Source organism: Kosakonia sp. S57 (assembly GCF_016516575.1).
Classification (GTDB): domain Bacteria; phylum Pseudomonadota; class Gammaproteobacteria; order Enterobacterales; family Enterobacteriaceae; genus Kosakonia; species Kosakonia cowanii.
The window spans coordinates 1-55670 of record NZ_JACVUL010000001.1 but is presented as its reverse complement, the minus strand read 5'-3'; the positions used below and the strand labels follow the sequence as shown (position 1 = coordinate 55670).

The window sequence follows — 55670 nt, the reverse complement described above, 5'->3', positions numbered from 1 at the left end:
CACCCGCGAGATGGTTGACGCCATGCAGCCGGGCAGCGTGATTGTCGATCTGGCAGCGCAAAACGGCGGTAACTGTGAATATACCGTGCCGAACCAGGTCACCACCACTGCCAACGGCGTCAAAGTGATTGGCTACACCGATCTCCCGGGCCGCCTGCCGACCCAGTCGTCACAACTCTATGGCACCAACCTGGTTAACCTGCTGAAACTGCTCTGCGTTGAGAAAGATGGCAACGTGGTGGTTAATTTTGACGATGTGGTGGTGCGCGGCGTAACGGTGGTGCGTGAAGGCGAAGTGACCTGGCCGGCACCGCCGATTCAGGTCTCTGCCCAACCGCAGGCCGCACCAAAAGCTGCCCCCGCTGCGCCGAAAGAGGAGCCGGCACCGGCATCACCGTGGCGTAAATATGCGCTGATGGCGCTGGCGATTGTGCTGTTTGGCTGGCTTGCTGATGTCGCACCGAAAGATTTCCTTGGTCACTTCACCGTGTTTGCGCTCTCCTGCGTCGTCGGTTTCTACGTCGTGTGGAACGTCTCCCATGCGCTGCATACGCCGCTGATGTCGGTCACCAATGCCATCTCCGGCATTATTGTCGTCGGTGCGCTGCTACAGATGGGGCACGGCGGCTGGGTCAGCTTCTTCAGCTTTATCGCGGTGCTGATTGCCAGTATCAATATTTTTGGTGGTTTCACCGTCACTCAGCGCATGCTGAAAATGTTCCGGAAGAACTAAGGGGTAACAAATGTCTGGTGGATTAGTTACAGCTGCATACATTGTTGCCGCGATCCTGTTTATTTTCAGCCTGGCGGGGCTTTCAAAGCACGAAACCTCCCAGCAGGGTAACAACTTCGGTATCGCCGGGATGGCGATCGCGCTGGTGGCGACAATCTTTGGTCCGGATGCTGGCAACGTCGCGTGGATCCTGCTGGCGATGATCATCGGTGGCGCAATCGGTATGCGTCTGGCGAAGCGCGTCGAAATGACCGAAATGCCGGAGCTCGTCGCAGTGCTGCATAGCTTTGTTGGCCTGGCGGCGGTGCTGGTGGGCTTCAACAGCTATCTCGACCACAACCCGGGTATGGATCCGGTGCTGGTCAATATTCATCTCACCGAAGTGTTTATCGGTATCTTTATCGGTGCCGTCACCTTTACCGGGTCGATTGTCGCGTTTGGTAAGCTGCGTGGGAAAATCTCCTCGAAGCCGCTGATGCTGCCGAATCGTCACAAGATGAACCTCGCCGCGCTGGTGGTCTCTTTTGTGCTGCTGCTGGTGTTTGTACGCACCGAAAGCGTTGGCCTGCAGGTGCTGGCGCTGCTGCTGATGACCATCATTGCGCTGGTGTTCGGCTGGCATCTGGTGGCGTCGATTGGCGGCGCGGATATGCCGGTGGTGGTCTCGATGCTTAACTCCTACTCCGGTTGGGCGGCGGCAGCGGCGGGCTTTATGCTCAGCAACGACCTGCTGATCGTCACCGGCGCGCTGGTTGGTTCGTCCGGGGCAATCCTCTCCTACATTATGTGTAAGGCGATGAACCGCTCCTTTATCAGCGTGATTGCCGGTGGGTTTGGCACCGACGGCGCCTCCAGCGGTAGCGAAGAGGAGGCGGGCGAGCACCGCGAAATCAACGCTGAAGAGACGGCGGAGCTGCTGAAAAACTCCCACTCGGTGATCATCACCCCGGGCTACGGGATGGCGGTGGCGCAGGCGCAGTACCCGGTAGCGGAAATTACCGAAAGACTGCGCGCCCGCGGCGTGAAAGTGCGTTTCGGTATTCACCCGGTTGCCGGGCGTTTGCCGGGCCATATGAACGTGCTGCTGGCGGAAGCGAAAGTGCCGTATGACATCGTGCTGGAGATGGATGAGATCAACGATGATTTCGCCGATACCGACACGGTGCTGGTGATTGGCGCGAACGACACCGTTAACCCGGCGGCGCAGGACGATCCGCGCAGCCCCATCGCCGGTATGCCGGTGCTGGAAGTGTGGAAGGCGCAGAATGTGATTGTCTTTAAACGTTCAATGAACACCGGTTACGCCGGCGTGCAGAACCCGCTCTTCTTTAAAGAGAATACGCAGATGCTGTTTGGCGATGCCAAAGCCAGCGTCGATGCCATTCTCAAAGCGCTGTAAGGTTTACTGCTTAACGATACCGCTCTTCGGAGCGGTATTTTTTTGCCCGCAGTAAGGCTTGTCAGAGCGTCTATACTTCTTGCTTGATCTTTTTATAAGGAGGAAGGATGACGTTTTTGTCACGTTTTGACTTTATATCCATCTTGATGATGCCCTCATTCTGGATTGGTCTTGGTACGGTGGTGATTGTGACGCTGGTAGTCTACTGGCTCTTCACCCACTTACTGAAAATGGTGCTGAAAGGCGCGCGTAGCTGGAGTGAAAAGCAGGGCGGCGTCGGCACATTGCAGCATGTGGTGGTGGATATGCTCAGCCGCACCAGCAGATTCCTGCTCTTTGTCGCGGCGTTACTCTTCAGCCTGCGCTTCGTCGACCTTCCCGATCACCTCTTTAACACCCTCGGGCATGCCTGGTTTTTAGTGCTGGCGATCCAGATCGCGCTCTGGCTTGATCAGGGCGTAGTATCGTGGATGCGCCACCTGATGTACTCACCTAATACCAGCAAAAACCCGGTCACTATGGTGATTGCCGGTCTGCTGCTGCGCATGATGCTCTGGACGATGATGCTGCTGTCGATCCTGGCAAACGTCGGCGTCAATATTACCGCGCTGGTGGCAAGCCTCGGGGTAGGCGGTATCGCCATTGCGCTGGCGGTGCAAACCATTCTGAGCGACGTTTTTGCCTCGCTCTCCATCGGCTTCGATAAGCCCTTTGAGATCGGCGACTTTGTGGTGTTCGGCGACGTTGCCGGTACCATTGAGCATATTGGTCTTAAAACCACCCGTATTCGCAGCCTGAGCGGGGAGCAGATTGTCTGCGGCAACGCCATCCTGTTGCAGCAAACGCTGCATAACTACAAGCGTATGCAGACGCGCCGTATCGTCTTCACTTTTGGCCTGGCGCTCACCACGCCGCCGGATAAGCTGCGCAAAGTGGGCGAGATGGTAAAAACCATCATCACCGACGTGGGCAATACGCGTTTCGATCGCGCTCACTTCCTCGGCTTTGGTACCGATCGGCTGAACTTTGAAGTGGTGCACATTGTTAACTCGGCGGATTACAACACCTACATGGATATTCAGCAGGAGATCAATATCCGCATCATGGAGCAGCTGGCGGCAGAAGGGATTGAGCTGGCGATACCGTGCGTGGTGGTGAAAGGAGGGCTGGCGGTAGAAACGCCGTCGGCAGAGCCGCAGAGTGAACAACCGGCAGTATAAAAAAACCCGCCTCGCGGCGGGTTGTTTGCTTAGTCGTCTTCGTCGTCATCCAGCTCAACGGGCGACTGGTAATCATCCGGTTTGATAACCAGCAAATCGCAGCGCAGGTGATCGATCACCTGCTCTGCGGTGTTGCCGAGAAATGCGGCGGAGATACCGGTGCGGCCAATGGTGCCAAGCACCACAATGCCAGCCTGCAGATGTTCCGCCAGGTCCGGGATCACCTCTTCCGGCAACCCTTTCTCGACATGGGTCATTTTCTCATCGATACCAAACTTTTGCCGCAGCGCTTTCATCGCCAGCAGGTGCTGGCCGCGAATGGCGTCGTTATAGACGCTCGGATCAAACTCCGGCAGCTCAATCGCAATATTGATGGGGGTGACAGGATAGGCACCGACGAGGTGCACTTCAGTATGGTTGACCTGCTCAGCCAGATGCTGGGTCTCTTTCACCAGCTTCTCATTCAGCGCGTTGTGATAGATCTCTTCGCTGGCAAGGTTAACAGCAACGACAGCGCGACCGCCTTCCGGCCACGGCTGATCTTTTACCATCCACACCGGGCAGGGGCATTTACGCAGCAGATGCCAGTCGGTCGGGGTAAAAATTACTGATTCCAGTTTGTCGTGCTGGTGGGTCATCTTCAGCAGCAGATCGTGGCCGCCGGAGAGCACTTCCTGAATAATCGCTTCGAAGGGACGGTTATGCCACACCACTTTGATGTCGATTGGCACACCCGCGTCGATATAGTATTTCGCCTGTTCGCGGATCCATGCGGTGCGCTGGCTGATAACGCCCTGGCGCATCGCCGTTCGCTCATCGGGGGACAGAAGGGTGGTCATCTCGTATGAGAAGTCATAAATCGGCAAAAATGCTTTGATCCGACCGCCAATCCGTTGATGCAAATACACGGCACGTCGTAATGCGGGTTGATCGTCCTGATTAGGATCGATGGCGACCAACATATTCTGATACTTAGCCATACAGGGTCTCCTTACATCTGTCACCACTCTCTGACAGTAAAAGATAACCCATATAAGCTGAATGAAACAGCGGAAACCTTTTGCCGGATCAATAAATCAGAAAAATGTAATGACCCGGCAAAAAGGCAAAAGGTGGGGGTAAAACTCAGGCAACGTTACGGGCGTGGCCCGCCAGCTCAGAGAGCAGATCGCCATTTTCGATGGTGATATATTTCCCTTTTACCGCCAGCATACCGCTCTTCTGGAAACGACCCAGCAGACGGCTGATGGTCTCAACGGTCAGGCCCAGATAGTTGCCAATGTCGCCACGGGTCATGGTCAGACGGAATTCACGCGGCGAGAAACCACGCTGCGCAAAACGACGGGAGAGGTTATAGATAAACGCCGCCAGGCGCTCTTCCGCGTTTTTCTTCGACAGCAGCAGGATCATATCCTGATCGCCTTTGATCTCACCGCTCATCAGACGCATCATCTGCTGGCGCAGGCTCGGCATTTTACCGGAGAGATCGTCCAGCGTTTCGAACGGGATCTCACACACCATTGAGGTTTCCAGCGCCTGAGCAAAGCTCGGGTGATGACCGGTACCGATGGCATCAAAGCCCACCAGATCGCCCGCCAGATGGAACCCGGTGATCTGCTCATCACCCTGTTCGGTGATGGTATAGCTTTTAATGGTGCCAGAACGGATAGCGTAGAGCGATTTCAGCTCATCGCCTGCTTTAAACAGGGTCTGACCTTTCTGGATGGGCTTTTTACGCTCAATGATATTGTCGAGCTGATCCAGCTCATGCTCATTAAGAGTAAAGGGGATGCAAAGCTGGCTGATACTGCAATCCTGACAATGGATAGCACAACCGCCAGACTGAATGCGTCGAATAATTCGCTTTTCCGGGATCATAGGTCTGCTCTACGCCGTAATTGATATTGGTCAATTTTAACATCTTTTTATGGCGCACGTAAGCCTGGCAAAACGTCAATTCACCATAAATGAAACAGTGGAGCGAAACGGTAAAGACTTACTTTGTCTCATGTTATTGAATTTCCACCAATTCACTAAGGCTTTAGCGAGCGAAGTACATGAAATGCATACTAAACAGACCTGTTTTCTCACAATAGTAAGTAACGTTCATGGCGCAGCAGCCACTCTTTACGGGCCACGCCGCCCGCATAGCCGGTGAGCATGCCATTACTGCCGATCACGCGGTGGCAGGGGACGACAATGCTGATCGGATTGGCACCGTTCGCTGCACCCACGGCACGCGCCGCGCCCGCACGCCCAAGAATTGTCGCCAGTTGACCATAATGCATCACCTGACCACAGGGAATGGTGCGCAGCATCTGCCACACTTCACGTTGAAAAGGGGTACCGCCCGTCGCGGTCGGCAGGGTATCAATCACCGCCAGATCGCCGTCGAAATAGTCCTGCAGTTTTTGGCTCAACCCGCCAGGATTCTGCGAAGCCACGCGCTGATACCCTTCACGACGATAGTGAATATTAAGCAGTTCAACCATCCGGGCATCATGTTCTTCCCACTCGACGGCGCGCAGCTGAAACTGCTCATCGCAGAGGATCCACAGCGGGCCAAGCGGGGTGGAGATTTTATCTTCAAGCAGGGTGAGCATCGGGCGTCCTTATCACTAAATAGCGGCGATAATTTAGCAAACAAAAAAGCGCCTCACCATACCCTGAAAGGGTGGTAGCTTGAGTCTTCAATAAGGGAATAACACGTAAGAGTTAAATGGCGGAGAAAATATAAGGTTACTAACGTTTATTAATTAAAAAAAATAGAGCCTGCCGACATCCGTCAGGCTCCAGAGTACACACAAACTTAGCATCCGATCTTTATTTTTTGCACGCGATCCTTGCGCCTTCTTTATATTTATAGCGGCCTTAATAATTATTGCCAGTTTTAATTGGTGATTAATTTCACGATTATTTAACAGAGGTGCAGGGTATAAAGAAACGCCTCGTTATACCGTTTTTATAACACCTTGAGCCTACGCATAATTTGCCCGCAGCATTGAGAAGCGCTCCTGCGCCAGCTATAGTACTTCAGCAGATGTTGCTGGAGGACTGCCCCATGAACCCGGATGAAAAATCGCTGTTTCTTGACGCCATGGAGGATGTCCAACCCCTGAAACGCAGTGCCGACGTGCACTGGCACCCGAGCCATAAATCCCGACCCTTGCAGCGCATTGACACCCTGCAACTCGATAATTTTTTGACCACCGGCTTTCTTGACCCGGTAGCGCTTGATACGCCGCTGGAGTTTCGCCGCGAAGGGCTGCAAATCGGCGTGCTCGATAAGCTGCGGCTGGGCAAATATACCCAGCAGGCGAGCCTGAACCTGCTGCGCCAGCCCGTCGAGCAGTGCCGGCAGATGCTGTTTAGCTTTATGCATCAGAGCCGTAAAGATGGGCTACGCAATGTGCTGATCATTCACGGAAAAGGGCGCGATGAGACCTCGCACGCCAATATCATCCGCAGCTACCTGGCGCGCTGGCTGCCGGAGTTTGAGGATGTTCAGGCGTTCTGCCCGGCGTTACCGCACCACGGCGGCAGCGGCGCATGCTATGTCGCCCTGCGCAAATCCGAGCAGGCAAAGCAGGAGAACTGGGAGCGGCACGCCAAGCGCAGCCGCTAGCCGACAAGCGGAACATCCGCTAAGCGTGTGGTCCAGGCGGGGGAGAGCAGGGAGCGCTTCATCTTCCAGCCTGGCGCAACGCCCTGGCCGGCAAACCATAATTTATTTCCCTTCTTATTAAGCGTGTCTAAAACATTCATTAGCGATTCGCTATTTTCGCGCGGAGTAAATTCATCGAATAAATTAAGTTGCGCGACGCCTTTACTAAAAAAATCCCCCAGCATAACGCCCGCTTTTTGATATCTCGGCCCTTGCTTCCAGATAATATCCAGGCTACGCGTTGCCGCTGCAATAATATCGCGGGTGTCATGGGTTGGCGTCAGTAAACGAATGCCTGCGCTGTTGCTGTAATAAGGTTCATCATCATCGTGCGGGCTACTCTTAATAAAAGCCCCGACATAGCGGCAATATTGACGATCCGCGCGTAGCTTTTCAGCGGCCCGCGCCGCCCAGGTGCAGATGCCTTCGCGCACCGATGCGTAGTCGCTGACGCGCTCGCCAAAGGAGCGCGAACTGATGATTTCATGCTTCGCCGGTGCGAATTCGGCAAATCCAAGACAGGGCTCGCCGCGCAGTTCACGTACCGTTCGCTCCAGCACCACGCTGAAGTTTTTACGGATAAGCCATAAATCGCTTTGCGCCAGCTTGAGCACGGTATCAATACCCATCGCCTCCAGCCGCTTGCTCAGACGGCGACCAATCCCCCACACTTCGCCTACCGGCAGGGCAGCCATCAGCTTTAGCTGCTGCGCCTGGCGCGACAGATCGACCACGCCGCCCGATGCCTCCGGCCACTTTTTCGCGGCGTTATTCGCCAGCTTGGCCAGCGTTTTCGTCGGCGCAATGCCGACGCCGACGGTGAGCATGGTGCGCTGATAAATGGCGTTACGCAGGGTGCGCCCAAACTCGCGCAGCTGTGGAATGCCGGTTAAATCTACAAACGCTTCATCGATACTGTAGATATCTACCGCCGGACAAAGCTCCTCCAGCAGCGTCATCACCCGATGGCTCATATCGCCATACAGTGCGTAGTTACTGCTGAATACCGCCACATTGTGACGCTCCATTAGCGCCTTCTGCTTGAAGTAGGGGTCAGCCATCGTAATGCCGAGCGCTTTGGCTTCAGCCGAGCGGGAGATGACGCAGCCATCGTTATTGGATAAGACTACTACCGGCTTACCGGTTAAATCGGGCCGGAAGACGGTCTCGCAACTGGTGTAGAACGAATTAACATCAACGAGCGCGTACATGATGGCGGGGCGGCAAAGTGATCACGGTCGTCACGACGCCAACAATATGCGCGCCTTCCTCTTCTTCGATCCTGATCGCAGGATAAGCGGGGTTATCCGCCACCAGCTGCGGATAAGGCCGCAGCCTCAGCCGCTTTACCATAAAACCGCTTAACAGGCGGGCGACAACAATATCCCCATCGCCCGGTTGCAGGCTGGTATCGACCAGTAACAGCGAACCCGGCAGGATCGCCGCCCCGCACATGGCGTCACTGGACGCCCGCATTACATAGGTGGCCGACGGGTGGGCGATCAGGCTGCTCACCAGGTCGATCGCATCTTCAATGTAGTCCGCAGCCGGACTCGGAAAAGCGCTGGTAGTCATAATGGGTGTCGATCTTTTATTATTACTGTATATAAATACAGTATCGTTGTTCGCACGAAAGGATCAACCCCCTGGAGGCAGGATCGTTGAAAGATCCTGATGATATTGGCAATTTTTTGCACAATCATTTTCAGCGTTTGCGCGGCGAGCTGCGTGTTTTGACGGTTAATGCTTTTGCAATCAAAGGGTAAGACACTACACTTAGTGAGAATCTTTCCATTGGACGGTCCGCATGACAACGCTCAAGAGCAACAACTTCTTTTTTACCATTTTGTTATTACTGGTCAGCGTGGCGTTTTTCACCCTGATCCAGCCTTACTACTCCGCCATTATCTGGGCGGTGATCCTGGCATTGATCTTCTATCCGCTGCGCACAAAGCTCACTATGCTCCTGCGCGGGCGGAACGGTATCGCCTCGCTGATTACCGTGCTGCTGATCTGCATCCTCGTCTTTATCCCGATGATGATCGTGCTCTCGTCGCTGGCGGTAGAGATCAACGCGCTCTACCAGCGTCTGCAAACTAACGCGACGGATCTGCCGCAGCTGTTAAGTAACGGCATTGCGCACCTGCCGGAGTGGGCAAAACATGCGCTGCGCGAAAACAATTTCGATTCGGTGGACGCCATCCGCGAAAAACTCTCGGGTGTTGCGCTCAGCGTCGGGCGTTATCTGGCGGGTAGCGCGGTGATTATCGGTAAGGGGACACTGGGATTAACCATCAGCTTCTCGCTGATGGTCTATCTGCTCTTTTTCCTGCTGAAAGATGGCGCCGCGCTGGTGAAAAAAATCTACGAGGTGATGCCGCTGTCGGCCAAAATCAAACGCCGTCTGTTCCTGAAATTTGCCGGTGTGGCGCGCGCGACGGTAAAAGGGACGCTGGTGGTAGCGATTGCGCAGGGCGCGCTGGGCGGGATTGGCTTCTGGTTCGCTGGTCTGAGCGGCAGCCTGCTGTGGGGTGCGCTGATGGCGTTCCTGTCGCTGATCCCAGCGGTCGGTACCGCACTTATCTGGATCCCGGCAGTGATCTTCCTCTACTCCACGGGCGAGCTGCTCACCGCCACGCTGCTGACCCTCTACTTTGTGATTGTGGTCGGGCTGGCAGACAACCTGCTGCGTCCGCTGCTGGTAGGGAAAGATACCCGCATGCCGGACTACCTGATCCTGCTGACCACCCTTGGCGGTCTGCAATTCTTTGGCATCAATGGCTTTGTGCTCGGGCCACTCATTGCAGGGTTGTTTATCTCCTCCTGGAACTTGCTGGCAGAAGCGCGTGCCAATGCGCTTAATACGCAGCAGGAATAAAACGTAACAGGCTGCCGGAAATAAACCGGCAGCCGTTCGTTTAGCCTGCGTTTAATTAATTCGACGAGCGGTAAAGAATTGCAAATACTTTGAGTAAAATCTTAGCTTGTGCTAAATATAAGGCATGTACAACAACTGAGGACAATTTTTAACCGCCACGAAGAGAAGCAACGCGCGGTAAATTGTAAAAATATGGACATTCGGTTCAGTAGTCTTATCCCCTGTTTTTCACTTCCTGCCTCCTTCTGCTGCCCGCCTGCGGGCGAACAATACTGGCGCACTGCGCTGTAGTCCTCTCCTGCCCGATCCGGCGCCCTGTGCGCAACTGTTAATTTTTTTACGGTTTTCCGCTATGCGGTAAATCGCAAGGATCTCTATTCTCAAGCAGGAGAAAAAATATGATTTACTGGATTTTATTAGCGTTGGCGATTGCCTCGGAAATAACCGGCACGCTATCTATGAAATGGGCAAGTATTAACGACAGCCACAGCGGTTTTATTTTAATGCTGGTGATGATCGCCTGTTCCTATATTTTCCTGGCGTTTGCGGTGAAAAAAATCGCCCTCGGCGTGGCCTACGCATTATGGGAAGGTATTGGTATTGCCATTATTACGCTGTTTAGCGTGCTGCTGTTTGATGAACCCCTCTCACCGTTGAAAGCGGCGGGTCTGGTGACGCTGGCGCTCGGTATTGTGCTGATCAAGTCCGGCACGCGTAAAGCCCCACGTCAGGAGCAGGGTCATGTTACTGCTTGAGTGGGTGCACGCGTTATGGCTGGCGATGGCCATTATTCTGGAAATTATCGCCAATATCTTTTTAAAACTTTCTGACGGCTTTCGTCGCAAACTCTATGGCTGCGGATCGTTAGTGGCAGTGCTGGCGGCGTTCAGCGCGCTGTCGCAGGCGGTAAAGGGGATCGATCTCTCCGTCGCCTACGCCCTGTGGGGCGGGTTTGGTATCGTGGCGACGCTCGCCGCCGGCTGGATCCTCTTCGGCCAGCGCCTCAATGGCAAAGGCTGGATCGGCCTGGCGCTGCTGCTTATCGGGATGATGCTGATAAAACTTGCCTGATGTGATATTGCCCGCGTTTGCGGGCAACGAAATTTGTGGGCTGTATTACGCTTAGAGGACAATAACAAACGTTACGGGACACCAGTAAGGGTCGTCGATGCTCAATCCGCTAAGCTGGCGCAATATCCCCACAGCAAGAACGCTCTTTGTGATGATTTTTCTGGCGGGAGCTGGGCTCATCATCTCCGTCGTTGCGCTCCTCTATCTCTCACTGCACCTGATTAGCAGTAAAGCGAATGAAATCGATGAGCACCGCGCGGCACTCGCCGTGCAGGGGGCGATTCAGACTTCGGTCAACAGGATGCGATCTCTCGGCCTCGATAATGCGGTGTGGGATGAGGCGGTGCGCGTCGTCTACCGCACCCCGATGGACACCGGCTGGCTCTACAACACCTGGGGCGCGGGCTTTAAAGTCGACAATCTCTATGACGGCACCTTTGTGCTGGATGAGCACTTTGCAGTGGTCTGGGGCGCGTTTCGCAGTCAGCCTTTTACCGAGCGCAATCTCGCCTTTTTTGGCGACGGGCTGGCGGCGCTTATTCGCAACCATGCCGCGGCCCTACAGCAGGGCAAGGACATTTTCGCCGGTATCACCCGCACGCACCGGGGAGTAGCGTTTGTCAGCATTGGCCTGATCCGCCCGGTGTCGGGGCGGCTTGATAAGCAGGGCAGCGCGCGGCGTTACTTAGTGATGACCCGTCATCTTGATGATGAACTGCTCAGCGAACTGGGCAGCACCTTTCAGATCCAGAACCTGCGCCTGTCGCCGCAAAACGCGCAGGGCAGCAGCATGCCGTTGCACGGCTCCGCCGATGAATTCCTTGGTTATATGAGCTGGAAGCCGCACTTTCCGGGTGCGGAAGCGGCAGACGCGGCGGCAGCCGATATCCGCCAGATCGCGATGCTCGCCTCGGGTCTTATCCTGCTGTTTATCGTGCTCAGCAGCGCCGGGCTTTATAAGCTGGCAAAAGGGGAGAAGCTGGCGCGCAGCATTGCGCTAACCGACTGGCTCAGCCGTCTGCCTAACCGACGCGCGCTGATTGAGCAGTTAGATCAGTGGAGCGAGTGGGGCAACAGCGATCTGATAAGCGTGGTGTTTATCGATCTTGATGGCTTTAAAGATGTGAACGATATCTACGGTCATGACGTGGGTGACCGGCTGATCGTCACCATTGCGCAGACGTTGCAGGAAAAAGTGCCGACCGACGGCATGCTGGCGCGCATGGGCGGGGATGAGTTCGCCATGACCCTGAGCGGGCCGTGGTCGGTTGAAAAAGCCACCGACTTTGCGCAAACGGTGCTCGACTACTTCTGCGCGCCGGTGCGCATTGGCAAACGTTCGCTGCATATCAGCGCCAGCATCGGCATCGCCAGCGGAACGCTGGTGGAGTGCTCAAGCTCCGAGCTGTTCCGCCGGGCTGATATCGCCATGTACCATTCGAAAATGTGCGGCAAAGCGCGGATGACGCACTATGACGCCGCGCTAAACAGCGCCCGCGAGCGGCAGTTGATGATTGAAAACGATATTCGCGACGGGCTGGAGCGGGAGGAGTTTGACGTCTGGTATCAGCCGATTATCGATGCCCGCAGCGGCAAGATGAGCGGCGTTGAAGCGCTGGCGCGCTGGCCGCGGCGTCCGGATGGCGAGCTGAAACCGGACGAGTTTATCCCGATTGCTGAAACCAGTGGCCTGATTTACGCGCTGGGGCAGTTTGTCCTGCGTCGCGCCTGCCGCGATCTCTATCCGCACGCGGGGCTCAAACTGTCGGTCAATATCTCTCCCGCGCAGTTTCGCGACCCGGAGTTTGAAGACAAAGTCGCTCAGGTGCTGGAGACCTGCCGCTTTCCGGCGCAGCGCCTGCAACTGGAGGTGACGGAAACGTACGTGCTGGAGAACCCGGAGCGCGCGCAGGCGGCGATTGCCAACTTAAAAGCGCTGGGCACGGCGGTCGCGCTCGATGATTTCGGCACCGGTTACTCCAGCATCGGCTACCTGCGGCGCTTTAATTTCGACACCATCAAAATTGATAAATCCCTCGCCGGATTAGTGGATAACGATGAGCAGGCGTCAGCATTAGTAAGCGGCACCATCCGCATTGCCAGCGCGCTGGGGATGCAGGTCGTAGCGGAAGGGGTGGAAAACGAAACGCAAATGGCGCTGCTGCGTGATGCAGGCTGCGATCAGTTGCAGGGCTTCTACTTTAGCGCGCCGATGCCGCTGGAGAAGCTGTTACAACAGCCTCTCCAGCGGCAGGAGTGAGTTACTGCACCGTATCGCTGGCCAGTGCGTCCAGCTTGTCACGAAAACCGGTCACCGCAATCGCGCGGTTATCGGCGCGCCAGCGATCTTTTGCCGCCGGGGCGGAGCTTTGCACGGCGATCAGCTGCCAGCCCTCATCGGTTTTTAACATCAGCGGTGAACCGCTATCGCCCGGTAGCGTATCGCACTGATGCGACAGCACGCTGCTCTGCGCCCAGCCCGTCACAATACAATCCTGGTGGCTGAAGAGATTATCCAGATGATCTTGCGGATAACCTGCCTGCGTCACTTTGCGGTTGACGGCTTTCAGCGCGGCAGTAAGCGCATCTTTATCGCCGCTAAACAGCGGCAGCGGCGTAATGCCGGAGGGGGGATAGCGCAAAACGATCAGCCCAAAATCCCATGAGGCGGCCGAGGAGGGGACAATCCACCCTTCGCCGTCGGCCTTCAGGCGTCGACCTAATGAGGCATCAACCCGCCCTTCAATACCGTGGATCTCATAGCGCCAGATCCCTTTTTGCGACACAAAGCGCAGCGCTATCGTTTTATCAATTTTGCCGCGCGGCGGCGTCAGCAGACAGTGCCCGGCGGTTAAGGCGAGATGCGGGGAGATAAGTGTGGCGGTGCAGAGATTGCCGCTGGCGGTCTCGAGCTGGCCTATCGCATCCCACGGTGCGGTGGTCGGCGACGCGACGCGGACACGATCGTCATGCCCAAAAAAGAGGGTTTTTATATCCCTGGCGCTAACCGCGTCCTCATCGCCATCATCAGCATGTCCAACAGCGGAAAACAAAAGCAGCGGTCCCAGCAACAGCACAACGGTTCTTCGCATAGTACTCTCAGGTGGGGAAATTATGATTATTAAGGTCGAGCCATGAGTAATAAATATAGACGGGACGCATAGAAAGCGGGAGTAAAATCAGCGTGCTACATCAATAAAGATAGAAACGGAGGGCGATAAGCGCGCAGAGAATTAACATCATCAGGATAACTTCAAAACGATAACGTCGCAGCATGCTCAGGCCTCCAGAGAAAAACGGCGCTTCACCCGAAGGGCTCAGCGCCGCGTTTTAGCACGGCGCTCATGGGGAGCGCCGGTTACAGACACGTGGCTTATGCAGCCGGCTGTGCAGCCGGTTTAGCAGCAGTGTGTTTTACGTGTTTGTGGTGTTTTTTAGCAGCCTGGGCTTTCTGCTCTACAGCCGGTTTAGCAGCTGCTTTTTTGTGGTGCTTTTTAGCAGCCTGGGCTTTCTGCTCAGCAGCCGGTTTAGCGGCGGCTTTCTTGTGCTGTTTTTTAGCAGCCTGAGCTTTCTGCTCAGCGGCTTTTTTGTGTTTCTTGTGGTGAACTTTCTTCGCCGGAGCTGCTTTGGTGTCAGCAGCAGCCGGAGCTGCGGTGGTAGTGGTCGGCGCAGCAGCCGGAGCCTGAGAGGTGGCAGCGGTGTCAGCAGCGAAAGCAGCAGAAGACAGACCCATTGCAGCGGCAACAACCAGAGCTAATACTTTTTTCATTTTGATATCCTCGAATTGGTTTCTTCATTCAACCCCACTGCGGGGCCGTTGAAAGAACTATATCCCTGTTATCGAAGCGTTTCCGTGAGTGATTGGTATCGGCGTGTAACGGAATGTACAGCGGGGGAAAACGCGCCGGAAAGCGGATCCGGCGCGGGGTGATCAGAGGTAACGGCGGGTAAGGTGCTGGCGGAAATAGTCCGCATTCAGCGGCTCGCCGGTGGCGTTGGCAATCAGCTGGGCAGTGCTAAAGCGGCTGCCGTGCTGCCAGATGTTCTGGCGCAGCCACTCAAACAGCGCGCTGAAATCACCGGCGGCGATAGCGTCATCCAGACCCGGCAGCGCACGGCGCGCGGCGTGGAACAGCTGTGCGGCGTACATTGCGCCCAGGGTGTAAGAGGGGAAGTAACCAAAGCCACCGTCGGTCCAGTGGATATCCTGCATACAGCCGTTGCGGTAGTTGCCTTCAGTCGAAAGTCCAAGCCAGGCCTGCATCTTTTCATTCCACAGTGCCGGAATATCGTCGACCTCAATCTCACCGTCGATCAGCGCCCGCTCGATCTCATAGCGCAGAATAACGTGTGCCGGATAACTCACCTCGTCGGCGTCAACGCGAATATAGCCCGGCTTCACGCGCTGGTTCCAGGCGATAAAATTGTGCTCTTCAAAGGCAGGCTGCATACCGAACCGCTCAATAATCGCCGGCTGCAGACGGCGCAGGAAGGCTTCGCTGCGGCCAAGCTGCATCTCAAAGAAGAGGCTCTGTGACTCGTGGATCGCCGTCGAGCGCGCCAGCGCAATCGGCTGACCCGGCCAGCTACGCGGCAGGTTCTGCTCATAGCGGGCATGACCGGTTTCATGCACCACGCCGAACAGAGCACTCAGCAACTCATTTTCGTCGTAACGGGTGGTGATGCGCACATCTTCCGGCACGCCGCCGCAGAAGGGGTGGGCGCTGACATCAAGGCGTCCGCCGTTAAAATCGAAACCGAGCGTCTTCATCGCCTGCAAACCCAACTCGCGCTGATCGGCAATCGGGAACGGCCCTTGCGGGGCGATAAGCGTCTGCTGCGCCTGTTTCTCTACCGCCTGTTTCAGCAGATCCGGCAGCCAGCTTTTGACCTCGCCAAACAGCTCATCAAGGCGGGCGCTGGTCATATCCGGCTCGAACTTATCCAGCAGGGCATCATAGGGCGAGCAGCCTTTCGCCGCCGCGCGCAGCTTCGCCTCTTCGCGGGTGAGTTTCACCACCTCTTTCAGATTGGCGGAGAAGCCCGCCCAGTCATTGGCCGGGCGCTGGGTACGCCAGGCGTGTTCACATTTACTGCCCGCCAGCGAAAGGGCTTCCACCAGCGCTTCCGGCAGCAGGGCTGCTTCATCGTAGTGGCGCTGCATTTCACGCAGGTTAGCCTGTTCAACGTCGTTGAGATCTTCCTGACCGGCGCTGGAGAGCCACTGGCCGACCTGCGGATTGGTTAAAATCTGGTGGCGTAGCACGCTCAGCTCGGCCAGCGCTTCACCGCGCGCGGCGCTGCCGCCCGGCGGCATCATGGCGAACATATCCCAGCCGGCAACGGCGGCAAGATGTGAGAAACGTGACAGGCGAAGGAAGGTACGGGTGAGTTGTTGATAGTTCTGCTTATCCATAATGCCTCTGATTTTTTTGCATTTTATTAACCCGAACGCCCAAAAATAGTAGTTCTGCGGCTAATGTTAAAATCTGTACCATAATAGAGAACACATTCATTTAACCAATAAACGCATAACACAGCAAAAAACCATGAATCCTTTCATTTGGGTGATCTGCAGTTTAATGGCGCTTGACGCTGTGCGGGAGTTGATGGGCGCAAGCTCCGTCTTTGCGCTTTTCTAGCCCTTTTCCGCACTACATTGCAATAAAAAAGCCCCGCTTGCGCAGGGCCTGTCTTCCTTATACGCGCTAGTGCAGACGCGCGTGCAGCCTTGTGCCGACCAGCAGGGCGAGCACCAGCATCGCCGCGATAAACCCGCCGACGCCGTTCCAGCCATAGCTGTGCCAGAAGACGCCGCCTAAGGTTCCTGCCACGCTCGATCCAAGATAGTAGCTGAAGAGATAGAGCGACGAGGCCTGGCCTCTGGCGCGCTTAGCGCGTGGGCCAATCCAGCTGCTGGCAACGGAGTGTGCGGCAAAAAAACCGCTGGTAAAGAGCAGCATGCCGATAAAGATCGCCCACAGCGACGAGAAGAGCGTCAGCAGTAAACCGAGCAGCATGATTGAGGTAAAGGCGATCATCACCGGGCCGCGGCCATATTTGCTGGTCATCGCGCCCGCTTTTGGCGAACTCCAGGTGCCGGTCAGATAGGCCACCGAAAGCAGGCCAACCACCGCCTGGCTCAGCATCCACGGGGATTGCATCAGGCGATAACCAATATAGTTAAACAGCGTGACAAACGACCCCATCAGCAAAAAGCCTTCGAGAAAGAGCAGCGGCAGGCCGCGATCGCGCCAGTGCAGACGGAAGTTAATCAGCAGCGTTTTTGGCCGCAGCGAAGAGGGGCGAAAGTGGCGCGAGGGGGGCAAAATCTTCCAGAACATCAGCGCCGAAGCCAGCGCAAAGCAGCCAATCACCGCTACTGCCACCCGCCAGTTAAAGAAGTCGGTAAAAACACCGCTCAGCAGGCGGCCGCTCATGCCGCCGATGGAGTTCCCGCTGATATAGAGCCCCATCGAGAAGGCGACAAAACTGGGGTGGATCTCTTCACTCAGGTAGGTCATACCGACCGCCGCCACGCCGCTGAGGGAGAGCCCCACCAGCGCGCGCATCACCAGAATGCCGTGCCAGCTGGTCATCATCGTTGAAAGCAGCGTGCAGCACGACGCCAGAAGCAGCGCGGTAACCATCACATTTTTGCGCCCGATTGCATCTGATAACGGCCCGGTAAAGAGCAGGCCAATCGCCAGCATGGCGGTAGAAATAGAGAGGGAGATACTGCTGCTGGCGGGCGAAACACCGAACTCATGGGAGAGCACCGGCAAAATGGGCTGAACGCAGTAGAGCAGGGCGAAGGTCGCAAGCCCGGCGGAGAAGAGCGCCAGCGTGACGCGCATAAATTGGGGAGTACCACGTTTAATAAACTGCCCGGACTGAGCGACGGGTTTTTCGTTAACGATGTGTGTCGGTTCGCTATCAACCGTTGTTGTACGACTCACTTGGGATCCTTACCTTTTTGGCCCGTCATTACGGGGACAGGCTTACCACGGCGTAAGGGTATGAAAGCGGCAATATTCTGTCTAATATATTAATAATCTCAAATAATACTTTAAAAATATGAATATCGAACTGCGCCACCTGCGTTACTTTATCGCCGTGGCGGAAGAGCTCCATTTTGGTCATGCCGCCGCGCGGCTGAACATCTCGCAGCCGCCCCTGAGCCAGCAAATTCAGATCCTCGAACAGCAGGTCGGCGCGCGGTTGCTGGCCCGCACAAATCGTAGCGTCTCATTGACCCCGGCCGGCCGCCAGTTTCTGGCCGACAGCCGGCAGATCTTAAACCAGGTGGATGAAGCCGCCGCCCGTGCGCTACGTTTGCACCAGGGCGAAACAGGCGAGTTACGCATTGGCTTTACCTCCTCCGCACCCTTTATTAAAGCGGTCTCAGATACCCTCTCTTCCTTTCGCCAGCGCTACCCGGATGTGCATATCCAGACGCGAGAGATCAATACCCGCGAACAGATAGCGCCACTTAATGAGGGAACGCTGGATCTCGGTTTGATGCGCAACACCCCGCTGCCGGAGACGCTGGCGTGGGAGGTGATCCTGCGCGAGCCGCTGCTGGCGATGGTTCCGCGTAACCACCCGCTGGCAACACGCACGGCCGTCTCGCTGCACGAGCTGGCGCAGGAGCCATTTGTCTTTTTCGATCCCCATGTCGGTACCGGCCTGTATGACGATATCCTCAGCCTGATGCGGCGCTACCAGCTGACGCCTCGCATCGCGCAGGAGGTGGGCGAGGCGATGACCATTATCGGCCTGGTGGCCGCAGGGCTTGGCGTGTCGATTTTGCCCGCCTCGTTTCACCGCGTTCAGCTCAGCGAGATGTGCTGGATACCGATTGTGGAAGAGGATGCCGTCTCGGAGATGTGGCTGGTGTGGTCAAAACACCAGGAGCAGGGGGCAGGGGCGGCGCGTTTCAAACAGCAGCTCCTTGACGCGGCAAACGGCTGAATTTCGCCCATAACGGCGGGCAAAATGTGCGTTAAATCACAAGCATGGGTAAATATTTGACGACAGCCGTTAAGTGTTTCACCATAGCCGAATGTTTATTTCGAAGCGCGAAAATAAGGGAGTATGAGGTGGTCGCTGATAGCCAGCCGGGGCATATTGATCAAATAAAGCAGACCAATGCGGGCGCAGTCTATCGCCTCATCGACCAGCTTGGCCCGGTCTCGCGTATCGACCTCTCCCGGTTAGCGCAGCTGGCCCCGGCAAGCATCACCAAAATTGTGCGCGAAATGCTGGAAGCCCATCTGGTGCAGGAGACGGAGATCCAGGAGCCGGGCAGCCGCGGGCGTCCGGCGGTCGGGCTGGTGGTCGAAACCGAAGCCTGGCACTACCTCTCGCTGCGTATTAGTCGTGGCGAAATTTTTCTCTCCCTGCGCGATTTAAGCAGCAAGCTGGTGGTCGAGGATCGTCTCGATCTTCCTTTAACCGCCGCCGAACCCTTGCTCATCCGCATCATTACCCATATCGATCAATTTTTTACCCGCCATCAGCACAAGCTTGAGCGGCTGACGGCAATCGCTATCACGCTGCCGGGCATTATTGATACGGAAAATGGCATTATCCACCGCATGCCTTTCTATGAGGACGTGAAGGAGATGCCGCTCGGCGAAGCGCTGGAGGCCCATACCGGCGTGCCGGTCTATGTGCAGCATGACATCAGTGCCTGGACGATGGCGGAAGCGCTGTTTGGCGCCTCTCGCGGCGCGCGGGATGTGATTCAGGTGGTGATCGATCATAACGTCGGTGCCGGGGTGATCACCGATGGACGCCTGCTCCATGCGGGCAGCAGCAGCCTGGTGGAGATTGGCCATACGCAGGTCGATCCCTACGGCAAGCGCTGCTACTGCGGCAACCACGGCTGCCTGGAGACCATCGCCAGCGTGGAGAGTGTGCTGGAGCTGGCGCAGCTGCGCATGAGCCAGTCGATGAGTTCGATGCTGCACCAGCAGCCCTTAACAGTGGAGTGGCTCTGCCAGGCGGCACAGCAGGGCGATCTGCTGGCAAAAGATATCATCAGCGGCGTCGGAGCGAATATCGGGCGCATTCTGGCCATCATGGTCAATTTGTTCAATCCGCAAAAAATATTGATTGGCTCGCCGCTAAGCCTTGCGGCAGAAGTGCTGTTTCCTACCATTACCGACTGCATTCGCCAGCAGGCGCTACCCGCGTACAGCCAACATATCTCCGTTGAGAGTACGCAGTTCACCAATCAGGGCACCATGGCGGGTGCCGCGCTGGTAAAAGACGCGATGTATAACGGATCGCTGCTGATTCGTTTGTTACAGGGGTAACATTTTTACCCAGTCGCGATAAAAATTGCGCTATCTCAAATTGAGCCTCCACCACTTCCCGTAGACTTTCTGCTCTGAATTATATTTCCGGTTTATATTTTCGTTGCTTAACGGTGGAGTTACTTATGCTTAAGCGTTTCTTTGTTACGGGTACAGACACTTCTGTCGGGAAGACAGTGGCGTCCCGCGCGCTGCTCCAGGCGCTGGCTGCCAGCGGCAAAACGGTGGCAGGTTATAAGCCTGTTGCAAAAGGAAGTCAGGCAACGCCGGAAGGGCTGCGTAATAAAGACGCGCTGGTGCTGCAAAGTGTCTCCTCCCTCGAACTGCCTTACAGCGCCATCAATCCGATTGCGCTGAGCGAAGAGGAGAGCAGCGTGGCGCACAGCTGCCCCATCAACTACACCCTGCTGTCGAACGGGCTGGCCGATTTGTGTAAGCAGGTCGATCACGTCGTTGTCGAAGGCACCGGCGGCTGGCGCAGCCTGATGAACGATCTGCGCCCGCTCTCCGAGTGGGTGGTGCAGGAACAGATGGCGGTGGTGATGGTGGTAGGGATTCAGGAAGGGTGCCTCAACCATGCACTGCTTACCGCGCAGGCGATCGCCAGCGATGGCCTGCCGCTGATTGGCTGGGTAGCAAACCGCATCAACCCGGGCCTTGCGCACTATGCCGAGATCATCAACGTGCTGAGCAAAAAACTGCCCGCGCCGCTGGTGGGCGAGCTGCCTTACCTGCCGCGCCCGGAACAGCGCGACCTCGCCCACTATATCAACCTGCAGATGGCCACCGGCATGCTGATCGCCGATCGCGTGCTGGCCTGAGCCCATTTTTGATCGTTCGCCGGACAGGGCTAATGCCTGTCCGGTCTATGTGACCCCCTGTGCTCATTTACCCATGAAACTTCTGAAAGCGCGCTTCACACACTCAGGCCATAGCTACGCTTAACGGAAAATCACTTCCGGAGATGAAGCTTATGTATGCTTATGCAAAAGAGAAAACCAAGCCTCAATATCCTGCACAAACTGCCGCGCCTTCAGAAGAGGAAATCCTCGAACAACTCCGGTTTAATAATTTCCCTAAGGATGATCTCAAAACCATCCTCGATAAAATAAAGCAGCTTAATCCCAAATTAAAACAGCCCCACCTGCTGGTTGCGAAATATCGCTCAGGTGCCGCTGCAAACAGCCAGGGTAGCGCAAATGCTGCCTCATCCAAAAGTGCGTCATCAGCAACGACTGGGGGATACAAATTTTCCAGCGATATTGTGGATGGCGCGCTCTACTTATATGCCATTAACAAAGGTGCTCTGTTTATAAACTCGCTTATCAGAAAGGCAAAAGGACAGGATATTGATATTCCTGACTCGACAAAACTGGCGCGAGAAGCCAAAAGAGAGTTTGAAGTCGGCACAAATCCTGCGGCTTTTGCGCCCGGGATAGATATAAAGCGCGTCATCAAAACGTTAAGTGAAAAAAGCAATGCCGTAGCCATCATGAACCAGGCCGCAGAGGAGGCGAAATCCAGCGGTATGAATACCTATTACAGAGGGACAAAACACCGCCCCGTTCTCAACGCCATCGGGCCTGGTGTGTTAGTCAGCGCCAATTTTCTTATGTCGGTCACTCAGGATAAGAAAACGGCAGAAAAATTCTCCTCGGGTAAATATAACTCACTTGCAGATTTGGATGAGTTTGGTGTGATATACGACATCACGGGCAATCCAAAAGATTTTAAATATGGCGATGCCATTGAAAAAGAGAGTATTTTCCCCGTTGGCACGAAGTTTAAATATATTGGTCGTACCGGCGCCACTTATCGCTTTGTTGAGCAGTCGGCGGCGGAGGTGAAAAAATATAAGGGTGATATTTACAGGCTGTACAGATAACAATCCTGGCGGTTGTTCAGCGGGGCGAACGGGTAAATTAAAGCGCCGGGAGAGAAACTGATGTATGCCTATGCAAAAGAGAAAGCCAGGCCGCAAAATCAAGGCAGCGCCGGGTCATCTTCTGAAGACGAAGCGGAAGATACCGCGCGCAACCTTATTGCAAAACAGGCGCGGCGCGCTGGCCTCGCAAAATCTCTCCAGACCTACCAGCAAGTATTTCAGGCGATCTACAACGTTCATGGCGGCACGGTATACAAAGAGATCTGGTACGCGCTTGGCGACACCGTCCCCTTAAACAGTACGGCGATGATAACCGCTGAACATATGGCGGCGATTGCGGATTTTATTGTCGCCCGGGAAAAGATTGTGCACTCCATCTATACCAGCACGACGCCGGACAATATTCCGATGGATGTGACGAAGGTGAAAGATGCGCTGCAAAAAATCCCCTTTCCGGTGCTTAATAAGGCCATCTCTCTGGGGCAGTTTATAACCGCGACAAACGACAATATTACCAACCATGCTGGCCGTCGCAGTTTGAAAAACGTTACGCCAAGAGGCTGGGCGCAGGGGCAGACGTGGTCGTCCGTGCCGGGTATCGGCGCTATCGGGAAAATGGCGGCGCAGGGTATTCATCCTGACGAAACCATTGTGTCATTGAGTAAAGACAAATACGGTGAGTGGGTGCCAGCAACGAACCACAGCTCGACTAACTTAGTGCTGCATGAATATGCCCACGCGATTGATCGTAGCTTTGGCGAAAAAGCGTTAATGGGGCCAAAGGGCACGGGCGAAGCGGGCGATTATTTAAGTAAACGAGCCAGTTTTATTGCTGCCTGGGAAAAAGATCTGGGCAACACAACGCCGGAGTCATTCGAGAACTACTACTGGCAGGGCGGCACCAGCGGCGGGGCGGAAGAGGCGTTTGCCGAAGGCTTCAGCGATTTGTACGGTAAGACGGAGTACCGGAAGTGGCCGAATATCAAAGCTTATCTTGCACGCAAAATGAAATCGGTGACCTGAAGGCGCTAACCGGGGCTTATCCGGCCTGCGGTTAACGCCATTTGGCAAATTTGCTTAACTCTCGCTATGGATCGCCAGCGCCCGGCGCGTTTTCCCGGAGCTTAAATACTCGGCGATGTAATCCTGCGAAATCTCGCCGTTATAGCGACCCTCTTCATCCACGATGGGCATCCAGCTGGTGTTACTCTCATAGAGCCGAGAAAGCACCACGCGCAGGTTATCCTCCGCTTTACCGGTGATACGGAACGGGTGCAGCAGCGCAGCGCAGTCGCGGGCATCATGTCGCGCTTCGCGGCGTTTGACGAAGCCGAGCGGTTTACCCGCGCCGTCGACCACCGTTACGGCACGCATATCGTTATCATCCATAATGGCGAACGCCTCAGCGGCCGGGGTCGATTCCCGCACGGTGATGGTCGGTTGCTGATCGGTCACGTCCCCGGCTGATACCAGCAGCAGGCGCTTGAGCGTCCGGTCCTGGCCAACAAACGAGCCGACAAACTCATTCGCCGGCTTTGCCAGCAGCTCATCAGGGCTGGCGCACTGCACAATGCGTCCCTGGCGGAACACCGCAATGCGGTCGCCGAGCTTTAACGCTTCGTCGATATCGTGGCTCACCAGCAGCACCGTCTTTTTCAGCGCGCGCTGCATTTCAAGAAACTGGTTCTGGATCACTTCGCGGTTGATCGGGTCGACCGCGCCGAAGGGTTCATCCATCAGCAATACCGGCGGATCGGCCGCCAGCGCGCGGATCACGCCAATACGCTGCTGCTGGCCGCCGGACATCTCGCGCGGGTAGCGGTGAAGGAACTTTTTCGCATCAAGCGCCACCATCTCCATCAGCTCTTCTGCGCGGCTTTTACAGCGCGCTTTATCCCAGCCCAGCATGCGCGGCACCACGGTAATGTTCTCTTCGATGGTCATATTGGGAAACAGGCCAATCTGCTGGATCACATAGCCGATATTGCGCCGCAGGGTCACGGTATCCATGCCGCTGGTGTCTTCACCGTTAATCAGGATCTTGCCGCTGCTTGGCGTAATCAGGCGGTTAATCATCTTCAGCGTCGTGGTTTTGCCGCAGCCAGAGGGGCCGAGCAGCACGCACATTTCGCCTTCCGGCACCATCAGGTTGACATTGTCGACGGCATTCACACTCTGGCCGTTCTTCTGCGTAAATTGTTTGGTCAGATTTTCCAGTTTAATCATTATCGAATCCCCTTCGGCGTCAGCACGATTTGTAAGCGGTGCAGTAACCAGTCGAGCACAACGGCCAGTAAACAGATCATCACCGCGCCGGCAATCAGCATGCGAATATCACTCCCGCCGATGCCGTTCAGCAACAGCAGCCCCAGCCCGCCCGCGCCAATGACGGCGGCGATGGCCATTACGCCAATATTCATCACCACGGCGGTACGGATCCCGCCGAAAATCACCGGCAGCGCCATCGGGATCTCCACCCAGCGCAAACGTTGCCAGAAGGTCATGCCAATCCCGCGCCCCGCTTCACGCAGCCCCGGCGGCAGGCTGTCGAGAGCGGTGTGGGTGTTACGCACAATCGGCAGCAGCGAGTAGAGAAATACGGCGGTAATGGCCGGTAGTGCGCCAATCCCCTGGCCGACCAGTGAAAAGAGCGGGATCATCAGGCCAAACAGGGCAATGGACGGAATGGTCAGCACCAGCGTCGCCAGGCCAAGCACCGGCGTTGCCAGCCATTTGTGGCGCACAATCAAAACCCCCAGCGGCACACCAATAATTATCGCCATACCCACCGCCAGCAGTACCAGCCAGAGGTGCTGGAAGGTGAGGGTGGCGAGGTAGCCGGCGTTGTCCATCATGTAGTGAATCGTGTCCATAGGCTCTCCTTACAGCAACCCTTTCTCGCGCAGGAAGTCGCGGGCGACCTGCTGCGGCGTCTGGTGATCAATATCGACTTTCGCGTTGAGGGAGATAATCACCTCGTTGTTCAGCAGGCCGGAGAGGGTATTGAGCGCCTCTTCTAAGCCTGGGTTGGCTTCAAGGGTGTCTTTACGCACCACCGGCGTAACCGCATAGCTCGGGAAGAAGCCTTTATCATCCTCCAGCGTTTTCAGGTCGAAGCCCTTCAGGCGGCCATCGGTGGTGTAGACCAGCCCGGCATCGACGAAACCGTCGCGGATGGCGTTATAGACGAGGCCAGGATCCATCTGGCGGATTTGCGGGCGATCCAGCTCCATGCCATAAGCCTGCTGCAACGGCTTCATGCCGTCGCTGCGCCCGGCGAACTCCAGGTCGAGACCCAGCAGCCAGTTCTTTTTCGGGTTGGTTTTGCGGATCGCTTCAATCTTCGCCACCATCTGCGACATGGTGGTGATGTGCTCAGCCTCGGCGCGTTTACGCTGCATGGCGAAGGCATAGGTATTGTTCATATTGGCCGGGTTAAGCCACACCAGGCCGTGTTTCGCATCGAGGCGTTTAACGGTGTCGTAGGTCTCCTGTGCCGACATCCGTTTGTTGATGTGGTTAAAAATAATCAGCGAGGTGCCGGTATACTCCCAGGTCATATCAACCTGCTTATTGATCATCGCGTTGCGTGAAATCACCGTTGCGATATTGGTCTGCGGCTGCACCTGAAAGCCTTTTTTCTGCAAATACTGCACGGTAAGGGCCGACAAAATATGCTGCTCGGTAAAGCTTTTGGTCGCCACAACCAGCGGTGCCGCATGGGCGCTGGCGGTGAGCAGCGCCGTTGCTGCCAGCCAGCCCAGCGTATGAAAAAGTCGTTTCATCACTCTTCCTCTTATTGTTATCACGCCGTGTGCGGGCTAAGAAGACGGCCCAGCGCCGCCAGCAGGGTATCGAGGATCAGGGCGAACAGCGCCGTGGCGGCTGCGCCTAAAATCAGCGTCGGGAAATCGTTGAGGTAGATGCCGGGGAAGATCAGTTCGCCATAGCTGCTGGCGCCAATCAGAAATGCCAGCGGTGCAGTACCGACGTTAATTGCCGTCGCAATTCGCACTCCGGAGAGGATCACCGGCAGGGCATTCGGCAGCTCCACCTGGCGTAAACGCTGCCATTTGGTCATGCCAATTCCGTTCGCCGCTTCGATTAACGAGGCGGGTACCGAGCAGAGCCCGGCATAGGTGTTGCGCACAATCGGCAGCAGCGAAGCAAGAAACAGCGCGATGATCGCTGGCGTATCGCCAATGCCAATCACCACCATCGCCAGAGCCAGCACCGCCAGCGGCGGCAGCGTGTTGCCGACGTTAAAGATCTGCATCACATACTCGGCAACCCCGCGTGCGGCGGGGCGGCTAAGGGCGATACCGCTGGGAATACCGACTAAGAGTGCAAAAAACATTGAGCTGAACACCAGAATCAGGTGCTGTTGCCCGAGGTAAATCAAATCCACCTGGCGGGCTTTTATCGTCTCCAGCCCGACGCCCCAGGTAATCAGCGCCAGTATGGCGACAATCCCGGCGATGAAAAGCAGTGCGCGGGTAAGCATGGAAGTCTGCATTGCAGTGTCTCTCCCTGTTTGCATGCGTTATGGCAACGGCAAGTTGCATGTTGTTATGCCATGTTCGGCAGGGTGCTTTGAGCTATAGCAAGCGTGCGGGAATGCTTCCAGTTCTGAGGCTGCTTTTTAAAACCCAGCGGCAGGCGGCTTTTGCACACTAAGCCTTACCGCGTACAGGCCGAACGGAATATTAAAGAATTGTCTTAAAAGCGAAGCGGCAGAGGTGACGGTGTCACTAATGTGATTGCCGGGATAAACTATTCCGGCGCGTGAAAGGGCGCAAAATCACCGTAACAGCCGGTTTAACGCAGCGGCGAATAAAAACAGGTTGATGAGAACTCTTAAAAAATAAGCTCTGTTTATACCGGGCACATATCCTTAAACCAACCCGGTTATCGTCATAAAACCTTGCGAGGAGGCAACAGCATGTATGCTTCAGCGACAAAAAAGCCACTCAGCTCCTGGGCAGGAAAAGGGAGTCAGGGATCCTATGCAGAATCATCGCCGCTTTCATCACTGCATCAGGTTTCAGGTAAACACTCAGCCGCGTCGTTCAATGAGAACAAATCACAAAAAATCGCTGAAGTGGTGAATAAAATCACCTCATCGCATGCCGCTCCTGGCAGAAAAACGTCGCCCAATAGGGCATTAAACTCAGATGTCGTAAACAGCTTTGAGTCGCGCGGCCACCATGAAGCAGTGCGGATCTTCACCTTGCCGGACAGCCAGCTTGGTCGGCAATTACCTGCACTACCTTCCTCGGCGGAGCTAGGTTTAACGGAGAGCGAAATTTCGGCCATCAAGGTCTACACATCAAGTAACTACACCCTGCTTAATAAATATGAAAGAAGCAGGAACATGGAAAACTATGAAGTCGAAAAGCTTGTTAACACACTGATAAAAAATGGATTTTTAAAATCCGGCTTTGTGGGGAAAGAGTCTCTGGAAAGCGGAGTGAAAAATTTTAACCAGGTGCTGGATAGATCCAGAAAAAAACACCCCTCAAATGAAAGTTTCGGCAATGTGGTTGTGCGCGGTATTGGTTTCGATTATCCCTTTGGCGAAAAAGAGGCGAGGCAATACGCCACTGTCGGGGCTGTCATTGGGCAAAAAAGTTACACCAGCACCAGCGTCAGCACACCCTATTTAAATACCCATCTTCTGATCCTTGAAGCGCCGCCAGAAGCCGAAGGGCACTGGATTGCGCCAACCTCTGTGTTGCCCCAGGAGGATGAGATACTGTTTGCCCCCGGCGTGAAAATCAAAATCAAAGATGTGGTTGACGTTAATGAGTTTGGCAGTGCTGATGTGATGAGTTCCGTTTTCAAGCGGTTTCATATATCGGGCGAAATCAGGCAGTCACCTGTGTTTAAGAGCCTCAAGGAACCGCATCACTACATTAAAAAATATATCTATGGTGAGCTGCTGCCGCAAAAGTCCAGATGAGCAGCTGTTTCAGAAGCGTTTCTTAAAAAAATCCGGCCTGAGCGGCCGGAAAAGGTGTTAACGGAAGAGCGCTTTTTGCGCTATCGGCATCAGCAAGTTTGCCCGCCACTCTGCCAGCGTAAGCTGTGCCAGCCGGGCGAGCGCCTGCCAGAAAGGGTGCTGCGCCTGCTCCTCCAGCACGGCAAGAAAGCGGCCCGACCACGGCAGCAGATGCCACGCCAGAAGCTCATCGCAGGCCTGCGTCTTTCCCTGCTCCGCCAGCCAGGCCGCCAGCATCAGCAGGGTGCCGATATGATCCTCCGGCTCGTTTTGCTGCATCTCGAAAGCAATATTGTTGTCGCGCAGCCACTGGCGCAGGGCCAGCGTCGAGTCGCCAAACAGCACGCACTCTTTATCCAGCCATACCGATCCCCACGGCGGTGCTGGCAGCGCCCACGGGCCGATAAACAGCCGTTGCCAGGCATCGGTTAACGGCTCTTCGCCATCCGCTGAAAATTGTTCAGCCAGCGGGAGCAGCAGGCTTTGCGCCAGCGGCCATGACGCCATCCACGCATTGTGCGTAAAGGCGCTGACCAGCGGCGCAGCAGGTTCGCTCTCCGGCGGATAGTAAAAGAGGGCGCCGAGCACGCGGGCGGTGAAAATAAACGATTCACGCTTCTCAACTGTCATGGTATTTCCCAAAAAGTGCCGAAGGCCGGACAAGCGTTCACCGCTATCCGGCTCCGTAATCGATCACCCGGCAACGGCGACGCCAACGGTCATATGCAGCCCGTAAAAGAGGCCGCGGCCAATCAGTTCCCCGGCAACCACCAGCACAAACCCAACCAGCAGGCTACTGACGCGCGGCTGCCTGCGCAGCACCAGCGGGCAGATCCAGCAGCCCAGCCCAAGCGCTAAAAGCAGCAGTCGCAGCGCCTGGAGTAAGCCGTAATCCGGGATCAGCGCTGTAGCCTGCTGCACGGAAGAGTGGGTTTCGCCAAGCTGCATGCTCTGCATCATCACCACCGCTGCGCTTGCCAGCAGCGCGATCGCGCTTATCGCCGCAAAACGGGAGGCCGGAAAGCGTATGCCGACAAGGCGCAGCAGCAGTGCGGCGAGCAGCGGGCCGCCAATCAGCATGGTGAGGAAGAAGCTGGCGGTGGTGTAGCCGTTATGCCAGGTCGGCACGGTTTCAATCTGATAGACCCGCGTCATCGCCCAGACAAACAGCACGCCAGAGACCATGCTGATCAGCAGCCAGATGCGCCCAAGGCCAGCAGGCATTTTGCCCAGCCAGTTCAGCAGCCACCAGATGCCGCCGATGGCAAAAAAGAGCGATCCAGCGGCAATCTCATTACTCAACGCAGAGGCGCCAATACGGTTTAGGGAGTTAAAGGCGCGCAGCGGCGAGCCGAGGTGCATCATCGAGGCGACAAAGCCGATGCCCATCAGCAGCCAGAGGAAAAACTGGCTGCGGACAATATGCAACTGACCGCGGCGATCGCCCTCATTGGCCATCCATACCAGGCCGGTGCCAATCACACCGCCCGCCACGCACTGACCGAGCACCGTAAAGAGCACCAGCGGCCATTCATGCCATCCGTTTCCCATTTCATACCTCCTGTGGATTAGCCAGATAGCCGCTTGTGTCCCCGGTCGGGCGGCTGTTGGCGTTGGGTTTGATGACAATATTTGGCCGGGTAAAGTGCGCCGCCGGAATGGGCGCGACCGCCGCCAGCGTGCCGTGCTTTTTACGCAGTGTCTCAATCGGACCAAAATCAAGGGCGCGCAGCGGGCAGGACTCGACGCAGATCGGCTTTTTGCCCTCCGCCACGCGCTCATGGCAACCGTCGCACTTGGTCATGTGACCTTTCGCCGCATTGTATTGCGGCGCGCCGTACGGGCAGGCCATATGGCAGTAGCGACAGCCGATACAGACCTCTTCGTCGACCACCACAAAGCCATCTTCGCGTTTATGCATCGCGCCGCTGGGGCAGACTTTGGTGCAGGCCGGATCCTCACAATGGTTACAGGAGAGGGAGAGATAGTAGGCAAAGACGTTTTGCTGCCAGACGCCGTTATCCTCCTGCCAGTTGCCGCCCGCGTACTCATAGACGCGGCGGAAACTGACGTCCGGGGTTAAATCTTTGTAATCTTTACAGGCCAGTTCGCAGGTTTTACAACCGGTGCAGCGGGCAGAATCAATAAAAAATCCATACTGGGTGCTCATCGGCTACTCCTCAAACCTTTTGAATGTCGACCAGATTGGTGTGCTGCGGGTTGCCTTTCGCCAGCGGCGAAGGGCGGTGCGTGGTCAGCGTATTGACGCAGCCGCCGTGATCGACGCGATCGCCCGCCATATCCGCCTGGTGCCACGCACCCTGACCCATGGCGCTGACGCCCGGCATAATGCGCGGCGTCACTTTCGCCGCAATCCGCACTTCGCCACGGTCGTTAAACACGCGCACCAGATCGCCGTTCTTAATCCCGCGCCGTTCGGCATCAAGCGGGTTGATCCACACCTCCTGGCGGCAGGCCTCTTTCAGCACATCAATGTTGCCGTAGCTGGAGTGGGTACGCGCTTTGTAGTGAAAGCCGAAGAGTTGCAGCGGGAAGGTGGCGCGTGCCGGATCGTCCCAGCCTTCAAAGGTGGAGGCATAGACCGGCAGCGGGCTTATCACCTCATCCTTTTGCAGTTCCCAATGGGTTGCGATCTCCGCCAGCTTGCTGGAGTAGATCTCAATTTTGCCCGACGGCGTATTCAGCGGGTTGGCCTGCGGGTCATCACGGAATTTTTTATAGGCAACGAAGTGGCCGTTCGGATCCTTGCGCTTGTAGATCCCCATCTCTTTCAACGCCTCGTAGGAGGGCAGCGCGGGATCTTTCTCTACCATTCTGGCGTAGAGATATTTCAGCCACTCCTCCTGCGTGCGCCCTTCGGTGAAGCGCTGGTGGATATCCGGCCCAAGGCGGCGGGCGATCTCGCTGGTGATCCAGTAGATGCCTTTGCGCTCGAACTTTGGCGCGGTGACCGGCTGCAGGAAGATGAGATAGCCCATGTTACCGGCGTAGTCGTTGGGGATAATATCCTCCTGCTCAACGGTCATCAGATCCGGCAGCAGGATGTCGGCGTACATCGCTGACGAGGTCATAAAGTTCTCAATCACCACGATCGTCTCGCACTTGCTCTCATCCTGCAGCACATCGTGAGTGCGGTTGATGTCGCCGTGCTGGTTGACGAGCGTGTTACCGGCATAGTTCCAGATGAACTAGGGTTGAGGGGGACTTGAAGCATTGACTCAACGATGCTTAAGGTTCTGATATGATTGATATTAATGACAATACCACTGGATGGACATGCAGTCCTTTACCTGTGTCTCCCTATCTGTATTGCCACCAGTCCTCACCTGAGGCTGACACAAAGCTGACACAAGTTAGCAGACCAGCCAAACAGCTTCTCGCTAAGCCACAGCTAGTCCGTAGAGCCAACGGTCGCTACACTATTCGTTTCAGACTCAAAGGGGACACCAAGCCCTTTCTTTCAGTCTCAACCCGCAGCACAGACAGGAGAGTCGCCACGATGCGTCAGAGAGAGCTAGCCGCCACAGCTAAGGCATTCATGCTGGATAGACCTGAAGTCTCGCTACAGGAGCTTACAGAGCACCTGAGGTCTATGGCTGAGCAGTTCCTCACAGACGCCAGTGATGACTACTGGAATGGGGTAGAGGTTGCGACTCTTGTTGACGAGAAGGCCAACCTTAAGGAGCTGGCTGCTACACAGGCCTTGAGTCTCGACCAGCAGAAGGGCATACGGTTAGCGCTTGAAGTCCTGACCGCAGCACAGCAGAGAGTCGACACTGGTGATACCTCTGGTCTGATTGAGCTGATTGATGATGGTGAGGGTAATAACCCTCCTAATCACTCAACTATAGGCGACGCTGTGTCGATTCTGGAGGAAGAGCAGGAGGTCAGCCAGCCAGAATTAACAGAGAGTCATCAACCTGAAGTCGCTATCTGTAGTTTTCTGAGCTTGTGTCCTCACTGCTGGCTGAGAAGGTGCAGACCCTGAAGTCGTCCAGCTACAGAGACCTCTCGGCCTCGCTAAACAGTGTCTCCCGCTTCCTGACTGCGGAGATGGACATCATGTCCCGATCTGACTGGCTGGCTGTGAGAGACGCTATGCTGGCTGCTGAGGTGAGACCATCGACGATTAACAAGCTGCTGACCAAGGCCAAGATGTGTCTGGACTATGGGCTGATGAATGGACAGCTTGAAGGTCGCAACCCGATAGAGCGACTGAAGCTGACCAAGGACACCGACTCCAAGCGCAGAGCGTTCACAGACGAGGAGCTGGAGAGACTTCTGGCAAGAGTTGAGGCTGAGTATCAGTACACGAGACACACGGCTCACACGACATCTGATGCCCGTAGATGGGCGACTCTGGTCTCTGTGGTCACTGGCGCTCGGGCTGCTGAGGTCTGCCACCTGACTAAGCGTGACATTGTAACCTTGGACAATGGGCTGATCTGTATCGACATCAACGAGAATGGCGACGGTAAGTCTGTGAAGAACAAACATTCAGTACGACTCGTGCCGCTGACCGATGGTGCCTGTGGTCTAGACCTCCAGTCCTTCCTGACGTGGGTAGACACCCGTCCTGACGATGGTTCGCTTTTTGGTATGACATCCAGTGCCTACTCCAGCTGGTTCAACTCTAGGGTCTTGACTGAAGCTCTACCAGACTCCAGTAACGTGTCTCTGCATAGTCTGAGGCATTGGCTGGCGACACGAATGAAAGAGTGTGGAGTCAATCTGGTAGACGCTCAGGGCATCTTAGGTCATAGCTCACAGTCCATCACCTATGACCTCTATGGGAAAGGACATGCGGTTGGGCGGTTGGCTGATGCGTTGAAGCTGGCACTGGTGGAAATGTGAGTATGGAAATCTTCTTCGGTGTCTTCGTGACCGTAGCCGTCATGATCGCAGGGGTTATATGTTCCAGTTTACGCAGGCAGCAGCGGACCAAAGAGGCTATTAGAATCTTACGTGAGTCCTGCGGCTGGAAAATCGTGATGCTGGCAGACAATGAGTTTTACATAGCGGTTTTAGATGAGGTGGTAGACGCTAAACGGCTACAGAGACTAGCGGGTACGTTGGCTCCAGTGAAGCGCTGATAGCGCAACGATGAGTCCGAAGTGGCGACTTTATGCAGCTTGTGAGAGACCGTAGAAAGACTGAGGGTGTTAATGCTATGGTATCCAATAGATGATAATTAGGAGGAGACTGGAGTAAATGGCAATACCGTTTGAGGCACCTGAGTTTGAAAAAGAAGCTTTTAACTGCCCGTATTGTAATGCTTTCGCTCAACAACGATGGCAACAGCTTTATTATTACAGCAGTGGTTCAAGTGTTCCTATGTACACAGCAACATGCAACCATTGCCAGCATAAAAGTTACTGGTTTGAGGAAAGGTTAATCATTCCTGCCGCGAGTGGAGTAGAGTTACCAAATCCGGATATGCCTGACGACTGCAAGTCCGACTACATGGAAGCCAGAAGCATTGTTAACCTGTCTCCTAAAGGCGCTGCCGCGCTTCTGCGTTTATGTCTTCAGAAGCTTATGGTCCATCTCAAGGAGCCGGGTGAAAACATCAATACTGATATTCGGTCCCTCGTTAAGAAAGGGCTACCTGTACGCATCCAGCAGGCCGCAGACATTTGCCGAATCGTTGGAAATCAGGCAGTCCATCCGGGAGAGATAAATCTTGATGATGACCCGAAGTTAGCCCATGGTCTCTTTAAGTTACTGAACATTATTGTCGATGATCAAATTACGAGACCGAAAGAGCTTGAAGATATGTTTCTAAGCATGCCTGAAGGCCCGCGCCAAGGTATTGAGAATCAGGATAAGAAGGCGAGGGAGCAGCAGCAGGCCGCTAAAAAGTAAGATTAGGTTCTGCTAGGAGGCTTCATACGCTCGGAAGACAAGCCCTACCTAACTCGTTGAAAGTAATGCTTTTTCGATTAAAATATCACTATAGGGACATACCCACATTCATTTAGTCTCAGGCTTCCGGTAGCGGACCGATTGGAAACCATCCGCAGACGCCTAGTGTTAAATCACCTTGGCCTGAGACCATTATCTTTTAACGTAAGTTATCTTCCCTTTTGACAGGCAGGGAGCAGGAGACCACATCCGACTTTAAGTTGGCTCTGTGATAATCGCTGCGCGGATAACTGAAGAACCAAGACACAGTAGTGAGCAAGCTACAACTCATTACTGAGGTCTGCCATCCATTGTGGACAGGCGGAAACTCAAAGAGGTTAGACCAGTGGTGTCTGAGGTTGGACCTTTGAGTTCTGACCAGCAGGCTTAAGGAGACCATGGGTTTGTCTTGTTATGGGTTGTGTTATCACAATCCCAATCAGAATAACTTTAAGTCCAGCCTCCAGTCCTGCTAACCCGAAGTAAACTATGGTCGCTATGATTTGGTCTCCATACTTCGGGTCTCTCTCAGGAGGTTCTAAAAGCGTTCGCGTCAAGTTCTCCGAAGTTCATTTCTGTTTGATTAAACTATCACTATAGGGACCATAACCTCGCACCTTTCCACTTTCGAAAGTGCATCACCTCTGGTCATCGCAGACCATCGCTAGTTAGCTAGCCATCCTCAATCACCTCAAGTCATTCTGTTTGCGTCCTGTTGCCTGCTGGTCTCCCTTTGCGTGGGGTCTTGAGTAGGTCAGTAGGGTGCGACTTCAGGGTGCAAACAAAAGGAGTTCACGTAAATGTCTCAACAAGAATACACCATCCATATCTTCGGACAGGACATCACCAGTCAGAACGCATTGTTCCGACTGGATGAGATACGCCGGGTAGGCATTCAGATTGGTAAAGTAGCCGACAACCGTAGTACCGAGGTCGCTCGCTTCATGAGGACTAAGGCTGGCAAGCATATGATAAACCCAAAAAGTGGGTTAATCCGGTTAATCCGAATGGGTGAACTAGGTTCTGCATGGCTGGCTACCCCGGTCGCTGCTGTAGAGTTCGGGCGCTGGCTAGACTTCGAGTACGGACTGGCAGTCTCTGAAGCCTTCGTGTCTATGACCTCCAGCGCCACTGTGCAGGCTGCTGTAGCGTCTGCTGAGGACATAAAGTCCGAGACTAAAGCATTAATCCAGCTTCACCGCACAGGCCTCTACATCGCCGGACGTGAGGTCTCAAGGGCTGAATATACCGACTATCAAGCTGTGACCGCTGGTCGCTGCAAATGGGGAGGACTCTAAGATGAACTTTAAGCCGAACGAAGAAGACCGCCAGCATAGCCAGATTCTCGGTCAGCATTATGACGATATGGCTGAGGACTGGAGACTGGACGCCCTCATGGATGAGACCAACGAAGCTGAAGACTCCAGGCTCATGGAGCTGGAGGGTCTCACCGATGACGACTAAACAGATGATTGACCCTCGCACACCTATCGGCAGGGCGACCCTACGCTACCGTGGTCTGCCTACTCGGCACCTCCTGTCACTCCTCCACCTTGGACTCGATGATACTGAGCGTCCTTACTACAGCCGTGACGAGCTGATAGCAATGCTGGTCGACCGTGATTTGAATAATCAGTTACGTCGAGCCTTTGCAAAACTGGACCCTGCCAGCCCTGAGTCGCTAGCAAGCTAGCAGTCCTAAACCGTTAGTAGCTCGCCTACTCACTACCCTAATTTAAACCCTTTGAGATGACCGATGCGGGGAGACGCCGCAGGACTAAACACGCCTGTGGTCGACCGATAGTCTCAACACTCAAAGGAGTAAAATTTATGTTATTCAATAACCAAGACTGGAAACTGTCAGTCACCGACATCAATCTCTACGAGAACACTGTGTCTTTAGATGGTCAGTCCTATCCGCTGTCATTCGCGCTTAAGACCCTCATTCCGGGCTACCTGTCCGGCCTGCCTGTTACCAGCCGTGAGTCTATGGAGCTGCTGGAGCTGCTGGAGCTGCTGGCTGAAGCTGGTGTGACCCTCTCCAACTTCTTCAGTAATGACCTGCTGACAGCCTATCAGCGCCGTCAGATGAACAAGCGGGCAGCAGAGGAACGCGTTGCTAAAGAGCTGGCTTCTCAGGAAGAGCGTACCCGTGAAATGTTCATGACCGAGGCCGAGTGGCAGAAAGAGCTACAGCGCCGCGAGAAGGTCAAGGCTGAGCGTCGGGCATATGGTGAGAGCCTCCGCACTGCTACTCAGTCCGCTGGTCGCTCCCGTGCTGCTATCGTCGCTGACCTTGAGTCCGGCGGTAACTGGATGGACAGCCTTTAAGACAACCACACACAGTCTCTGACCAAGTGCTGGGGACTTCAAGTATTTAAACTAATTCAGGAGATTGATTATTATGACTATGACTATGACTATGACTAAAGACGCTTTCCAGTTTGGCATTGAGCCAGCCCGCATCACCGACACTGACAACCTTCAGGTTAACGAGGGTCTCCCGACTAACGCAGACCCGCAAGTCTATGCCTATACGCTGGCTAAGACTGTTAAGGCCATGCTGAATGGTGTGCTGAAATCCGCTCAGGATAACATTCCGTTCCCGGTTGAGATTCTGCCAACCAGAAATAGCTTACCGACCCCAATCATTGCTCACACTCTGGCTGACCGCTCTGTGCTGGTCCCTGTCCGTGGTGGTGAGAGACCTCAGGTCGTGACCGCTCCGTCTGGTCAGGAGATTACCGTAGAGCCTATTGAGCAGGCTATCCTCGTGTCCCACCAGACCAAGCTATGGGACGCCAAGTCCTCTACTGGTTTCACCTCTGGTACGCTCCAGCAAGACGCCATGAACATCTGCGAGAATGTTGTCCGTACTATCAACTCTCGTATGGTCGATGTGCTGGAGTCCTCTAAGCTATTGAAGACCGTAGAGCTGGAAGTCCTGACGGGCAGTCTGACCGCTAAGGCAGACTCCATCATGGACGCCCTGTACGAGAACACTGAGTCTTCTTTCGGTTCTGAGGTTAGCGACTATGGAATCCTCGCTCATGAGTCTCAACTTAAGGCTCTCTCTCGTCTGGCTGCAAAGCAGGGCTACAACGGTGAGGACGCTATCGTCGATATGCTGGGGACGGACATAGCCTATTACAACGGTGAAGACCGAGGCGTCTTTATGCTGGCTAAGCGTTTTACCTGCCTGAGCTTCGGTTGCTTCCGTCATGATGGGGAAAACATTACTGCGGTCTTATCCAGAGATGGTGACTCTCAGTCCCACGACCTTGAAATCTTCGGTAAGGTCTTCGTTGTCGCTGAGGCTGCTACGACCATCAAGATGGGGACTGGTAGCGCGACCGCTGTCCTGCCTGTAGTCAAACGCCTGAGCTTTACCAAGGCCAGTAGCTGAGCGGTGGCTGAGGAGCAGCAATGGGTAAGAGTATTAGTAAAGGCCTGAAGTCCATCGCTAAGAGTGTGACTGGAGGTTTTAGCGCTGGTGGTGGGGCTTCGGCTCCGCTTCCTGTTGCAGCGCCTCCGGTCGCTTTGCCGGACGACACACAGCAGCCTGTAGTCGAGACTCTGGGTGAGGACTCCGAGAAGACTCCAGGCCGTGCCATTGGCAAGTCTGGTCTGAATATCAGCAGGACTTCAGGTGGTGGCTTATCAATATGATTAACTAACTTTGGTCTGGACTTCCGTAACTGGAGGTCTAGGCCTTATTTTGTACTAGTTATCTAGTTCGTGAGTACATAACATATGAGGAGGACTTTATGTCTATGACCACATCAGACCTGAAGTCCTTCCTGCTTCTCGTCTATAAACTCGTATTCCTCTCTGTAGGCCTCTATCTGGTTCTCTCCGGGCGACTCAGTGTAAGTGTATTCGACACTCTGTCCAAGGCCGTAGGGACGCTTCTCGGGGTCTAGATTCAAGTCTAAGACCGATGGCTGGTTGACCAGCGATGGTTTTTTGACTGAAAAATGTGAGACCTCCCTTCAATACATTAAGCCAGCAGACTTCCCCGTAGCCCACCTCCAGTCCTGACAGAAAGGCCCTGGGTCATATAGATGTCTGAATGTCTATATCTCTGGACTTCTGGGTGTCTGGACGTCTAAACTCTGACACAAAGCTGACACAAGGATGACACAAAGTCTTGACTCAATGTCCGACCTGAGGCCTACTGTAGCCTCTCTTCAAGTCTTCCCGACCTCTAACCGACCTCTTGTAGTTCCAGATGAACTTAATCGGCACATCGAGCTTCTCTTTACCGCGCACGCCGTCGCGCGTCGCCGTCATCTCCGGCCCGCGGGCGATGGCGTCGGTCCAGCTAAAGCAGGAGATGGCGGTTTTTACCGGGTTCTCCGGCATCGGCATCCGCTCGATGGTGATGGTATAGGTTGACTCCCGCGCGCCGCTGTTGCCGCCGTTAATGCCGACATTGCCGGTGAGGATCGGCAGCATGGCGATCGCACGGGCGGTCAGCTCGCCGTTGGCCTGCCGCTGCGGGCCCCAGCCCTGGCAGATATAGGCCGGTTTGGTGCTGCCAATCTCTCTGGCGAGCTTAATGATTTTGTCTGCCGGAATGCCGGTAATGCGCGATGCCCACTGCGGCGTTTTTGCTACGCCGTCATCGCCCTGACCGAGAATATAGGCTTTGTAGTGGCCGTTTGCCGGTGCACTGGCGGGCAGGGTTTTCTCGTCGTAGCCGACGCAGTAGTTATCGAGGAAGGGCTGATCGACCAGGTTTTCGCTGATCAGCACCCAGGCCATACCGGCGACCAGCGCGGCGTCGGTGCCGGGACGGATCGGCACCCACTCATCTTCGCGTCCGGCGGCGGTATCGGTATAGCGCGGGTCAATCACCACCATTCGCGCATTGGAGCGTTCGCGCGCCTGCTCGAGAAAGTAGGTAATGCCGCCGCCGCTCATGCGGGTCTCCGCCGGGTTGTTGCCGAACATCACCACCAGCTTGCTGTTTTCAATATCGGAGGTGCTGTTCCCTTCGTTGGAGCCGTAGGTGTAGGGCATCGCGCAGGCGATCTGCGCCGTGCTGTAGGTGCCATACTGGTTGAGAAAGCCGCCGTACATCGCCATCAGGCGGGCGACGAGCGAGGCGGACGGGGATGAGCGGGTAATGTTGCCGCCGACGATGCCGGAGGAGTAGTTGATATAGACCGCTTCGTTGCCATATTTGTCCACCACCCCTTTCAGGCGGCTGGCGATGGTGTCGAGGGCTTCGTCCCAGCTGATGCGCTGAAACTTGCCTTCGCCGCGTTTGCCGACGCGTTTCATCGGATAGTTGAGGCGATCCGGGTGATTGATACGCCGCCGGATAGAGCGGCCGCGCAGGCAGGCGCGCACCTGATGGTTGCCATACTGATCTTCGCCGGTGTTATCGGTTTCGACCCAGTAGACCTCCTCATCGCGCACATGCAGACGCAGGGCGCAGCGGCTGCCGCAGTTGACCGAGCAGGCTCCCCAGACCACTTTATCCGGCGCGGGTTGCATCGCCTGTTGCACCGCGGCAGCGGCGGAGCGCATACCAAACGGAAGAGAAAAACTGCTTGCTGCCAGCGCTAACGATCCGAGGGCGGTCGACTTTACCAGCGTTCGTCGGCTGATACCCCCGGCATATTCCGTCTTCGACATGACTCACTCCATTATTATTTTTTAAATAAAAACTTACCCGCGCAAATTAAAAGCAGGCTAATGATGGAGGTATGGTAATCATTAAGGAGTAGGGGAATGTTATGCACGATCAAAGAGAGGGGAGTCCCCCTGGAAATCAGGGGGATTAGATTTTACTGATTGCTGTTACTGTTTTCGTTTTGCGATGACGCGCCGCCATTACGGGCGTAGATAATTTTGTAGGTATCATTGGCGCAGTGACCAACTACCTGTCCGCCCGCCTGTTCAGCTTGATCGTTTGGCACCACGGTCAATTCGAACCCGGACTCCGGGACGCCATTATTAATAATCTTTTGCTGGATATCCGTTTTTACGCGTTCGCATGAATCCGGCGCGGCGAAAGCAGGAACAGAACCTACCAGCAGTGCTGCGCACAGCCAACGTGAATAGTGCATGCTTGTCTCCTTATTTATTGTGCGCTTTAAGCTTAGCACTTCTCTTTTCGACAAAAGGTAAATCTCTGAATCATCTTAGCTGTATGTGAAATTCCGCAGATACCCGATAAGGAAGTCGCTAACTCATTACGCTATCGGCTAAATGTTTTGCTAATATAAGCGCCATTCTAAAGAAAACTGTGGTGGAACCTTTGAAAAAACAGTTATTACTTATCTCTCTGGCCCTGGTTTTGGCCGGATGTGATGAGGAAAAAGGCCCGGTGGCATTCACGCCGGAGATGGCAAGTTTTTCGAATGAATTCGATTTTGATCCTCTGCGCGGTGCGGTAAAAAACTTTAGTCAGACCCTGCTTAACGATAAGGGTGAAGTGACGAAGCGCGTCAGCGGAACGCTGTCGAAAGAGGGCTGTTTCGATACGCTCGAACTTCACGATCTGGAGAACAATAGCGGCGTATCGCTGGTGCTGGATGCCAACTACTATATCGAAGCCGAAACCCAGGAGAAGCGTCTGCGGCTGCAGGGGAAATGCCAGCTGGCAGAGTTCCCGTCGGCGGGTGTCACCTGGGACACCGACGATAACGGCTTTGTGGTGCGCGCATCAGGCAAAGATATGGAAGTGAAGTATCGCTACGATGACGAAGGCTATCCGCTGGGCAAATCAACCACTTCAAAAGATGTGCATCTCGATGTCGCCTCCACGCCGGCGAAAGATAAGCGCAAAAAGCTCGATTATGCCGCGGTAAGTACGCTCAATGATAAGCCGCTGAGTAAAGTGCAGCAGACCTGCGACTACGACAAACATGATAATCCGCTGAGTTGTAGCCTCGAGATTGTTGATGAGAGCGTAACGCCGCAGGTGACGCATAAATACAGCATCAAAAACACCATCGAGTATTATTGATGCTGTCCGCTCACCGCGCTTATTGCGCGGTGGGTTTTAACAGCGTGCTGCCGCTGGTTTTATGTTCCTGCAGATAGTGCTGCTGAAAAATACACATACGGATGGTGTTGCGGTATTCGCCATTAATAAAGAACTCATCTATACGTTCTACCTCTAAAAGAAGGGGATGGCGCATTTAAAAGCCTCAGCTATGGTGAATGGCAGAAAAGTATGTTACTTCCCTATGATTACGGTTAATAACTATTGATGGTCAACAGGGGCTGTCATCAGAAAAGTTCCTGCTTTTTTTAAAATTGACTGTTAAATGAAAAAGATAGATTAAGTTGGTTGATGGCTGTAGCTGATACTCTAGATAGTCCAAAACAGGGAGGAGGATATGAGTAATAAGCAATACTTCAAACCGCATTTTTTGAGGATCCATGATACGGTTGGAGAAAGCGGAAGTAATCATTGTGATGATGTTGTGTGGTTTCAAACAATGCTCAATGAGTCCGGCTATAAAGAGGTTACAGGGCGTAGGGTTAACGTCGATGGAAAATGTGGCATAGATACCGTTGACGGCTCCGATGGTATCAGAATATGCTTTCTATGAAGCCGACAGGGATGATACATCCGGGTGATGTCTGGCTTCAGGAAGCTATCAGTAATGTTGTATTGCAACCGTGGCGAAAAAAAATTGGTCCAGTACAATTAACTGTGCCTGAGGGACAAGTAACGTTTGATGCAGAAGGGAACGATTATATTTTTCCTGATTATGCACCAAAGAAAGCTCCTAAAAATCCGTATTATTTCTCAAGGATATTGCATTGGCCTGGAGATGTTTCAGGTGTAACGATAGGACGCGGTTATGACATGAAACTGCGAACCGCTGGAGAGATTTTTACAACGCTTCGTCGCCTGGGTATTGAAGAATACCGCGCTGTCCTCGCTTCAAATGCTGCTTATCTAAGTGGAAGACAAGCCAAGTTATTTGTCGATACCACATGGAAAATATTCGGGGAAATCAGTTATTTTCAGCAAATCGAATTATTTAAAGCGTCCTATTTAGAGAAAAAGAATTATGCAAAGCATTTTTATGTTAAAAGGGCAAAAGATTATCCTCATGCACCTTCTTGGGAGCAATTAGAACTGCGCATTAGAGATGTGGTTGTTGATATATTTTTCCAGGGTATAAGACATCCAGCAAGTCTAATAGATGCAGCCATTGAAGGTAGGGTTTCCCTGATAAGTTTCATAAGAGGTAATGCGGCGCTGATGCGTTATGAGTCCTCAAGACACAGAATAAGGTATTTACAATGAAAAAAATGGCATTTTTTTTCCTTATCATGATGGCATCACCAGCTGTTTTCAGTGCTGATAACCATGATATTTCTGAAGGGCCAGAAATAGACAGTTGTTGGCGTAATCAGCAAGATCGTGGTCAAGCCGCTACGTGTCTGCACGAGTTGAATGATAAAAGTAATAAGAGTCTTGATCTGCTAATTGAAAAAACAGTAAAGCAGATAAAGAAAAATAACACGGGACCGGTCTACAAAAGCAATAATGCAGAACTGACTATTGGTGATGTTTTTAGTAAGCACTTTCTGGAATCCCAACAGTCATGGAAAAGTTATCGTAATGATTTTTGCCTGGGCGTGGGTTCGCAAATTGGTGAAGATGCCTATGACTACTGGCCTTCTATCTACCAATGCCAGATCAACCTTAATCGAAGGCACGCTGAAGAGATAAAAATGCTTCATGCAGATGAAGAATAACGGAGCAATCGCGTGACGCATAAATACAGCATCAAAAACACCATCGAGTATTATTGATGCTGCCTGCTCACCGCGCTTATTGCGCGGTGGGTTTTAACAGCGTGCTGCCGCTGGTTTTATGCTCTTGCAGATAGTGCTGCTGAAAAATACACATGCGGATGGTGTTGCGGTATTCGCCATTAATAAAGAACTCATGAATTAATTCCCCCTCCACCTGAAAACCCAGCTTGCGGTAGATGTGAATCGCTTTCTCATTCTCTTTATCAACGATGAGATAGAGCTTATAGAGGTTTAATACCGTAAAACCATAATCCATCGCCAGCTTGGCGGCTTTGGACGCCAGCCCTTTGCCCTGGAATTCCGGCGAGATAATGATTTGAAACTCCGCGCGGCGGTGCACATGGTTAATTTCAACCAGTTCCACCAGACCGGCGTTGGTGCCATTACACTCGACGACGAAACGGCGCTCGCTCTGATCGTGGATATGTTTGTCGTAAAGATCGGAGAGTTCAACGAAGGCTTCATAGGGCTCTTCAAACCAGTAGCGCATTACGCTGGCGTTGTTGTCGAGCTGATGAACAAAACGAAGGTCTTCGCGCTCAAGCGGGCGAAGACGAACGGGATAGTCGTCACTCATAAAAATCCTTTCTCTGAGATGAAGGCGGGCGCAGCGCGCCCGACGAGATTAACGAACTTCACGCCCGGTGCGACGATCCAGGCAGCGCAGGGTATTAGGTTCCCAGTACGCATTCAGGTTGCTGCTTTTCTGGCAGTTGTCGCGCGCATCGAAGGCGACATCATCTTTGTCCCACTCTTTCTCGACGCGTTTATTGACTTTGTGGCGCAGGCTGCGGGTGTCGTTCCACTGCTCTTTTTCCATCGCGGCGGATTGACGGGACTGCGCATTGTCGCCCGATTCGATCACCAGACGGTTGGTTTCAGCCAGTGCGGAAGTGGTGTACACAATGGCACCCAGCGTCAGCATTGCGGTCAGGCACAGGCGTTTGCTAAGTGTAGAAGTCATGGCAATGGTCCTTAAGTGAGGAAAAACGTCTCTATTCTAAGCGATCTCCGCCTGCCAGCATACCGGGGCGAAACCGACTGTAAGAGCATTATCAGGTAAGATGGTTCAACCTATTTTCAATAAACGACCTGACTATGCTGAAAATTACGCTGCTCTTTTTTGTCACCGCTCTGTGTGAAATTGTAGGCTGTTTCTTGCCCTGGCTGTGGCTAAAACGCGACGGCTCACCACTGCTGCTGATTCCTGCCGCCATCGTACTGGCGCTTTTTGTCTGGCTGCTGACGCTCCATCCGGTTGCCAGCGGGCGTGTCTATGCCGCTTACGGCGGGGTTTACGTCTGTACCGCGCTTCTCTGGCTGCGGGTGGTCGAAGGGGTAAAGCTAACCGTTTATGACTGGCTGGGCGCAGGGGTTGCGCTGTGCGGCATGTTGATCATCGTTGCGGGATGGTCGCGAAGCTAACAACTGCGTGGTGATTTCCCTCCCCATTGACCTGGCTGGGGAGTGGAGCCTCTTATCTTTCTGCACAACCTTTTCTTTCTTCACATCATGATGAGCAGATCTATGACACATTTGGTTACCATTCTAGTTGGTGTAGTCAGCAAATCCTGTCGCAAATCATAGTCGGGTTTTGGCGACGCCTTAATCTAGTGAACCACTGTTTCATTTAATAAGACGAGTCTCACCATGGAAAACAGGCTGTTAACGGCGAAAGCTACGCTACCTCAGTACGATCGCAGCAAGCTGGTTGCGCGCATCGTGCATCTTGGTTTTGGCGCATTCCACCGCGCGCATCAGTCGGTCTATACCGATATCCTCGCCGCAGAGCACGGCAGCGACTGGGGTTACTGCGAAGTTAATCTTATCGGCGGCGAGCAGCAGATTGCCGATCTGAAACAGCAGGATAATCTCTACACCGTGGCGGAGATGTCCGCCGATGCGTGGACCGCGCGCGTGGTTGGCGTGGCGACACGTGCGCTGCATGCGCAGGTGGACGGGCTGGAAACGGTGCTGGATGCTATGTGTGAGCCGCAGGTCGCCATTGTTTCGCTGACCATCACCGAGAAAGGTTACTGCCACTCACCGGCGACTGGGGAGCTGATGCTCGATCACCCGTTGATCGCAGCCGATCTGCAAAACCCGCATCAGCCACAATCCGCCGCCGGCGTGATTGTCGAAGCGCTTTCGCGTCGCAAAGCCGCAGGTTTACCGCCGTTCAGCGTGATGTCCTGCGACAACATGCCAGAAAATGGCCACGTGACGCGCAACGTTGTCTGCGCCTATGCCCGCACGGTGGACGCCGCGCTGGCGCGCTGGATTGAAGAGAACGTCACTTTCCCCTCCACGATGGTCGATCGTATCGTCCCGGCCGTGACGGCGGACACCCTTGAGAAGATCGAACAGCTTACCGGTGTGCGCGATCCGGCGGGCGTCGCCTGTGAACCGTTCCGCCAGTGGGTTATTGAAGATAATTTCGTCGCAGGCCGCCCGGCCTGGGAGAAAGCTGGCGCAGAGCTGGTGAGCGATGTGGTGCCCTTTGAAGAGATGAAGCTGCGTATGCTGAACGGCAGCCACTCCTTCCTCGCTTATCTCGGCTATCTGGCGGGTTATCAGCACATCAACGAATGCATGGAAGATGAAAACTACCGCCGTGCAGCACATGCGCTTATGCTGCGCGAACAGGCGCCGACGCTGAAAGTTGAAGGTGTCGATCTGGCACACTACGCCGATCTGCTGATCGCGCGTTACAGCAACACCGCGCTGCGCCATCGTACCTGGCAGATCGCCATGGACGGCAGTCAGAAACTGCCGCAGCGTATGCTCGATTCTGTGCGCTGGCATCTGGCGCAGGGCAGCAATTTCTCACTGCTGGCGTTAGGCGTCGCGGGCTGGATGCGCTACGTTGGCGGCGTTGACGAGCAGGGGCAGGCGATTGATGTATGCGATCCGCTGCTGGCTGTGATTCAGCAGGCAGTCAACAGCAGTGCAGAAGGGGAAGCGCGCGTAGAGGCGTTGCTGGGCATTGAGGCGATCTTTGGCCGTGAATTGCCGAAAGAGATAGCGTTTGTCGCGCAGGTGCAAAAGGCGTATCAGATGCTGCTGGCGAAAGGGGCAAAAGCGACGGTCGCGCAATTTGCTGCCGGGCTGTAACTAAGCGACGAGTGCCGCAGCGGCGGCACTCATCTTCATCATGTTTTGCCGATCAGTGCAGGCCGAGGCGGATCAGCTCTACCGGCTCGAATTTGCCTTCACACCCTTCCACTTCCACCGTTTTGTTACGCCGCACTTTTTCAGCGCTTAACCCCTCGGCGTGAATAGCGACGATTTTGCCGATACGGCCTGTGCCGTTAATCATCACGCGTGAGCCGGTGGTGATAGGGTTACGGTTACGGTCATAAGTCATCATGATGGTTTCTCCTTGATAATATCCATAAAGCGAACCGGGGCAGAAGATGGCCCCAAAACGGACGCCCTATAAATACGCCACTGAGATGATGAGTTTTTGCTTTTGATCAAGGTCACACTTTTTTCTGGCAAAAAAGGTGACCTGATAAGGGAAAAAGAGGGGGATTACTCTTCGCTGAACCAGTCGCGATTTTCCTGGCGAATGGTTTTAACCGACTCGCTGATCTCCTGCAAATGCAACGTCATCGCATGCTCAACCGCATCGGCGTCGCGTTTTTCCAGCGCGTCGAAAATCGCCTGGTGCTGGCGCAGCAGCATCTCCGGCGGCGAAACATGATCGAGGCTCATATAGCGCACACGATCGATAGTTGCCTTGATGTTTTCAATCGTATCCCACGCCAGCTGGCAGTCTGCGATCAGCGCCAGCTTGTGGTGAAAATCATCATCCAGTTCAAAGAAATCATTCAGTTGCTTACGCTCAATGGCGATCCGCTGCTGGTGGAGATTCTGCTCAAGCTGATAACAGGCGCTGTCATCTATCATCTGCGCAGCGCGGCGGGCCACGGCGCACTCTATCGCCTGGCGAACAAAACAACCGTTACGCACGTGGGTGAGGGAGATTTTGTTAACGTAGCTTCCACGCTGGGGACGGATCTGAATCAACCCGTTTTCCGCGAGCTTGATAAAAGCTTCACGCACCGGCTGGCGGGAGACGTCAAAACGCACCGACACCTCTTTTTCAGAGAGCGGCGTGCCCGGTGGGATCAGGCAGTGGACAATATCCCGTCGCAGGATGGTATAGATCTGTTGATTAACGGGTTGCGTAGGGTTGAGTTGCGTTTCGGCGGCCATTCGCTCTTACTTTTTAAAGGGTTAACCCGGCTACCATACCATTGTTTCTGCGCACATCCCATACCCGGCCCGCAGGCCGGGCGGGAAGCATCAGCTCTGGCGGTGCACGCTCAGACCGGCATAGCTCTGGCTGACCGGCATCATCTCAAGTGTGTTGATATTGACATGCTTCGGCAGTGTCGCCACCCACCACACCGCTTCGGTCACATCTTCCGCGCTCAGCGCGGTGGTGTTTTCGTAGGTTTTCGTCGCTTTATCGTCATCGCCTTTAAAGCGCACGTTGGAGAACTCGGTGCCGCCAACCAGACCCGGCTCAATATTGGTGACACGCACTGCGGTACCGCTCAGATCGGTGCGCAGGTTGAGGCTGAACTGGCGTACAAAAGCTTTGCTCGCGCCATAGACGTTACCGCCCGCGTAAGGCCAGCTACCGGCCGTTGAGCCAAGGTTGATAATATGACCGCGATTGCGCTCGACCATGCCTGGCAGCACGGCGCGGGTCATATAGACCAGCCCTTTATTGTTGGTGTCGATCATCGTTTCCCAGTCATCCACATTGGCTTTGTGGGCAGGCTCCATGCCCAGCGCCAGCCCGGCGTTATTGACCAGTACGTCAATCTCGCGCCACTGCGCGGGCAGGGCAGCAATAAACTCGTCGATCGCCGCGCGGTTACGCACATCCAGCTGCGCGGTGTAGAGATTCTCGCCCAGCTCCTCTTTCAGCTCCTGCAAACGCTCCTGGCGGCGGCCGGTGGCGATCACGTGGTGACCATTTTGAATAAAACGGCGGGTAATGCTCTCGCCGAACCCTGCGGTTGCCCCGGTAACAAGAATAATCATGTCATTGTTCCTCAACGATTTTTGTGATGTCGTGACATAGCATGCACCGCACAGAGGCGGCAATACAAGTTTTGACTGTTAAAGAGTGTGGCAAAAAATGGTGGCTTGTGCAGGGATGAGAAAGGATTGCGCCGCGCGCGGTGGATGCCTACTCTGAGGAGACTTACCGCATTCAGGAGCAAACTATGTCGGTCTCTAATCCCTTTTTTACTGCCAGCCCGCTGCCATATCAGGCGCCACCTTTCGATCTTATTGAGCAGGAGCACTATCGCCCGGCCTTTGATGAAGGGGTGCGGCAAAAACGCGACGAGATCGCGGCAATCGCGCAAAACAGCAAGCCTGCGGACTTCGACAACACCATCCTGGCGCTGGAGCAGAGCGGTGCTTTGCTCACTTATGTGACCAGCGTCTTTTTTGCCATGACCTCGGCGGATACCAATGATTTCCTCCAGCAACTGGATGAAGCCTTCTCCACGGAGTTAGCGGGGCTGGCGAACGACATTTATCTTGATGCGCAGCTTTTTGACCGCGTTGAAGCGGTATGGAAAAGCCTTGATACTGCTAACCTCGACGCTGAATCGGCGCGTCTGGTAGAAGTGACCTATCAGCGTTTTGTGCTGGCGGGCGCGATGCTGGATGAGCAGGATAAAGCGACGCTGAAAGCGCTTAATACCGAAGCGGCGTCCCTGATTAGCCAGTTTAACCAGCGCCTGCTGGCCGCGGATAAAGCGGGCGGCCTGGTGGTGGATGATGTACGCCAGCTCGATGGCATGAGTGCTGAAGAGATTGAGCATGCCGCCGAAGCGGCGAGGGCTAAAGGGCTGGAAAACCGCTGGCTGTTAACGCTGCTTAACACCACTCAGCAACCGGCGCTGGCCGTACTGCGCGATCGTCAGACGCGAGAGAACCTGTTCAAAGCCAGCTGGCTGCGTACCGAGCGCAATGATGCTAACGATACGCGTGCGCTGGTGCTGCGCCTTGCCAGCCTGCGTGCCGAGCAGGCGCATCTGCTCGGCTTTGATGATTTCGCCAGCTGGAAGATCGCCGATCAGATGGCCGGTACGCCCCAGGCGGCGCTGGAGTTTATGCGCAACATCGCACCGGCTGCCCGTGCGCGTGCTGAGCGTGAGCTGGCAGATATTCAGCAGGTTATTGATAACCAGCAGGGCGGGTTCACCGCGCAGGCCTGGGACTGGGCTTTCTACGCAGAACAGGTCCGCATGGCGAAGTACGATCTCGACGAGACGCAGATTAAACCCTACTTCGCGTTGAACACGGTATTAACGGAGGGGGTATTCTGGGCGGCAAGCCAGCTGTTCGGCATCCGCTTTCAGGAGCGGTTTGATATCCCCGTTTATCACCCGGATGTGCGGGTATGGGAAATTTTTGATGCCGACGATCGCGGGCTGGCGCTCTTCTATGGCGATTTCTTTGCCCGCGACTCGAAAAGCGGCGGCGCCTGGATGGGGAACTTTATCGAGCAGTCGACGCTTAACGGCACGCAGCCGGTTATCTACAACGTCTGCAACTACCAGAAACCGGCCAATGGCCAGCCTGCGCTGCTCTCCTGGGATGAGGTGATTACGACTTTCCACGAGTTTGGTCATACGTTGCACGGGCTATTCGCCAGCCAGCGCTACGCCAGCCTCTCCGGCACCAACACGCCGCGCGATTTTGTTGAGTTCCCGTCGCAGATCAACGAGCACTGGGCCAGCCAGCCGCAGGTGTTTGCCCACTACGCCCGCCACTACCAAAGCGGCGAGCCGATGCCGGATACCCTGCGCGACAAGATGCTGCGCGCCACGCAGTTTAATAAAGGCTATGACATGACCGAACTGCTGAGCGCGGCGTTGCTGGATATGAACTGGCATGGGCTGGCGGCGAATGCGGACGTCAACGATGTGGCAAGCTTCGAAGCGCAGGCCATTGCCAAAGAGAAGCTCGACCTGGCCGCCGTACCACCGCGCTATCGCAGCAGCTATTTTTCCCATATCTTCGGCGGCGGTTATGCCGCAGGGTATTACGCCTATTTATGGACGCAAATGCTCGCCGATGACGGTTATCAGTGGTTCGTTGAGCAGGGCGGGTTAAGCCGTGAAAACGGGCAGAAATTCCGCGACGCCATTCTGTCGCGCGGCAACAGCACGGATTTAGCTGAACTCTACCGCCAGTGGCGCGGACACGATCCGCAGATCGAGCCGATGCTGAAAAACCGGGGCCTGAGCGAATAAGCCTTTGTGGGATGGGAAAAGAGCCGGGCGAGATGCCCGGTTTTTTTATACTCAAGCGGTCCCGTCGCTAGCAGATGCAACTGACAGCCTTAAATTAAGAGCATTGTTTCAAACCGCACGACGTCAAAGCACCATGTCAGATGCGGTTAAATCTTTGTTCCCATGATGCGCGAAACAACGGCTTTTGCCGCATCAAGCTTGGCTTTACCTGCGTCAGAGTGCGTACCGGTTTCGAATGATTTAAAGTTACCTTCAATCTTCTCAGCGGCTCTTTCAATGAACACCTGCGGCAGCTCAGAGAAGATGGACTGGAAAATGACTTCATAGGCTAAAGCGCGACACTGCAGATCGTTAATCGCTTCTTCGGTTGTCTTCATCATCTCTCCTTAAGAAATGCTGTAGTATATCTTACTGATTAATTTGGAAACTCTTCAGATCACCTGAACGAGCTAAACGCCCAGATCATGTGGTAATCAACGGACTTGATCCTGTCAGCGTTCGCGAACGTCTCCTGTTAACCGTTATCGACCAGTTAACCGCTATTCTTTATCAAAAATTTAGAGCGCGGAATTTTCAGGTGCTGCGCGACGACGCATTGCGAGCGAGGCTGCCTTTTCCCATCTCTGCGTTACCGCCTCTCGATAAACGTTTGCGCTTTAAAAACTTACATAACCCGCACGAGCATTGACCGTTCTCCCTTCGCTTAATAACGTTAAGCGTGGTGATGAATCCCCCTACGCGGAGGGGCTACCAGCCACATCTTTTGGGGTGAAAGCGAGTTGTGCGGGCTGGCGCGCACTCACCGGGAGGCACCCGGCATCACCGAAATATCCTTAGCCAGAGACGGGTTATTTGGCCGGTCTCTGGCTTTTTGCCGCCTTTTTATACCCACACAATTGCGAAAGTGTGGCCTACCTCACGTTTCCCGCCGTAGCGTTATCCCTCTCATTAAGCCAAATTATAGGACCTAATTTTTAGCGCTTAACAATCTATGGCATGGCGCAGGCATGATGAGCATGGCTGTGTTAATGTCGAAGGCAATTTAAGCAACTGAGGTAACCGACATGACCAAAAATGTAGTGGTAATTCGCGCCGGTGGTAAGGTTGAGCAGGTGTCCGTGGAAGATAACGCCAAATCGGTCACCTTTAAAAATGAGCAAAGCGCTTTTCTGGAAATCCCGATCGAGCCGTGGGAGCTCGACGGCGAGACCTACTTCGTCGCCCGTTTCTCCGATCTGGTCACCCAGCAGGAGACGGAGCAAGCTATTCGCCAGTTTCATTAAACCCTAACCGCCTTCGGGCGGTTTTTTTTGCCTGTATGTGGAGGTATCCATGGAAACAGAACGTGAAGTAACAGCCGCTACGCCGACTATCAGCACGCAGGACAGCGCGCTGTCGCATCTGGTCTCCTGCGCAAACCTTGGCGCAAGCATGGTAGTCACGCTGGTGGTGGGCGGACAGGTGGTGGCAGGTGAACTGGTATCAGGTAGAGAGTATGCGCTGTCGACGGCGCAGGCGATTCGTTCTGTTGCTGGCGATGAGGATATTAAAAATCCTATCGCTACTTTTTTCGATCAGCTGGCAGAAGATTACCGCGTCGACGACGAGCATGAGATTCCACTTAACTACCTGCATATTAAAGATCCCTCATGGATGACAGGTAATGGCGGCTGGACAAGTGTAAAGGGCACAATATTACGAGTGCATATTGCGAAAGTCAGCGGGTTTTCATTGGGCAAAGCGAAAAACGCATAAATGCAAAAAAACGGGGCCACAAAAAGGGCCCCATTTTTTATAAAACATTTTTCGGCCAGCGTCGTCTTCTGAGTGCAGGAATACAGGTTAACGCAGTAAGTCGCGCGCCACACACTGAGCAAATTGCCCCGTGCGAAGGAAGTTTATCGGAACAATAAGTAGTAAAAGTAAACTTGTGGCTGCTGCAAACCGGGCACGTAAATTTGAGATTGGGGATAACCCCTCCGGTCTGATGAATTGAGAAACCACCCTAACACAGCAACCCGTTTAAAAGGGATATATCCTCTTTATTTTCAAATAAAAACGTCAATTAAGGTCAGGCAATCGTTTCGATGATTTCCCCTGATGAAGCGGTAATGGCAGGCGTCGTTTAGGTTCTGTTGAAGTTGTTACTGATAAAGTGACACCAGCCCGTTAACATTGAAAAACGAGTTAGCGTGTAACAATAAGCACAAATCTATCCATGCAAGCATTGACCGCCATAACCGGCGGTTTTTTTTTGCGCCAGATAAAGCAAAAACGGCTTCTTACACATAATGTAAGAAGCCGTCGCGGTGGGGGATTATCGTCGTTCATCAATCGTCCCATTTATGGCTAAAATAAGCGGCTAAAAAACCTGAAAACAAAATAATGCCCAGAACCGCCATAAATACATGCATATTTCCCATTTTGTACCTCTCCATTTATTTCACTGATTTGCCTCACTTGAAAATTTTATCGCTGCAATGGAGAGATAATAGCCTGCTAAATATCAACAAACGCTTAATAATGTGAATTAATTCACCGCTTCGGTAAATTTTTTCCGGTACGCCGCGGGCGACAGGGCGTGCTGCTGTTGAAAATGGTGGCGCAGCGAGGCGGCGTTAGCGAACCCGCTGTGACGGGCGATAAGCTCAATGCTCATCCGCGTTTGCGTCAGCAGTGACTGCGCGCGCAGCAACCGCTCCTGCAATATCCAGCGCGCGGGCGTGGTGCCGGTAGCTTCCTGAAAACGACGCAGAAAAGTGCGCTCGCTCATGGCGGTGCGCTGCGCCAGCGCGGCGACAGTATGGTTGCCCGCCAGGTGCTGGTGCAGATAATCAAACAGCAGACCGAGCTGGCGGCTTTCACGTGTTCGCGCCACCGGGCGAGCCAGGTGCTGGGTTTGCGCGCCGTCACGGTGAGGCTGCACCACCAGCCGTCTGGCGACGCTATTTGCTGCCTCAATGCCAAAATCCTCGCGCACCACATGCAGGCAGAGATCGATCCCAGCCGCGCTGCCCGCCGAGGTCATCACATTCCCCTCGTCATAATAGAGAGCGTCGTCCAGCACCACGATGGCCGGATAGTGTTCACGTAACAGGTCGGTATAGCGCCAGTGCGTGGTGGCCTTACGTCCGTTAAGTAAGCCCGCGGCCGCCAGCACAAACACCCCAGAACAGATCGAGATGATACGACAGCCGCGCTGCCAGGCTTGCTGTAACGCACGGCATAAGGCGGGCGGAACCGGGTGATCGGCGCCGCGCCAGCCGGGGATGACCAGGGTATCGGCCTCAGCAAGCAGTTCAAGACCGCCTTCCGCCATAATGCGAATGCCGCCGGTGGCGCGCAGTTCGCCCGCATCAATGGCGGCAACGGCAAAGTCATACCACTTATCGCCCATCTCCGGGCGCGGCAGGCCAAACACTTCCACGGCGACGCCAAATTCAAAGGTACAGAGCCCGTCATAGGCGAGGGCGACTACGCGATGGCGGGCCGCAGGGTGTCGTAAAGTTGTCATTATCCTGGTGTTATCTGGCAGAGAAGGGCGCATTCAGGGCGCGCTGTTTTGGTTAGATTAGTGTTAACACAACCACGGAGAAAAGACGATGAGCTATGTAACCGATATTCCCGCCGCCTCCCCGGAAGAAGCCGCCAGCCACTTTATGCACCGCCTGAGCGTCGAGACGGACTGCGCGGATGTGCACCACGCCCTGACCCATAACGAGAAAGATTTTGTCTTACTGCACGTGGTCGGCAGCCCGGATGCCTTTGCGCGCCGCCATCTGCCGGGCGCGATCCATCTGCCTCACAACACTATTACGCCGGAGCGGATGGCCGAATGGCCCGCCGACACGCTGTTCGTAGTTTACTGCGCAGGCCCGCACTGCAACGGGGCTGATTTCGCAGCACTGAAGCTGGCGCGACTTGGACTGGCGGTAAAAATCATGATCGGCGGCATTACCGGTTGGCAAGATGAAGGTTTTAGCTTCGCCAGCGGGATAGAGCACGCCGCCTGATCGCTGATTATTTTCATCTTTCTGCATCGAACATGAATTTTTTTCATGGCACGTGAAATTTTCTCGTTTGCCGCCGTTGCCCCGGTGTGACATTTTGTTTGGACATTTAGCCGTCCAGAAGTCTAAATATTCAAATAATGAATTATCACGCCGGGCAACCATCTGCCACGGCGCATAAGGAGAGAGTTATGCAGCAACATCAGGCCCCGTTCCGTGCAGACGTAGTTGGCAGCTTTTTACGTCCCGACGCCATTAAGCAGGCGCGTCAGCAGTTTGCACAGGGTGAAATCAGCGCCGATCAGCTGCGTCATGTTGAAAACGAAGAGATCCGTCATGTGGTGGAACAGCAGTGTGCCTGCGGTCTGCACGTGGTAACCGATGGCGAGTTTCGCCGCGCCTGGTGGCATTTTGATTTCTTTGCCGGGCTGGAGGGCGTTGAGCTTTTCGAAGCCGAGCAGGGGATCCAGTTCAATGGCGTGCAGACCAAAGCGCACGGCGTGCGCGTGACGGGCAAAGTCAGTTTTAAAGACCACCCAATGCTGGAAGATTTTCGTTACCTGAAGAGCATCAGCGGCGATGCGCAGCCGAAAATGACCATCCCCAGCCCGAGCGTGCTCCACTTCCGCGGCGGCCGTAAGGTGATCGACGCGACGGTATACCCTGAGCTGGATGCCTATTTCGACGATCTCGCCACCACCTGGCGCGATGCGATCCGCGCGTTTTATGACGCTGGCTGCCGCTATCTGCAACTGGACGATACCGTCTGGGCCTATCTCTGCTCTGACGAGCAGCGCAAGCAGATTGTCGCCCGTGGTGACGATCCGGAAGAGCTGGCGCGCATTTACGCCCGCGTACTGAACAAGGCGCTGGAGGGCAAACCGGAAGATTTGACCATTGGTTTGCATGTCTGCCGCGGCAACTTCCGCTCGACCTGGATCTCCGAAGGGGGTTACGAGCCGGTAGCAGAGGTGCTGTTCGGCGGCGTGAATGTCGATGCCTTCTTCCTTGAGTATGACAACGACCGCTCCGGTGACTTTGCGCCGCTGCGCTTTGTGCGCCCTGGCAAACAGCAGGTGGTGCTGGGCCTGATCACCACTAAAAACGGTGAGCTTGAGAACCCGGAAGGGGTGAAAGCGCGTGTTGAGGAAGCGGCGAAGTATGTTGATATCAGCCAGATTTGCCTCAGCCCGCAGTGCGGTTTCGCCTCAACGGAAGAGGGCAATTCGCTGACGCCGGAGCAGCAGTGGGAGAAAGTGCGGCTTGTGACCCGTATCGCCGAGCAGGTGTGGTAACAGGCACCGTCCCGGTTTGCCTCCGCTGCGCAATTGCCGGATGGCGGCTTCGCCTTATCCGGCCTACAAAATCGAGCCTACAGCGACACCAGTGTGGCTTTTATCTGCGATATGGCAGCGAGGGGGGGTGTCCCCGCTGAAATCGGCGAACCGAAGCGTGAATGACAAGGTCTGGACG

58 protein-coding genes and 3 pseudogenes (1 of these 61 running past the window's edge) are annotated in these 55670 nt (G+C 54.6%); 33 read left to right on the top strand and 28 right to left on the bottom strand.

Annotation, left to right across the window (positions count from 1 at the left end):
* The 3 genes from pntA to IAE48_RS00285 form a co-directional block, all read left to right on the top strand.
* A protein-coding gene (gene pntA, locus IAE48_RS00295; RefSeq protein WP_200133091.1) for a Re/Si-specific NAD(P)(+) transhydrogenase subunit alpha crosses the window boundary here: on the top strand, positions 1–733 show its 3' portion. It extends 800 nt beyond the left edge of the window; 733 of the gene's 1533 nt are visible here — the last part of the coding sequence; its start codon lies beyond the left edge, outside the window; the stop codon is at positions 731–733.
* A gap of 10 nt (positions 734–743) precedes the next feature.
* On the top strand, positions 744–2132 hold the full coding sequence (gene pntB, locus IAE48_RS00290; RefSeq protein WP_200133090.1) for a Re/Si-specific NAD(P)(+) transhydrogenase subunit beta: 1389 nt from the start codon (positions 744–746) through the stop codon (positions 2130–2132).
* A gap of 107 nt (positions 2133–2239) precedes the next feature.
* Complete coding sequence (locus IAE48_RS00285; protein ID WP_200133089.1) at positions 2240–3352, top strand: mechanosensitive ion channel family protein; 1113 nt, start codon at positions 2240–2242, stop codon at positions 3350–3352.
* A 29-nt stretch (positions 3353–3381) separates the two neighbouring features.
* Here the strand turns inward: IAE48_RS00285 and uspE are convergent, their stop codons facing one another.
* The 3 genes from uspE to ogt all read right to left on the bottom strand — a co-directional run bounded on the left by uspE (position 3382) and on the right by ogt (position 5955).
* Positions 3382–4332 (bottom strand): universal stress protein UspE, encoded by a 951-nt coding sequence (gene uspE, locus IAE48_RS00280; protein ID WP_094419980.1) that lies wholly within the window; start codon positions 4330–4332, stop codon positions 3382–3384.
* A 145-nt stretch (positions 4333–4477) separates the two neighbouring features.
* A complete protein-coding gene (gene fnr / locus IAE48_RS00275) occupies positions 4478–5230 on the bottom strand; it encodes a fumarate/nitrate reduction transcriptional regulator Fnr (protein ID WP_023481718.1) in 753 nt (250 codons plus the stop codon).
* 209 nt (positions 5231–5439) lie between these two features.
* Positions 5440–5955 (bottom strand): methylated-DNA--[protein]-cysteine S-methyltransferase, encoded by a 516-nt coding sequence (ogt, locus tag IAE48_RS00270; protein ID WP_200133088.1) that lies wholly within the window; start codon positions 5953–5955, stop codon positions 5440–5442.
* Positions 5956–6413: 458 nt separating this feature from the next.
* Between ogt and smrA the strand changes: the two genes are divergently transcribed.
* Complete coding sequence (gene smrA / locus IAE48_RS00265; protein ID WP_094419978.1) at positions 6414–6977, top strand: DNA endonuclease SmrA; 564 nt, start codon at positions 6414–6416, stop codon at positions 6975–6977.
* On the opposite strand, the gene umuC is transcribed toward smrA, so the two are convergent.
* Both umuC and umuD read right to left on the bottom strand, forming a co-directional pair.
* Complete coding sequence (gene umuC, locus IAE48_RS00260) at positions 6974–8227, bottom strand: translesion error-prone DNA polymerase V subunit UmuC (RefSeq protein WP_200133087.1); 1254 nt, start codon at positions 8225–8227, stop codon at positions 6974–6976. The genes smrA and umuC overlap by 4 nt on opposite strands.
* The gene (gene umuD, locus IAE48_RS00255) at positions 8211–8591 is read right to left on the bottom strand and encodes a translesion error-prone DNA polymerase V autoproteolytic subunit (protein ID WP_042717591.1); all 381 of its coding nucleotides are present in this window, start codon (positions 8589–8591) and stop codon (positions 8211–8213) included. Before umuD ends, umuC begins: the two co-directional genes overlap by 17 nt.
* 232 nt (positions 8592–8823) lie before the next feature.
* Here umuD and IAE48_RS00250 point away from each other — a divergent pair, with 232 nt between their 5' ends.
* The 4 genes from IAE48_RS00250 (at position 8824) to IAE48_RS00235 (ending at position 13225) form a co-directional block, all read left to right on the top strand.
* The gene (locus tag IAE48_RS00250; RefSeq protein ID WP_200133086.1) at positions 8824–9894 is read left to right on the top strand and encodes an AI-2E family transporter; all 1071 of its coding nucleotides are present in this window, start codon (positions 8824–8826) and stop codon (positions 9892–9894) included.
* A gap of 398 nt (positions 9895–10292) precedes the next feature.
* Complete coding sequence (gene mdtJ / locus IAE48_RS00245) at positions 10293–10649, top strand: multidrug/spermidine efflux SMR transporter subunit MdtJ (protein WP_042717594.1); 357 nt, start codon at positions 10293–10295, stop codon at positions 10647–10649.
* Positions 10636–10965, top strand: coding sequence for a multidrug/spermidine efflux SMR transporter subunit MdtI (gene mdtI, locus IAE48_RS00240; protein ID WP_042717596.1), 330 nt, complete (start codon positions 10636–10638; stop codon positions 10963–10965). Before mdtJ ends, mdtI begins: the two co-directional genes overlap by 14 nt.
* 97 nt (positions 10966–11062) lie before the next feature.
* Positions 11063–13225: a bifunctional diguanylate cyclase/phosphodiesterase gene (locus IAE48_RS00235; RefSeq protein ID WP_200133085.1), complete on the top strand. Its 2163-nt coding sequence runs from the start codon at positions 11063–11065 to the stop codon at positions 13223–13225.
* A 1-nt stretch (position 13226) separates the two neighbouring features.
* On the opposite strand, the gene IAE48_RS00230 is transcribed toward IAE48_RS00235, so the two are convergent.
* From IAE48_RS00230 to IAE48_RS00220, 3 genes are all read right to left on the bottom strand, one after another.
* The gene (locus IAE48_RS00230) at positions 13227–14057 is read right to left on the bottom strand and encodes a serine protease (RefSeq protein ID WP_200133084.1); all 831 of its coding nucleotides are present in this window, start codon (positions 14055–14057) and stop codon (positions 13227–13229) included.
* 281 nt (positions 14058–14338) lie between these two features.
* Positions 14339–14734: an acid resistance repetitive basic protein Asr gene (gene asr / locus IAE48_RS00225; protein WP_034814024.1), complete on the bottom strand. Its 396-nt coding sequence runs from the start codon at positions 14732–14734 to the stop codon at positions 14339–14341.
* Positions 14735–14896: 162 nt separating this feature from the next.
* Positions 14897–16381: a carboxypeptidase M32 gene (locus tag IAE48_RS00220; RefSeq protein WP_200133083.1), complete on the bottom strand. Its 1485-nt coding sequence runs from the start codon at positions 16379–16381 to the stop codon at positions 14897–14899.
* Between the two features lie 133 nt (positions 16382–16514).
* Here IAE48_RS00220 and IAE48_RS24270 point away from each other — a divergent pair, with 133 nt between their 5' ends.
* Positions 16515–16607 carry a KPN_01571 family protein gene (locus tag IAE48_RS24270; protein WP_208864599.1) on the top strand — a complete coding sequence of 31 codons (93 nt, stop codon included), beginning with the start codon at positions 16515–16517 and terminating at the stop codon, positions 16605–16607.
* A gap of 66 nt (positions 16608–16673) precedes the next feature.
* Here IAE48_RS24270 and IAE48_RS00215 read toward each other — a convergent pair whose 3' ends face one another.
* A complete protein-coding gene (locus IAE48_RS00215) occupies positions 16674–17924 on the bottom strand; it encodes an MFS transporter (protein ID WP_200133082.1) in 1251 nt (416 codons plus the stop codon).
* A gap of 118 nt (positions 17925–18042) precedes the next feature.
* Between IAE48_RS00215 and IAE48_RS00210 the strand changes: the two genes are divergently transcribed.
* From IAE48_RS00210 to IAE48_RS00190, 5 genes are all read left to right on the top strand, one after another.
* Positions 18043–18939 (top strand): LysR family transcriptional regulator, encoded by an 897-nt coding sequence (locus IAE48_RS00210; RefSeq protein ID WP_200133081.1) that lies wholly within the window; start codon positions 18043–18045, stop codon positions 18937–18939.
* Between the two features lie 128 nt (positions 18940–19067).
* On the top strand, positions 19068–20288 hold the full coding sequence (gene mlc / locus IAE48_RS00205; protein ID WP_200133080.1) for a sugar metabolism global transcriptional regulator Mlc: 1221 nt from the start codon (positions 19068–19070) through the stop codon (positions 20286–20288).
* 125 nt (positions 20289–20413) lie between these two features.
* Positions 20414–21109 carry a dethiobiotin synthase gene (bioD, locus tag IAE48_RS00200; protein WP_094419969.1) on the top strand — a complete coding sequence of 232 codons (696 nt, stop codon included), beginning with the start codon at positions 20414–20416 and terminating at the stop codon, positions 21107–21109.
* A gap of 143 nt (positions 21110–21252) precedes the next feature.
* Positions 21253–22173 carry a hypothetical protein gene (locus IAE48_RS00195; RefSeq protein WP_200133079.1) on the top strand — a complete coding sequence of 307 codons (921 nt, stop codon included), beginning with the start codon at positions 21253–21255 and terminating at the stop codon, positions 22171–22173.
* Between the two features lie 60 nt (positions 22174–22233).
* Positions 22234–23196, top strand: coding sequence for a hypothetical protein (locus IAE48_RS00190; protein ID WP_200133078.1), 963 nt, complete (start codon positions 22234–22236; stop codon positions 23194–23196).
* A gap of 54 nt (positions 23197–23250) precedes the next feature.
* Here IAE48_RS00190 and osmV read toward each other — a convergent pair whose 3' ends face one another.
* Genes osmV through osmY form a run of 4 tightly spaced genes read right to left on the bottom strand, consistent with a single transcriptional unit; the run spans position 23251 to position 26689 of the window.
* Positions 23251–24399, bottom strand: coding sequence for an osmoprotectant ABC transporter ATP-binding protein OsmV (gene osmV / locus IAE48_RS00185; RefSeq protein ID WP_023481673.1), 1149 nt, complete (start codon positions 24397–24399; stop codon positions 23251–23253).
* A complete protein-coding gene (osmW, locus tag IAE48_RS00180) occupies positions 24399–25046 on the bottom strand; it encodes an osmoprotectant ABC transporter permease OsmW (RefSeq protein ID WP_042715175.1) in 648 nt (215 codons plus the stop codon). Before osmW ends, osmV begins: the two co-directional genes overlap by 1 nt.
* A 9-nt stretch (positions 25047–25055) precedes the next feature.
* Positions 25056–25958: an osmoprotectant ABC transporter substrate-binding protein OsmX gene (gene osmX / locus IAE48_RS00175; protein ID WP_042715177.1), complete on the bottom strand. Its 903-nt coding sequence runs from the start codon at positions 25956–25958 to the stop codon at positions 25056–25058.
* Positions 25959–25978: 20 nt separating this feature from the next.
* Positions 25979–26689, bottom strand: coding sequence for an osmoprotectant ABC transporter permease OsmY (gene osmY, locus IAE48_RS00170; protein ID WP_042715180.1), 711 nt, complete (start codon positions 26687–26689; stop codon positions 25979–25981).
* A gap of 426 nt (positions 26690–27115) precedes the next feature.
* Here osmY and IAE48_RS00165 point away from each other — a divergent pair, with 426 nt between their 5' ends.
* Positions 27116–28135, top strand: coding sequence for an ADP-ribosyltransferase (locus IAE48_RS00165; protein WP_200133077.1), 1020 nt, complete (start codon positions 27116–27118; stop codon positions 28133–28135).
* Positions 28136–28192: 57 nt separating this feature from the next.
* On the opposite strand, the gene dmsD is transcribed toward IAE48_RS00165, so the two are convergent.
* From dmsD to IAE48_RS00145, 4 genes and pseudogenes are all read right to left on the bottom strand, one after another.
* Entirely contained in the window at positions 28193–28804 is a 612-nt protein-coding gene (gene dmsD, locus IAE48_RS00160) for a Tat proofreading chaperone DmsD (protein ID WP_200133076.1), read from the bottom strand.
* Positions 28805–28867: 63 nt separating this feature from the next.
* Complete coding sequence (locus IAE48_RS00155) at positions 28868–29725, bottom strand: DmsC/YnfH family molybdoenzyme membrane anchor subunit (RefSeq protein WP_200133075.1); 858 nt, start codon at positions 29723–29725, stop codon at positions 28868–28870.
* A 1-nt stretch (position 29726) separates the two neighbouring features.
* A complete protein-coding gene (locus tag IAE48_RS00150) occupies positions 29727–30344 on the bottom strand; it encodes a DMSO/selenate family reductase complex B subunit (RefSeq protein ID WP_042713039.1) in 618 nt (205 codons plus the stop codon).
* Between the two features lie 10 nt (positions 30345–30354).
* Positions 30355–31383: pseudogene (locus IAE48_RS00145) on the bottom strand (molybdopterin dinucleotide binding domain-containing protein); the annotation flags it as partial.
* 311 nt (positions 31384–31694) lie between these two features.
* On the opposite strand from IAE48_RS00145, the gene IAE48_RS23960 reads away from it, so the two are divergent.
* The 7 genes from IAE48_RS23960 (at position 31695) to IAE48_RS00115 (ending at position 37505) form a co-directional block, all read left to right on the top strand.
* Positions 31695–32183 (top strand): hypothetical protein, encoded by a 489-nt coding sequence (locus tag IAE48_RS23960; RefSeq protein WP_233631350.1) that lies wholly within the window; start codon positions 31695–31697, stop codon positions 32181–32183.
* A gap of 74 nt (positions 32184–32257) precedes the next feature.
* Positions 32258–33049 (top strand): site-specific integrase, encoded by a 792-nt coding sequence (locus IAE48_RS23955; protein WP_233631349.1) that lies wholly within the window; start codon positions 32258–32260, stop codon positions 33047–33049.
* Positions 33050–33406: 357 nt separating this feature from the next.
* On the top strand, positions 33407–34060 hold the full coding sequence (locus tag IAE48_RS00135; RefSeq protein WP_200133074.1) for a DUF4145 domain-containing protein: 654 nt from the start codon (positions 33407–33409) through the stop codon (positions 34058–34060).
* Between the two features lie 839 nt (positions 34061–34899).
* Entirely contained in the window at positions 34900–35397 is a 498-nt protein-coding gene (locus IAE48_RS00130) for a hypothetical protein (protein ID WP_200133073.1), read from the top strand.
* 1 nt (position 35398) lies between these two features.
* Positions 35399–35563 carry a hypothetical protein gene (locus IAE48_RS00125; protein ID WP_200133072.1) on the top strand — a complete coding sequence of 55 codons (165 nt, stop codon included), beginning with the start codon at positions 35399–35401 and terminating at the stop codon, positions 35561–35563.
* A 366-nt stretch (positions 35564–35929) separates the two neighbouring features.
* Positions 35930–36430 carry a hypothetical protein gene (locus IAE48_RS00120; RefSeq protein WP_200133071.1) on the top strand — a complete coding sequence of 167 codons (501 nt, stop codon included), beginning with the start codon at positions 35930–35932 and terminating at the stop codon, positions 36428–36430.
* Between the two features lie 85 nt (positions 36431–36515).
* The gene (locus IAE48_RS00115) at positions 36516–37505 is read left to right on the top strand and encodes a hypothetical protein (protein WP_200133280.1); all 990 of its coding nucleotides are present in this window, start codon (positions 36516–36518) and stop codon (positions 37503–37505) included.
* Between the two features lie 815 nt (positions 37506–38320).
* Here the strand turns inward: IAE48_RS00115 and IAE48_RS00110 are convergent.
* Together IAE48_RS00110 and IAE48_RS00105 are read right to left on the bottom strand one after the other, a co-directional pair.
* A pseudogene (locus tag IAE48_RS00110) lies at positions 38321–39745 on the bottom strand (molybdopterin-dependent oxidoreductase); the annotation flags it as partial.
* A gap of 152 nt (positions 39746–39897) precedes the next feature.
* On the bottom strand, positions 39898–40179 hold the full coding sequence (locus IAE48_RS00105) for a DUF1161 domain-containing protein (RefSeq protein WP_023481755.1): 282 nt from the start codon (positions 40177–40179) through the stop codon (positions 39898–39900).
* Between the two features lie 191 nt (positions 40180–40370).
* Here IAE48_RS00105 and IAE48_RS00100 point away from each other — a divergent pair, with 191 nt between their 5' ends.
* Positions 40371–41081, top strand: coding sequence for a YnfC family lipoprotein (locus IAE48_RS00100; RefSeq protein WP_200133070.1), 711 nt, complete (start codon positions 40371–40373; stop codon positions 41079–41081).
* 19 nt (positions 41082–41100) lie between these two features.
* Here IAE48_RS00100 and IAE48_RS00095 read toward each other — a convergent pair.
* Positions 41101–41229: pseudogene (locus IAE48_RS00095) on the bottom strand (spermidine acetyltransferase); the annotation flags it as partial.
* Between the two features lie 228 nt (positions 41230–41457).
* Between IAE48_RS00095 and IAE48_RS00090 the strand changes: the two are divergent.
* Genes IAE48_RS00090 through IAE48_RS00080 form a run of 3 tightly spaced genes read left to right on the top strand, consistent with a single transcriptional unit; the run spans position 41458 to position 42835 of the window.
* Positions 41458–41673, top strand: coding sequence for a hypothetical protein (locus tag IAE48_RS00090; RefSeq protein WP_200133069.1), 216 nt, complete (start codon positions 41458–41460; stop codon positions 41671–41673).
* Positions 41670–42380 carry a peptidoglycan-binding protein gene (locus tag IAE48_RS23945; protein WP_233631348.1) on the top strand — a complete coding sequence of 237 codons (711 nt, stop codon included), beginning with the start codon at positions 41670–41672 and terminating at the stop codon, positions 42378–42380. The genes IAE48_RS00090 and IAE48_RS23945 overlap by 4 nt, the downstream gene beginning before the upstream one ends.
* The gene (locus IAE48_RS00080; RefSeq protein WP_200133068.1) at positions 42377–42835 is read left to right on the top strand and encodes a lysozyme inhibitor LprI family protein; all 459 of its coding nucleotides are present in this window, start codon (positions 42377–42379) and stop codon (positions 42833–42835) included. The genes IAE48_RS23945 and IAE48_RS00080 overlap by 4 nt, the downstream gene beginning before the upstream one ends.
* A 76-nt stretch (positions 42836–42911) precedes the next feature.
* Here the strand turns inward: IAE48_RS00080 and speG are convergent, their stop codons facing one another.
* Both speG and IAE48_RS00070 read right to left on the bottom strand, forming a co-directional pair.
* Complete coding sequence (speG, locus tag IAE48_RS00075; protein WP_023481559.1) at positions 42912–43472, bottom strand: spermidine N1-acetyltransferase; 561 nt, start codon at positions 43470–43472, stop codon at positions 42912–42914.
* Positions 43473–43520: 48 nt separating this feature from the next.
* Positions 43521–43859, bottom strand: a complete 339-nt coding sequence (locus tag IAE48_RS00070; RefSeq protein ID WP_023481288.1) for a DUF1283 family protein — start codon at positions 43857–43859, stop codon at positions 43521–43523.
* 134 nt (positions 43860–43993) lie between these two features.
* On the opposite strand from IAE48_RS00070, the gene IAE48_RS00065 reads away from it, so the two are divergent.
* Both IAE48_RS00065 and IAE48_RS00060 read left to right on the top strand, forming a co-directional pair.
* Positions 43994–44320, top strand: coding sequence for a YnfA family protein (locus IAE48_RS00065; RefSeq protein ID WP_042715656.1), 327 nt, complete (start codon positions 43994–43996; stop codon positions 44318–44320).
* A gap of 225 nt (positions 44321–44545) precedes the next feature.
* A complete protein-coding gene (locus IAE48_RS00060) occupies positions 44546–46009 on the top strand; it encodes a mannitol dehydrogenase family protein (protein WP_200133067.1) in 1464 nt (487 codons plus the stop codon).
* Between the two features lie 52 nt (positions 46010–46061).
* Here IAE48_RS00060 and ydfZ read toward each other — a convergent pair whose 3' ends face one another.
* The 3 genes from ydfZ to ydfG all read right to left on the bottom strand — a co-directional run bounded on the left by ydfZ (position 46062) and on the right by ydfG (position 47956).
* Positions 46062–46265 (bottom strand): putative selenium delivery protein YdfZ, encoded by a 204-nt coding sequence (ydfZ, locus tag IAE48_RS00055; protein ID WP_042715647.1) that lies wholly within the window; start codon positions 46263–46265, stop codon positions 46062–46064.
* A gap of 164 nt (positions 46266–46429) precedes the next feature.
* Positions 46430–47116, bottom strand: a complete 687-nt coding sequence (locus IAE48_RS00050) for a GntR family transcriptional regulator (protein WP_200133066.1) — start codon at positions 47114–47116, stop codon at positions 46430–46432.
* A gap of 90 nt (positions 47117–47206) precedes the next feature.
* Complete coding sequence (ydfG, locus tag IAE48_RS00045) at positions 47207–47956, bottom strand: bifunctional NADP-dependent 3-hydroxy acid dehydrogenase/3-hydroxypropionate dehydrogenase YdfG (RefSeq protein ID WP_023481428.1); 750 nt, start codon at positions 47954–47956, stop codon at positions 47207–47209.
* A gap of 185 nt (positions 47957–48141) precedes the next feature.
* Between ydfG and dcp the strand changes: the two genes are divergently transcribed.
* Entirely contained in the window at positions 48142–50187 is a 2046-nt protein-coding gene (gene dcp, locus IAE48_RS00040; protein WP_200133065.1) for a peptidyl-dipeptidase Dcp, read from the top strand.
* A 146-nt stretch (positions 50188–50333) separates the two neighbouring features.
* Here dcp and IAE48_RS00035 read toward each other — a convergent pair whose 3' ends face one another.
* Positions 50334–50567, bottom strand: a complete 234-nt coding sequence (locus tag IAE48_RS00035; protein ID WP_233631347.1) for a hypothetical protein — start codon at positions 50565–50567, stop codon at positions 50334–50336.
* A gap of 684 nt (positions 50568–51251) precedes the next feature.
* On the opposite strand from IAE48_RS00035, the gene IAE48_RS00030 reads away from it, so the two are divergent.
* Together IAE48_RS00030 and IAE48_RS00025 are read left to right on the top strand one after the other, a co-directional pair.
* Entirely contained in the window at positions 51252–51470 is a 219-nt protein-coding gene (locus IAE48_RS00030) for a hypothetical protein (protein WP_042715639.1), read from the top strand.
* Between the two features lie 49 nt (positions 51471–51519).
* A complete protein-coding gene (locus IAE48_RS00025) occupies positions 51520–51942 on the top strand; it encodes a hypothetical protein (RefSeq protein ID WP_200133064.1) in 423 nt (140 codons plus the stop codon).
* A gap of 575 nt (positions 51943–52517) precedes the next feature.
* On the opposite strand, the gene mgtS is transcribed toward IAE48_RS00025, so the two are convergent.
* Entirely contained in the window at positions 52518–52610 is a 93-nt protein-coding gene (gene mgtS / locus IAE48_RS00020) for a protein MgtS (protein ID WP_023481773.1), read from the bottom strand.
* 107 nt (positions 52611–52717) lie between these two features.
* On the bottom strand, positions 52718–53722 hold the full coding sequence (ftrA, locus tag IAE48_RS00015) for a transcriptional regulator FtrA (protein WP_370568923.1): 1005 nt from the start codon (positions 53720–53722) through the stop codon (positions 52718–52720).
* Positions 53723–53789: 67 nt separating this feature from the next.
* On the opposite strand from ftrA, the gene IAE48_RS00010 reads away from it, so the two are divergent.
* Together IAE48_RS00010 and IAE48_RS00005 are read left to right on the top strand one after the other, a co-directional pair.
* On the top strand, positions 53790–54200 hold the full coding sequence (locus tag IAE48_RS00010; RefSeq protein ID WP_023481406.1) for a rhodanese-like domain-containing protein: 411 nt from the start codon (positions 53790–53792) through the stop codon (positions 54198–54200).
* Positions 54201–54388: 188 nt separating this feature from the next.
* Positions 54389–55492, top strand: a complete 1104-nt coding sequence (locus IAE48_RS00005; protein ID WP_200133062.1) for a cobalamin-independent methionine synthase II family protein — start codon at positions 54389–54391, stop codon at positions 55490–55492.
* Positions 55493–55670 lie beyond the last annotated feature (178 nt).

Bases quoted from the DNA above. Each gene is read 5' to 3' on its own strand.
- pntB (WP_200133090.1), top strand. From the start codon at position 744: ATGTCTGGTGGATTAGTTACAGCTGCATACATTGTTGCCGCGATCCTG.
- IAE48_RS00285 (WP_200133089.1), top strand. From the start codon at position 2,240: ATGACGTTTTTGTCACGTTTTGACTTTATATCCATCTTGATGATGCCC.
- uspE (WP_094419980.1), bottom strand. From the start codon at position 4,332: ATGGCTAAGTATCAGAATATGTTGGTCGCCATCGATCCTAATCAGGAC.
- fnr (WP_023481718.1), bottom strand. From the start codon at position 5,230: ATGATCCCGGAAAAGCGAATTATTCGACGCATTCAGTCTGGCGGTTGT.
- ogt (WP_200133088.1), bottom strand. From the start codon at position 5,955: ATGCTCACCCTGCTTGAAGATAAAATCTCCACCCCGCTTGGCCCGCTG.
- smrA (WP_094419978.1), top strand. From the start codon at position 6,414: ATGAACCCGGATGAAAAATCGCTGTTTCTTGACGCCATGGAGGATGTC.
- umuC (WP_200133087.1), bottom strand. From the start codon at position 8,227: ATGTACGCGCTCGTTGATGTTAATTCGTTCTACACCAGTTGCGAGACC.
- umuD (WP_042717591.1), bottom strand. From the start codon at position 8,591: ATGACTACCAGCGCTTTTCCGAGTCCGGCTGCGGACTACATTGAAGAT.
- IAE48_RS00250 (WP_200133086.1), top strand. From the start codon at position 8,824: ATGACAACGCTCAAGAGCAACAACTTCTTTTTTACCATTTTGTTATTA.
- mdtJ (WP_042717594.1), top strand. From the start codon at position 10,293: ATGATTTACTGGATTTTATTAGCGTTGGCGATTGCCTCGGAAATAACC.
- mdtI (WP_042717596.1), top strand. From the start codon at position 10,636: ATGTTACTGCTTGAGTGGGTGCACGCGTTATGGCTGGCGATGGCCATT.
- IAE48_RS00235 (WP_200133085.1), top strand. From the start codon at position 11,063: ATGCTCAATCCGCTAAGCTGGCGCAATATCCCCACAGCAAGAACGCTC.
- IAE48_RS00230 (WP_200133084.1), bottom strand. From the start codon at position 14,057: ATGCGAAGAACCGTTGTGCTGTTGCTGGGACCGCTGCTTTTGTTTTCC.
- asr (WP_034814024.1), bottom strand. From the start codon at position 14,734: ATGAAAAAAGTATTAGCTCTGGTTGTTGCCGCTGCAATGGGTCTGTCT.
- IAE48_RS00220 (WP_200133083.1), bottom strand. From the start codon at position 16,381: ATGGATAAGCAGAACTATCAACAACTCACCCGTACCTTCCTTCGCCTG.
- IAE48_RS24270 (WP_208864599.1), top strand. From the start codon at position 16,515: ATGAATCCTTTCATTTGGGTGATCTGCAGTTTAATGGCGCTTGACGCT.
- IAE48_RS00210 (WP_200133081.1), top strand. From the start codon at position 18,043: ATGAATATCGAACTGCGCCACCTGCGTTACTTTATCGCCGTGGCGGAA.
- bioD (WP_094419969.1), top strand. From the start codon at position 20,414: ATGCTTAAGCGTTTCTTTGTTACGGGTACAGACACTTCTGTCGGGAAG.
- IAE48_RS00195 (WP_200133079.1), top strand. From the start codon at position 21,253: ATGAAGCTTATGTATGCTTATGCAAAAGAGAAAACCAAGCCTCAATAT.
- IAE48_RS00190 (WP_200133078.1), top strand. From the start codon at position 22,234: ATGTATGCCTATGCAAAAGAGAAAGCCAGGCCGCAAAATCAAGGCAGC.
- osmV (WP_023481673.1), bottom strand. From the start codon at position 24,399: ATGATTAAACTGGAAAATCTGACCAAACAATTTACGCAGAAGAACGGC.
- osmW (WP_042715175.1), bottom strand. From the start codon at position 25,046: ATGGACACGATTCACTACATGATGGACAACGCCGGCTACCTCGCCACC.
- osmX (WP_042715177.1), bottom strand. From the start codon at position 25,958: ATGAAACGACTTTTTCATACGCTGGGCTGGCTGGCAGCAACGGCGCTG.
- osmY (WP_042715180.1), bottom strand. From the start codon at position 26,689: ATGCAGACTTCCATGCTTACCCGCGCACTGCTTTTCATCGCCGGGATT.
- IAE48_RS00165 (WP_200133077.1), top strand. From the start codon at position 27,116: ATGTATGCTTCAGCGACAAAAAAGCCACTCAGCTCCTGGGCAGGAAAA.
- dmsD (WP_200133076.1), bottom strand. From the start codon at position 28,804: ATGACAGTTGAGAAGCGTGAATCGTTTATTTTCACCGCCCGCGTGCTC.
- IAE48_RS00155 (WP_200133075.1), bottom strand. From the start codon at position 29,725: ATGGGAAACGGATGGCATGAATGGCCGCTGGTGCTCTTTACGGTGCTC.
- IAE48_RS00150 (WP_042713039.1), bottom strand. From the start codon at position 30,344: ATGAGCACCCAGTATGGATTTTTTATTGATTCTGCCCGCTGCACCGGT.
- IAE48_RS23960 (WP_233631350.1), top strand. From the start codon at position 31,695: ATGCGTCAGAGAGAGCTAGCCGCCACAGCTAAGGCATTCATGCTGGAT.
- IAE48_RS23955 (WP_233631349.1), top strand. From the start codon at position 32,258: ATGTCCCGATCTGACTGGCTGGCTGTGAGAGACGCTATGCTGGCTGCT.
- IAE48_RS00135 (WP_200133074.1), top strand. From the start codon at position 33,407: ATGGCAATACCGTTTGAGGCACCTGAGTTTGAAAAAGAAGCTTTTAAC.
- IAE48_RS00130 (WP_200133073.1), top strand. From the start codon at position 34,900: ATGTCTCAACAAGAATACACCATCCATATCTTCGGACAGGACATCACC.
- IAE48_RS00125 (WP_200133072.1), top strand. From the start codon at position 35,399: ATGAACTTTAAGCCGAACGAAGAAGACCGCCAGCATAGCCAGATTCTC.
- IAE48_RS00120 (WP_200133071.1), top strand. From the start codon at position 35,930: ATGTTATTCAATAACCAAGACTGGAAACTGTCAGTCACCGACATCAAT.
- IAE48_RS00115 (WP_200133280.1), top strand. From the start codon at position 36,516: ATGACTATGACTAAAGACGCTTTCCAGTTTGGCATTGAGCCAGCCCGC.
- IAE48_RS00105 (WP_023481755.1), bottom strand. From the start codon at position 40,179: ATGCACTATTCACGTTGGCTGTGCGCAGCACTGCTGGTAGGTTCTGTT.
- IAE48_RS00090 (WP_200133069.1), top strand. From the start codon at position 41,458: ATGAGTAATAAGCAATACTTCAAACCGCATTTTTTGAGGATCCATGAT.
- IAE48_RS23945 (WP_233631348.1), top strand. From the start codon at position 41,670: ATGAAGCCGACAGGGATGATACATCCGGGTGATGTCTGGCTTCAGGAA.
- IAE48_RS00080 (WP_200133068.1), top strand. From the start codon at position 42,377: ATGAAAAAAATGGCATTTTTTTTCCTTATCATGATGGCATCACCAGCT.
- speG (WP_023481559.1), bottom strand. From the start codon at position 43,472: ATGAGTGACGACTATCCCGTTCGTCTTCGCCCGCTTGAGCGCGAAGAC.
- IAE48_RS00070 (WP_023481288.1), bottom strand. From the start codon at position 43,859: ATGACTTCTACACTTAGCAAACGCCTGTGCCTGACCGCAATGCTGACG.
- IAE48_RS00065 (WP_042715656.1), top strand. From the start codon at position 43,994: ATGCTGAAAATTACGCTGCTCTTTTTTGTCACCGCTCTGTGTGAAATT.
- IAE48_RS00060 (WP_200133067.1), top strand. From the start codon at position 44,546: ATGGAAAACAGGCTGTTAACGGCGAAAGCTACGCTACCTCAGTACGAT.
- ydfZ (WP_042715647.1), bottom strand. From the start codon at position 46,265: ATGATGACTTATGACCGTAACCGTAACCCTATCACCACCGGCTCACGC.
- IAE48_RS00050 (WP_200133066.1), bottom strand. From the start codon at position 47,116: ATGGCCGCCGAAACGCAACTCAACCCTACGCAACCCGTTAATCAACAG.
- ydfG (WP_023481428.1), bottom strand. From the start codon at position 47,956: ATGATTATTCTTGTTACCGGGGCAACCGCAGGGTTCGGCGAGAGCATT.
- dcp (WP_200133065.1), top strand. From the start codon at position 48,142: ATGTCGGTCTCTAATCCCTTTTTTACTGCCAGCCCGCTGCCATATCAG.
- IAE48_RS00035 (WP_233631347.1), bottom strand. From the start codon at position 50,567: ATGATGAAGACAACCGAAGAAGCGATTAACGATCTGCAGTGTCGCGCT.
- IAE48_RS00030 (WP_042715639.1), top strand. From the start codon at position 51,252: ATGACCAAAAATGTAGTGGTAATTCGCGCCGGTGGTAAGGTTGAGCAG.
- IAE48_RS00025 (WP_200133064.1), top strand. From the start codon at position 51,520: ATGGAAACAGAACGTGAAGTAACAGCCGCTACGCCGACTATCAGCACG.
- mgtS (WP_023481773.1), bottom strand. From the start codon at position 52,610: ATGGGAAATATGCATGTATTTATGGCGGTTCTGGGCATTATTTTGTTT.
- IAE48_RS00010 (WP_023481406.1), top strand. From the start codon at position 53,790: ATGAGCTATGTAACCGATATTCCCGCCGCCTCCCCGGAAGAAGCCGCC.
- IAE48_RS00005 (WP_200133062.1), top strand. From the start codon at position 54,389: ATGCAGCAACATCAGGCCCCGTTCCGTGCAGACGTAGTTGGCAGCTTT.